General features: G+C 71.4%; 47 protein-coding genes and 2 pseudogenes (1 of these 49 cut by a window edge). 17 read left to right on the top strand and 32 right to left on the bottom strand.

Features of this window, described 5'->3' with window-relative positions; genetic code table 11:
- A protein-coding gene (locus KYY02_RS20765) for an aspartate aminotransferase family protein (RefSeq protein ID WP_371240015.1) crosses the window boundary here: on the bottom strand, positions 1 to 772 show its 5' portion. The gene continues 515 nt to the left of window position 1, outside the view; 772 of the gene's 1287 nt are visible here — the first part of the coding sequence; the start codon lies at positions 770 to 772; its stop codon lies beyond the left edge, outside the window.
- Complete coding sequence (locus tag KYY02_RS20760) at positions 769 to 1611, bottom strand: nitrilase-related carbon-nitrogen hydrolase (protein ID WP_371240013.1); 843 nt, start codon at positions 1609 to 1611, stop codon at positions 769 to 771. Before KYY02_RS20760 ends, KYY02_RS20765 begins: the two co-directional genes overlap by 4 nt.
- 222 nt (positions 1612 to 1833) lie before the next feature.
- Here KYY02_RS20760 and KYY02_RS20755 point away from each other — a divergent pair.
- The 7 genes and pseudogenes from KYY02_RS20755 to KYY02_RS20725 form a co-directional block, all read left to right on the top strand.
- Positions 1834 to 2060: pseudogene (locus tag KYY02_RS20755) on the top strand (type I methionyl aminopeptidase); the annotation flags it as partial.
- A 396-nt stretch (positions 2061 to 2456) separates the two neighbouring features.
- Positions 2457 to 2567 (top strand): keywimysin-related RiPP, encoded by a 111-nt coding sequence (locus KYY02_RS20750; RefSeq protein WP_371240011.1) that lies wholly within the window; start codon positions 2457 to 2459, stop codon positions 2565 to 2567.
- Positions 2568 to 2592: 25 nt separating this feature from the next.
- A complete protein-coding gene (locus KYY02_RS20745) occupies positions 2593 to 4464 on the top strand; it encodes a lasso peptide isopeptide bond-forming cyclase (RefSeq protein WP_371240009.1) in 1872 nt (623 codons plus the stop codon).
- 49 nt (positions 4465 to 4513) lie between these two features.
- Positions 4514 to 4768: a lasso peptide biosynthesis PqqD family chaperone gene (locus KYY02_RS20740; protein WP_371240007.1), complete on the top strand. Its 255-nt coding sequence runs from the start codon at positions 4514 to 4516 to the stop codon at positions 4766 to 4768.
- Positions 4765 to 5202 (top strand): lasso peptide biosynthesis B2 protein, encoded by a 438-nt coding sequence (locus KYY02_RS20735; RefSeq protein WP_371240005.1) that lies wholly within the window; start codon positions 4765 to 4767, stop codon positions 5200 to 5202. Before KYY02_RS20740 ends, KYY02_RS20735 begins: the two co-directional genes overlap by 4 nt.
- Positions 5199 to 7166, top strand: a complete 1968-nt coding sequence (locus tag KYY02_RS20730) for an ABC transporter ATP-binding protein (RefSeq protein WP_371240003.1) — start codon at positions 5199 to 5201, stop codon at positions 7164 to 7166. The genes KYY02_RS20735 and KYY02_RS20730 overlap by 4 nt, the downstream gene beginning before the upstream one ends.
- Positions 7167 to 7264: 98 nt before the next feature.
- The gene (locus KYY02_RS20725; RefSeq protein WP_371240001.1) at positions 7265 to 9799 is read left to right on the top strand and encodes an ATP-dependent Clp protease ATP-binding subunit; all 2535 of its coding nucleotides are present in this window, start codon (positions 7265 to 7267) and stop codon (positions 9797 to 9799) included.
- A 28-nt stretch (positions 9800 to 9827) separates the two neighbouring features.
- On the opposite strand, the gene ggt is transcribed toward KYY02_RS20725, so the two are convergent.
- The 12 genes from ggt to KYY02_RS20665 form a co-directional block, all read right to left on the bottom strand.
- The gene (gene ggt / locus KYY02_RS20720; protein WP_371239999.1) at positions 9828 to 11636 is read right to left on the bottom strand and encodes a gamma-glutamyltransferase; all 1809 of its coding nucleotides are present in this window, start codon (positions 11634 to 11636) and stop codon (positions 9828 to 9830) included.
- A gap of 40 nt (positions 11637 to 11676) precedes the next feature.
- The gene (locus KYY02_RS20715; protein ID WP_371239997.1) at positions 11677 to 12675 is read right to left on the bottom strand and encodes an acetylxylan esterase; all 999 of its coding nucleotides are present in this window, start codon (positions 12673 to 12675) and stop codon (positions 11677 to 11679) included.
- A gap of 41 nt (positions 12676 to 12716) precedes the next feature.
- Positions 12717 to 14015, bottom strand: a complete 1299-nt coding sequence (locus KYY02_RS20710; protein ID WP_371239995.1) for a Gfo/Idh/MocA family protein — start codon at positions 14013 to 14015, stop codon at positions 12717 to 12719.
- A gap of 76 nt (positions 14016 to 14091) precedes the next feature.
- Complete coding sequence (locus KYY02_RS20705) at positions 14092 to 15804, bottom strand: right-handed parallel beta-helix repeat-containing protein (RefSeq protein WP_371239993.1); 1713 nt, start codon at positions 15802 to 15804, stop codon at positions 14092 to 14094.
- Positions 15805 to 15892: 88 nt separating this feature from the next.
- Positions 15893 to 16621 carry a cupin domain-containing protein gene (locus tag KYY02_RS20700; protein WP_371239991.1) on the bottom strand — a complete coding sequence of 243 codons (729 nt, stop codon included), beginning with the start codon at positions 16619 to 16621 and terminating at the stop codon, positions 15893 to 15895.
- A 53-nt stretch (positions 16622 to 16674) separates the two neighbouring features.
- Positions 16675 to 17601, bottom strand: coding sequence for a DUF6807 domain-containing protein (locus KYY02_RS20695; protein WP_371239989.1), 927 nt, complete (start codon positions 17599 to 17601; stop codon positions 16675 to 16677).
- Entirely contained in the window at positions 17594 to 18721 is a 1128-nt protein-coding gene (locus KYY02_RS20690; protein ID WP_371239987.1) for a Gfo/Idh/MocA family protein, read from the bottom strand. The genes KYY02_RS20695 and KYY02_RS20690 overlap by 8 nt, the downstream gene beginning before the upstream one ends.
- A 23-nt stretch (positions 18722 to 18744) precedes the next feature.
- Complete coding sequence (locus KYY02_RS20685) at positions 18745 to 19641, bottom strand: ABC transporter permease (RefSeq protein ID WP_371239985.1); 897 nt, start codon at positions 19639 to 19641, stop codon at positions 18745 to 18747.
- The gene (locus tag KYY02_RS20680; protein ID WP_371239983.1) at positions 19641 to 20552 is read right to left on the bottom strand and encodes an ABC transporter permease; all 912 of its coding nucleotides are present in this window, start codon (positions 20550 to 20552) and stop codon (positions 19641 to 19643) included. Before KYY02_RS20680 ends, KYY02_RS20685 begins: the two co-directional genes overlap by 1 nt.
- Complete coding sequence (locus KYY02_RS20675) at positions 20545 to 21684, bottom strand: ABC transporter ATP-binding protein (RefSeq protein WP_371239981.1); 1140 nt, start codon at positions 21682 to 21684, stop codon at positions 20545 to 20547. Before KYY02_RS20675 ends, KYY02_RS20680 begins: the two co-directional genes overlap by 8 nt.
- A 3-nt stretch (positions 21685 to 21687) precedes the next feature.
- Complete coding sequence (locus KYY02_RS20670) at positions 21688 to 22929, bottom strand: extracellular solute-binding protein (protein WP_371239979.1); 1242 nt, start codon at positions 22927 to 22929, stop codon at positions 21688 to 21690.
- 254 nt (positions 22930 to 23183) lie between these two features.
- Complete coding sequence (locus KYY02_RS20665) at positions 23184 to 24212, bottom strand: LacI family DNA-binding transcriptional regulator (protein ID WP_371239977.1); 1029 nt, start codon at positions 24210 to 24212, stop codon at positions 23184 to 23186.
- Between the two features lie 422 nt (positions 24213 to 24634).
- On the opposite strand from KYY02_RS20665, the gene KYY02_RS20660 reads away from it, so the two are divergent.
- A complete protein-coding gene (locus KYY02_RS20660) occupies positions 24635 to 26032 on the top strand; it encodes an SGNH/GDSL hydrolase family protein (protein ID WP_371239975.1) in 1398 nt (465 codons plus the stop codon).
- A 171-nt stretch (positions 26033 to 26203) separates the two neighbouring features.
- Here the strand turns inward: KYY02_RS20660 and KYY02_RS20655 are convergent, their stop codons facing one another.
- The 7 genes from KYY02_RS20655 to KYY02_RS20625 form a co-directional block, all read right to left on the bottom strand.
- Positions 26204 to 28174: a DUF2264 domain-containing protein gene (locus KYY02_RS20655; RefSeq protein WP_371239973.1), complete on the bottom strand. Its 1971-nt coding sequence runs from the start codon at positions 28172 to 28174 to the stop codon at positions 26204 to 26206.
- The gene (locus KYY02_RS20650; protein WP_371239971.1) at positions 28171 to 29253 is read right to left on the bottom strand and encodes a LacI family DNA-binding transcriptional regulator; all 1083 of its coding nucleotides are present in this window, start codon (positions 29251 to 29253) and stop codon (positions 28171 to 28173) included. The genes KYY02_RS20655 and KYY02_RS20650 overlap by 4 nt, the downstream gene beginning before the upstream one ends.
- A gap of 39 nt (positions 29254 to 29292) precedes the next feature.
- Complete coding sequence (locus tag KYY02_RS20645; RefSeq protein WP_371239969.1) at positions 29293 to 30942, bottom strand: extracellular solute-binding protein; 1650 nt, start codon at positions 30940 to 30942, stop codon at positions 29293 to 29295.
- Between the two features lie 71 nt (positions 30943 to 31013).
- Positions 31014 to 31901: a carbohydrate ABC transporter permease gene (locus KYY02_RS20640; RefSeq protein WP_371239967.1), complete on the bottom strand. Its 888-nt coding sequence runs from the start codon at positions 31899 to 31901 to the stop codon at positions 31014 to 31016.
- The gene (locus KYY02_RS20635; protein WP_371239965.1) at positions 31898 to 32752 is read right to left on the bottom strand and encodes an ABC transporter permease; all 855 of its coding nucleotides are present in this window, start codon (positions 32750 to 32752) and stop codon (positions 31898 to 31900) included. The genes KYY02_RS20640 and KYY02_RS20635 overlap by 4 nt, the downstream gene beginning before the upstream one ends.
- 237 nt (positions 32753 to 32989) lie before the next feature.
- Positions 32990 to 34009 carry a hydroxyacid dehydrogenase gene (locus KYY02_RS20630; RefSeq protein WP_371239963.1) on the bottom strand — a complete coding sequence of 340 codons (1020 nt, stop codon included), beginning with the start codon at positions 34007 to 34009 and terminating at the stop codon, positions 32990 to 32992.
- Positions 34010 to 34110: 101 nt separating this feature from the next.
- Entirely contained in the window at positions 34111 to 34734 is a 624-nt protein-coding gene (locus KYY02_RS20625; RefSeq protein WP_371239961.1) for an SGNH/GDSL hydrolase family protein, read from the bottom strand.
- Positions 34735 to 35162: 428 nt separating this feature from the next.
- Here KYY02_RS20625 and KYY02_RS20620 point away from each other — a divergent pair, with 428 nt between their 5' ends.
- Positions 35163 to 37877, top strand: a complete 2715-nt coding sequence (locus tag KYY02_RS20620) for an exo-rhamnogalacturonan lyase family protein (RefSeq protein WP_371239959.1) — start codon at positions 35163 to 35165, stop codon at positions 37875 to 37877.
- Positions 37878 to 38025: 148 nt separating this feature from the next.
- Positions 38026 to 39093 (top strand): rhamnogalacturonan acetylesterase, encoded by a 1068-nt coding sequence (locus tag KYY02_RS20615; protein WP_371239957.1) that lies wholly within the window; start codon positions 38026 to 38028, stop codon positions 39091 to 39093.
- Between the two features lie 114 nt (positions 39094 to 39207).
- Here KYY02_RS20615 and KYY02_RS20610 read toward each other — a convergent pair whose 3' ends face one another.
- Complete coding sequence (locus KYY02_RS20610; RefSeq protein WP_371239954.1) at positions 39208 to 40344, bottom strand: LacI family DNA-binding transcriptional regulator; 1137 nt, start codon at positions 40342 to 40344, stop codon at positions 39208 to 39210.
- Between the two features lie 314 nt (positions 40345 to 40658).
- On the opposite strand from KYY02_RS20610, the pseudogene KYY02_RS20605 reads away from it, so the two are divergent.
- Positions 40659 to 41046 (top strand): annotated as a pseudogene (locus KYY02_RS20605) (hypothetical protein); the annotation flags it as partial.
- Between the two features lie 513 nt (positions 41047 to 41559).
- Here KYY02_RS20605 and KYY02_RS20600 read toward each other — a convergent pair.
- The 6 genes from KYY02_RS20600 to KYY02_RS20570 all read right to left on the bottom strand — a co-directional run bounded on the left by KYY02_RS20600 (position 41560) and on the right by KYY02_RS20570 (position 47402).
- Positions 41560 to 41967: a DUF6278 family protein gene (locus KYY02_RS20600; RefSeq protein ID WP_371239952.1), complete on the bottom strand. Its 408-nt coding sequence runs from the start codon at positions 41965 to 41967 to the stop codon at positions 41560 to 41562.
- Positions 41968 to 42042: 75 nt separating this feature from the next.
- Complete coding sequence (locus KYY02_RS20595; protein WP_371239950.1) at positions 42043 to 42822, bottom strand: exodeoxyribonuclease III; 780 nt, start codon at positions 42820 to 42822, stop codon at positions 42043 to 42045.
- Positions 42823 to 42874: 52 nt separating this feature from the next.
- A complete protein-coding gene (locus KYY02_RS20590; protein ID WP_371239948.1) occupies positions 42875 to 43510 on the bottom strand; it encodes an MBL fold metallo-hydrolase in 636 nt (211 codons plus the stop codon).
- Positions 43511 to 43564: 54 nt separating this feature from the next.
- Positions 43565 to 44863 (bottom strand): bifunctional 3-oxoadipate enol-lactonase/4-carboxymuconolactone decarboxylase PcaDC, encoded by a 1299-nt coding sequence (gene pcaDC, locus KYY02_RS20585; protein WP_371239946.1) that lies wholly within the window; start codon positions 44861 to 44863, stop codon positions 43565 to 43567.
- Between the two features lie 193 nt (positions 44864 to 45056).
- On the bottom strand, positions 45057 to 45971 hold the full coding sequence (locus KYY02_RS20580; RefSeq protein WP_371239944.1) for a DMT family transporter: 915 nt from the start codon (positions 45969 to 45971) through the stop codon (positions 45057 to 45059).
- 1056 nt (positions 45972 to 47027) lie between these two features.
- Positions 47028 to 47402: a sensory rhodopsin transducer gene (locus KYY02_RS20570; protein WP_371239942.1), complete on the bottom strand. Its 375-nt coding sequence runs from the start codon at positions 47400 to 47402 to the stop codon at positions 47028 to 47030.
- Between the two features lie 318 nt (positions 47403 to 47720).
- Between KYY02_RS20570 and KYY02_RS20565 the strand changes: the two genes are divergently transcribed.
- The 5 genes from KYY02_RS20565 to KYY02_RS33985 all read left to right on the top strand — a co-directional run bounded on the left by KYY02_RS20565 (position 47721) and on the right by KYY02_RS33985 (position 50591).
- Positions 47721 to 49016 (top strand): glycosyltransferase, encoded by a 1296-nt coding sequence (locus tag KYY02_RS20565; RefSeq protein WP_371239940.1) that lies wholly within the window; start codon positions 47721 to 47723, stop codon positions 49014 to 49016.
- Positions 49017 to 49295: 279 nt separating this feature from the next.
- Positions 49296 to 49622: a transposase gene (locus KYY02_RS34000; RefSeq protein ID WP_442538158.1), complete on the top strand. Its 327-nt coding sequence runs from the start codon at positions 49296 to 49298 to the stop codon at positions 49620 to 49622.
- 46 nt (positions 49623 to 49668) lie between these two features.
- Positions 49669 to 50049: an IS3 family transposase gene (locus KYY02_RS33995; RefSeq protein ID WP_442538156.1), complete on the top strand. Its 381-nt coding sequence runs from the start codon at positions 49669 to 49671 to the stop codon at positions 50047 to 50049.
- A gap of 88 nt (positions 50050 to 50137) precedes the next feature.
- Positions 50138 to 50314: a hypothetical protein gene (locus KYY02_RS33990; RefSeq protein WP_442538157.1), complete on the top strand. Its 177-nt coding sequence runs from the start codon at positions 50138 to 50140 to the stop codon at positions 50312 to 50314.
- Positions 50241 to 50591 carry an integrase core domain-containing protein gene (locus KYY02_RS33985; RefSeq protein ID WP_442538155.1) on the top strand — a complete coding sequence of 117 codons (351 nt, stop codon included), beginning with the start codon at positions 50241 to 50243 and terminating at the stop codon, positions 50589 to 50591. Before KYY02_RS33990 ends, KYY02_RS33985 begins: the two co-directional genes overlap by 74 nt.
- A 366-nt stretch (positions 50592 to 50957) precedes the next feature.
- Here KYY02_RS33985 and KYY02_RS20555 read toward each other — a convergent pair whose 3' ends face one another.
- Positions 50958 to 52460 (bottom strand): SulP family inorganic anion transporter, encoded by a 1503-nt coding sequence (locus KYY02_RS20555; RefSeq protein ID WP_371239938.1) that lies wholly within the window; start codon positions 52458 to 52460, stop codon positions 50958 to 50960.
- 399 nt (positions 52461 to 52859) lie between these two features.
- Between KYY02_RS20555 and KYY02_RS20550 the strand changes: the two genes are divergently transcribed.
- Positions 52860 to 53291 (top strand): MerR family transcriptional regulator, encoded by a 432-nt coding sequence (locus KYY02_RS20550; protein ID WP_371239936.1) that lies wholly within the window; start codon positions 52860 to 52862, stop codon positions 53289 to 53291.
- 559 nt (positions 53292 to 53850) lie between these two features.
- Here the strand turns inward: KYY02_RS20550 and KYY02_RS20545 are convergent.
- The 3 genes from KYY02_RS20545 to KYY02_RS20535 all read right to left on the bottom strand — a co-directional run bounded on the left by KYY02_RS20545 (position 53851) and on the right by KYY02_RS20535 (position 57073).
- A complete protein-coding gene (locus KYY02_RS20545; RefSeq protein WP_371239934.1) occupies positions 53851 to 54951 on the bottom strand; it encodes a carboxylate-amine ligase in 1101 nt (366 codons plus the stop codon).
- Between the two features lie 621 nt (positions 54952 to 55572).
- Positions 55573 to 56115 carry a DUF1360 domain-containing protein gene (locus tag KYY02_RS20540; RefSeq protein ID WP_371239932.1) on the bottom strand — a complete coding sequence of 181 codons (543 nt, stop codon included), beginning with the start codon at positions 56113 to 56115 and terminating at the stop codon, positions 55573 to 55575.
- Positions 56099 to 57073 (bottom strand): Rieske (2Fe-2S) protein, encoded by a 975-nt coding sequence (locus KYY02_RS20535; RefSeq protein ID WP_371239930.1) that lies wholly within the window; start codon positions 57071 to 57073, stop codon positions 56099 to 56101. Before KYY02_RS20535 ends, KYY02_RS20540 begins: the two co-directional genes overlap by 17 nt.
- Between the last annotated feature and the right edge of the window lie 138 nt (positions 57074 to 57211).

The following is a 57211-nucleotide window of genomic DNA, read 5'->3' as shown; positions in this document are numbered from 1 at the left end:
CCTGCCAGCCCCAGAAGTGCTCGCCGATGCGGCCCCAGCCGGTCTGTACCTCGTCGGAGATCCACAGCACGCCCCGCTCGTGCAGCACCTCGCGGAAGGCCGCGTACAGTCCGTCGGGCGGCGAGGTGAAGCCTCCGACGCCCTGGATCGGCTCGGCGATCAGCGCGGCGGGCGGGCGGATGTGGCCGAGGACGTCCTTGAGGTCGTCGACGCAGGCCGCGACGAAGTCGTAGTCGTCGAGCGCGGCGAACGGGCCCCGGGTGCGCACGCCGCCGTGGACGTAGTGCGTCTGGAGCGGGGAGAGCGAGGTCGGGGACCAGCCGCGGTTGCCGGTGACGCCGACCGAGCCGAAGGAGCGGCCGTGGTAGCTGTTGCGCATGGCCAGGACCGTGTTGCTGCGCCGGTAGGCGGTGGCGAGCAGCAGGGCGGTGTCGTTGGCCTCGGTGCCGGAGGTGGTGAAGAACACCCGGGCGTCCGGGATGCCGCTCAACTGGGCGATGCGTTCGGCGAGTTCCACCATCTGCCGGTTGAGGTAGAGGGTGGAGGAGTGGACGATCCGCCCGGCCTGGTCGCTCACCGCCTTGGTGACCTCGGGCAGGGCGTGGGCGGTCATGGTGGTGAGGATGCCGCCGAAGAAGTCGAGGTAGCGGTTGCCGTCGGAGTCCCAGACGTGGCGCCCTTCGCCGTGGGTGATCTCGATGGGCTCCTCGTAGTAGAGGGCGAGCCAGTCGGGGAGCACGCACCGGTGGCGGCCCAGCAGGTCGTCGGTCACGGCCGCACCAGCCCCTCGTAGGCGTCGGGGCGGCGGTCGCGGTAGAAGGCCCACTGCTGCCGCACTTCATCGATGAGGTCGAAGTCCAGGTCACGGACCACGAGTTCCTCCTTGCTGTCGCTGGCGACATCGCCGACGAACTGCCCGCGCGGGTCGACGAAGTACGAGGTGCCGTAGAAGTCGTTGTCGCCGTACTCCTCCACGCCCACCCGGTTGATGGCGGCGACGAAGTACTCGTTCGCGACGGCCGCCGCCGGCTGCTCCAGCCGCCACAGGTGGGACGAGAGGCCGCGGTGCGTGGCGGACGGGTTGTAGACCAGCTGGGCGCCGTTGATGCCGAGTTGCCGCCAGCCCTCCGGGAAGTGACGGTCGTAGCAGATGTAGACGCCGACCTTGCCGACGGCGGTGTCGAAGACCGGCCAGCCGAGGTTGCCGGGCCGGAAGTAGAACTTCTCCCAGAAGCCCTCGACCTGCGGGATGTGGTGCTTGCGGTACTTGCCGAGGACGGTGCCGTCGGCGTCGATCACGGCGGCGGTGTTGTAGTAGAAGCCCGACTGCTCGACCTCGAACACCGGCACGACGATCACCATGCCGGTCTCGCGGGCCAGTTCCCGCGTCCGGCGGACGGTCGGCCCGTCGGGCACGGGTTCGGCCCAGCGGTAGTGCTCGGGGTCCTGGACCTGGCAGAAGTAGGGGGCGTTGAACACCTCCTGGAAACCGATGACCTTCACGCCCCGCCGGGCCGCCTCGCGGGCGTGCTCCTCGTGTTTCGCCAGCATGGACTCGGTGTCCCCGGTCCAGGTGGCCTGGACCAGAGCGGCACGTACGACGTTGGCCATGAGCTGCTCCTTCGACGCGACGTCAGAGCCTCTACGCCGTAGAGAGGACCGTAGAGGGACGAACGTAAGCCTCTCGGGCGGCCTTGCCAAGACCATCGTCGTGAACCCGCTGGGTCGATCGTGTTTCAGCACTCCGGTGGGTGAGCCCACCGCAGCCGGGCGGCGACCGTCGCTTCCGGCGTCGTCGGGGCGCAAAGCCCCGCCGGGTCGTCCGTCGACAGGCCGGGCGTGCCGGACGAGGGCCGTCCGGGGCGGGGTATGCCGCTGCGGCACGGCATGGTGTTCGCGATCGAGTCCCTGCCGGTCGCGGGCGGCACCGGCACGTACCGCACCGCCCGGACGGCTGGACCCTGCGCACGGACGACGGCACCCGCGCGACCCCCGTGGAACACACGGCGGCCGTCACGGACGCGGGTCACCGGGTCCTGACGGCCCGCCGAACCATGTGAGAGCGCCCTTCGCTCCTTCGTCCGCATCAAAACGGAGGGGCGCGGTACGCGCCGGAGGACCGTGAACGCGCCCCGGCGGCTCCCCCCTTCCCCCTTCCCTCAGGACCGGCGTGCCGGGCGGGCGGTCCACCACCGAAGCCGAGGTGGGAAGGTTCTTTCGCGCAGAGGTCCGAGCGGGTCGCCCTCCCTCACGCCGCCGGACCGGACGCCACGGGCCGGCCCACAAGTGGAATCGTCAGGCACTTTCATACGGTCATACTTTTTCGGATCTCCTTGTCCTGCCCGGCAGTTCTGCCGCTAGCTGGTTCCCGCACCGCTCCCCGCCCCGGGCTCCCGATGGGCCACGGGCACGTCGACCGGAGGAGCGGGCCGAGCAACCAGCACACGAGGAGAGTCATGAAGAAGGCATACGAAGCGCCGACCCTCGTCCGCCTCGGTATGTTCCGCAAGGAGACCGGGCTCCTGGGCCGGTCCGGCAACGACCGGCTGATCCTGAGCAAGAACTGACGGACGACGGTACCGCCCCGACGTCATGACACCACTGCACGCGAGTGCGGGGACGGGCCCCGGCGAGGCGCACTTCGCGGTCCTCACCGACCGCGAGGAGGCGGCCGCCGCGGCCCGCTCCCTCGCCCGGCCCGGCTGCCGGACCGTGGACCACCCCTCGGGCCGGCCCTGGCTGGTCGGCCACTGGCGCGACGACGAGGCCGTCACCGCGCGCGCTGGTGACACCGCCCTGGCGGTCATCGGCTGCTGCCCCGTGGAAGCGGACGAACTGCGGCACCGGGCGGCCCGGCTGCGCGACCTCGCCGAGGTCGACGCGCTGGCCCGTTCCCTGCCGGGCAGTTTCCACCTGGTGGCCGCCCTCGACGGGAGGATCCGGGTCCAGGGCACCGCCTCCGGCCTCCGGCTGGTCTTCCACGCGGAGGTCGCCGGCACCCGGGTCGCCGCCAGCCGGGCCGACGTGCTCGCCGACGCCCTCGGCCTCGACCCCGACCCCGCGGAACTGGCCGTCCGGCTGCTGTGGCCCGCCCCCTATCCGCTGTACGAGACGTCCCCGTGGCCCGCGGTCACCGCCGTGCCCCCGCAGGAGGCGGTGGTCGTCGCGGCGGACGGGCGCGGCGCACGGCACACACGCTGGTGGACGCCGCCCGAACCGGTCGTACCGCTGGTGGAGGCGGCCGGCCCGGTCCGTGCGGCGCTCCAGGACGCCGTCGACGCGCGGACCCGGCGGGGCGGCACGGTCAGCTGCGACCTGTCCGGCGGGCTGGACTCCACCTCCGTCTGCTTCCTCGCCGACCGCTCCCCCGCCCGCGTGGTGGCCTCCACGTGGCCGGGACGCGACCCGGCGGACACCGACCTGCACTGGGCCGAGCAGGCCGCGAGGCACCTCCCGGACGTCGAGCACGTGGTCTGGGACGCCGACGCCTCGCCGCTGGTCTACGACGGCCTGCTGGACATCGACGACGTCCTCGACGAACCCACCATCGGCGTCATGGACCGCTCCCGGGCCCTGCGCCACCTTCCGGGACTCGCCGCGCGCGGCAGCCGCGTCCATCTGACCGGCATCGGCGGCGACCACGTGGCCTGGTGCTCCGAGGCGTACTACCACCGGCTGCTGCGCACCCGCCCGCTGCACGCGCTGCGGCAGCTGCGCGGCTTCCGGGCCCTGTGGCAGTGGCCGCTCGGCGGCACGGTCCGCGCGCTGGCCGACACACGGCCGTACGGGAAGTGGCTCGCCGGCGCCACCGGCCGGCTGCGTGAACCGGCGGCCGCGTCGTCCGTCGCCACGGGACTCGGCTGGGGCATGGCCCCGCGCCTGTTCGACTGGGTGACCGCCGACGCCGAGCGGCTGGCGCGGCGGGCGCTGCTCGACGCCGCCGCGACGGCGTCCCCGCTGCATCCCGACCGGGGCATGCACGCGGACCTGGAGCAGATCCGCTCCACCACGCGTGTCATCCGGCAGTGGGACCACATGGCGGCCCGCACCGGTCTGCCCATGGCCTCTCCCTTCTTCGACGACCGGGTCGTCGAGGCGTTCCTCGCCGTGCGCCCGGCCGAGCGCGTCACGCCCTTCCGGTACAAGCCGGTGCTGACCGCCGCGATGAGCGGGGTGGTTCCCGAGCCGTGCCTGCGCAGGACGAACAAGGCCACGGCCTCCATGGACGCCGCCGACGGACTGCGCGAGAACCGTGCCGACCTGCTGGCGCTGTGGGAGGACTCCCGGCTGGAACGGCTCGGTCTGGTGGACGGCGCCGAGCTGCGCCGCCTCGCCCGGCGGCCGGCCTCCCCCGGGCTGTCCGACGCCGTCCTCTACTCGACGATCGCCGCCGAGGTGTGGCTGCGCGGGCGCGCCCGCAGCCGCGGCGGCTCCCCCGCCCGTACCGGCCCCCGTGTCCCGTAGCCCCCACGCGTGCCGCAAGGCCCCGCCCGCGGCGCAGAAAGGCGATGTCATGCCCCTGCGTTTCGACGCCCGCGTCTCCACCGCCGAGACCGACTACGGAACGGTGCTCCTGGACGAACAAGCTGGAACGTACTGGGAGTTGAACCCCACCGCCACGCTGGTGGTGCGGACCCTGCTGGACGGCGGCGAGGTCGCCGACGCGGCCGCCGCGCTGGTCCGCGAGTTCGACGTCGAGCGGGCGCAGGCCCTGCGGGACGTCGAGGCGCTCGTCGGTGACCTGTGCGCGGCGGGACTGGCCTCATGACGACCCCCAGCGCGCTGGAACGCCCCGCCGGTGTGCCGCTCGGACTGCGTCTGGCCGCCCGGCTGGTCCTGGTGCCCGCCGCCGTGCTCGCCCTGCTGCCGCCGCGCCGCATCCGCGTCGTGCTGCACCTGCTGCGGCGCGGCGCGGCGCCCGCCACCACCGTCCAGGCGCAGGCCGCGCGCGACGCCCTGTGCGCGGTCAGTCTGCGCTGCACCGGTCCGAAGGGGTGTCTGCCCCGTTCCCTGGGCGCCACGCTGCTGTGCCGGCTGCGGGGGACGTGGCCGACCTGGTGCGCCGGGGTCCGGGTCGTGCCGCCCTTCGCCGCGCACGCCTGGATCGAGGCCGAGGGCCGCCCGGTCGGCGAGGGCGTGCCCGACGGCTACTTCGCCCGGTTGGTCTCCGTCGAACCGCCCTCCCGCCCACCGGTCCGATGACCGGCCGTCCCGTCCCCGACGGCCCGGCCACCGACCGCCCCGCCGGCCCGCCGGCCACCGGCCGCCCCGCCCCCGACGGACCGACGGCCGACGCCCCCGCGTCCCCCGGCCGGCCCACGCGTACCGGGCCGCGGAACGGATCCGCCGGCTCCCCGGAGTCGTCGGGCGAGGACCGGTCCACCCGGACGGCGCTCCGTACGCTCCACCGCCTCACCGCCGGACACCGTCGGGCCATCGGCCTGGCGGTCCTGCTGACCCTCGCGGGCTCCGCCCTCGGGCTGGCCCAGCCGCTCGTCGCCCGGCAGGCCGTGGACGCGAGCGGCCGCGGACAGGTCGTCTGGCCGCTGCTGGGGCTGCTCGGCGCGCTGTTCGCCGCCGAGGCCGTGACCGGCTCGGTGGGCCGGTTCCTCCTGGAGCGCATGGGCGAGGGCGTCGTACGACAGCTCCGGCTCGGCCTGGTCGACCGGCTGCTCCGGCTGGAGATGCGCGCGTACGACCGCCACCGCGGCGGCGACCTCGTCTCGCGCGTCACCACCGACACGACCCTCTTGCGCGAGGCCGTCTCCCAGGCCCTGGCCGACCTGGTGACCGGGAGCATCGTCGCCGCCGGGGCGCTCCTGCTGATGGCGTGGCTCGACCCCTTCCTGCTGCTTCTCGTGGCCCTGACCGTGGCCGTCGCGGCCGGTGTCGTCACCTCGCTGCTCAAGGCGATCCGGTGCGCCTCGGAGCGTATGCAGTACGCGATCGGCGCCGTCGCCGCCGACCTGGAGCGGGCGCTGGGCGCCCTGCCCATGGTCCGGGTGCACCGCGCCGAGGCCCGGGAGTCGGCCCGGGTGGGGGCCCGGGTGGAGGAGGCCCACGACGCGGGCGTGCGCACCGCGAAGCTCGCCTCCGTGATGAGCCCCGCCGTCGAACTCGCCGTCCAGGGCTCCTTCCTCCTCGTCCTCGTCGTCGGCGGCCTGCGCGCGGGCGGGCGGTCCGGCTCCCTGGGCGACCTCGTCGCCTTCCTGCTGTACGCCTCGTACCTCGTCCTGCCGCTGTCCTCCGTGTTCCACGCGGTGGGCCAGATCCAGCGCGGCATGGGCGCCCACCGGCGGGTCGAGCAGGTGATGCGCCTTCCCGTCGAGTCCACCGGTCCTGCCGTCGCACGGGTGCGCGCCCGGCCCCGTCCCAAAGCGCCGGGCGCCGGCGAGCAGCCCGCGCTCGCCCTGGACGGCGTCCACTTCGGCTACGAACCGCACCGGCCGGTGCTGCGCGGCGTGTCCTTCGCCGTGGCCCCGCGTCGGCAGGTCGCTTTGGTGGGCCCCTCGGGTGCCGGGAAGAGCACCGTCTTCGCGCTGGTCGCGGGCTTCTACGAGCCGGATGCGGGCGCCGTGCTCTTCGACGGCCGGCCGGCCGTCGAACTCGGCCGTGACGCGTGCCGGCGCCGTATCGCCGTCGTGGACCAGAACACCCACGTCGTGCACGGCACCCTGCGGGAGAACATCGCCTACGCCGTGCCCGACGCCCCGGAGACGGAGCTGAGGCGGGTGGTGGAGCTGGCCCGGCTCGAGGAGGTCGTCGACCGGCTGCCCGGCGGCCTGGACGCCGTGGTCGGCGAGCGCGGGGGCACCCTCTCGGGCGGCGAACGCCAGCGCGTGGCGCTGGCCCGGGCCCTGCTCGCCCGTCCCTCGCTGCTGCTGCTCGACGAGCCGACCTCCCACCTGGACTCGATCAACGAGGCGGCGCTGACCACGGTGATGAAGGACATGGCCCGGGAGCGCGCCCTGCTGGTCGTCGCCCACCGTCTGTCCACGGTGCGGCACGCCGACCACATCGTCGTCCTGGACCGGGGCCGCACGGTCGGCCAGGGGCGGCACGAGGAACTGCTCGCCGCGAACCCCCTCTACCGGAAGCTGGCCGCGAGCCAGATGCTGCGGCCGGGCGACCACCGGTCCGCGGGACGCGCCCCGTCGCCCTCCTGACATGCCCGCGGGTACGGATCGTGCCATCGTGGGCATGAGCGAGCCCCGACCGGGTTACCCGGCCCCGGCACGTCGACCCAGCGAAGGAACGGATGACGATGACGAGTGGTTTCATCGGCCCGGAGGGCGACCCCTTCGCGGAATTCCTCGCCCGCTTCTTCGGCGGACAACGACCCCGCCAGATCGACATCGGCCGGCTCCTCAGCCAGCCCGCCCGGGAACTGGTGCGCGGCGCCGCCCAGTACGCCGCCGAGCACGGCAGCCGTGACCTGGACACCCAGCACCTCCTGCGCGCCGCCCTCTCCGCCGAGCCGACCCGGAGCCTGCTCAGCCGGTCCGGCGCGGACCCCGACTCCCTGGCGTCCCAGATCGACGACCGGTCCGGTCCCGTCCAGCACGGCCCGGGCGAGGCCCCGCCGCCCACCTCGCTCTCCCTGACGCCCGCCGTCAAGCGGGCCCTGCTGGACGCCCACGAGATGGCCCGGACGAGCGGCGCCGGCTACATCGGCCCCGAGCACGTGCTCAGCGCCCTCGCCGCCAACCCCGACTCGGCCGCCGGTCACATCCTCAACGCGGCCAGGTACGCCCCCTCCGGCTCCCCGGAGGCGCCGGAGGCCCCGCCCGCCCGTGCCGAACGCCCCCGTCCCGCGACCGGCACGCCGACCCTCGACAAGTACGGCCGTGACCTCACCGAGTTCGCCCGCGAGGGCCGCGTCGACCCGGTGATCGGACGCGACGACGAGATCGAGCAGACCGTCGAGGTGCTCTCCCGGCGCGGCAAGAACAACCCGGTGCTGATCGGCGACGCGGGCGTCGGCAAGACCGCCGTCGTGGAGGGACTGGCCCAGCGGATCGCCGAGGGGGACGTGCCCGACGTGCTTCTCGGACGGCGCGTGGTCTCCCTGGACCTGACGGCGGTCGTCGCCGGGACCCGCTACCGGGGCGACTTCGAGGAGCGGATGAACAACATCGTCGAGGAGATCCGCTCCCACTCCGACCGGCTGATCATCTTCATCGACGAGCTGCACACCGTCGTCGGCGCCGGGGGCGGGGGCGAGGGCGGCTCGATGGACGCCGGCAACATCCTCAAGCCGGCCCTCGCCCGCGGCGAGCTGCACATCGTGGGCGCGACCACGCTGGAGGAGTACCGCCGGATCGAGAAGGACGCGGCGCTGGCCCGCCGCTTCCAGCCGATCATGGTGCCGGAGCCGACGCCCGCGGACGCGATCGAGATCCTGCGCGGCCTGCGGGACCGGTACGAGGCCCACCACCAGGTCCGCTACACCGACGAGGCGCTGGTGGCGGCCGTGGAGCTGTCCGACCGCTATCTGAGCGATCGCCGGCTGCCGGACAAGGCCATCGACCTGATCGACCAGGCCGGCGCCCGGGTACGGCTGCGGGCCCGGACCAAGGGCACGGACGTACGGGCCATGGAGCGCGAGGTCGAGCAGCTGACCTGCGACAAGGACCAGGCGGTCGCCGACGAGCAGTACGAGAGGGCCATGCAGCTGCGGGACCGCATCGTGGAGCTGAAGCAGCGGATCGCGGACACCGGCGGCGGCGGCGAGGTCGACGAGGGGCAGAGCCTGTGGGTGGACGCCGAGGCGATCGCCGAGGTGGTGGCCCGGCAGACGGGCATCCCGGTCAGCCGCCTCACAGAGGAGGAGAAGGACCGGCTGCTGGGTCTGGAACAGCACCTGCACCAGCGGGTCGTCGGCCAGGAGGAGGCGGTGCGCGTCGTGTCGGACGCGGTGCTGCGCTCCCGCGCGGGGCTCGCCAGTCCCGACCGGCCGATCGGCAGCTTCCTGTTCCTCGGGCCGACGGGCGTCGGCAAGACGGAGCTGGCGCGGGCGCTCGCCGAGGCGCTGTTCGGCAGCGAGGACCGGATGGTGCGGCTCGACATGAGCGAGTACCAGGAGCGGCACACGGTCAGCAGGCTGGTGGGCGCCCCGCCCGGCTACGTGGGGCACGAGGAGGCCGGGCAGCTCACCGAGGTGGTGCGCCGGCACCCGTACTCGCTGCTGCTGCTCGACGAGGTGGAGAAGGCGCATCCGGACGTCTTCAACGTCCTGCTCCAGGTCCTCGACGACGGCCGGCTGACCGACTCGCAGGGCCGGACGGTGGACTTCACCAACACCGTGATCGTGATGACCAGCAATCTCGGTTCCGAGGCGATCACCCGGCGCGGCGCGACCCTGGGGTTCGCGTCCGGCGGCGCGGACGCGGACGAGGAGGCGCGGCGCGAGCAGATCCTGCGGCCGCTGCGGGAGCACTTCCGGCCCGAGTTCCTCAACCGGATCGACGAGATCGTCGTGTTCCGCCAGCTGACCGCCGAGGAACTGCGGCGGATCACCGACCTGCTGCTGGAGAGCACCCGGCGCCGGCTGAAGGGCCAGGACATCACGGCCGACTTCACCGATGCCGCCGTGGACTGGCTGGCCGAGCACGGGTACCAGCCGGAGTACGGCGCCCGGCCGCTGCGCCGCACCATCCAGCGGGAGGTCGACAACCAGCTGTCGCGGCTGCTCCTGGACGGCCGGGTCCGGCAGGGCGGCCGGGTGACGGTGGACACACAGGACGGGCGCCTGACGTTCCGCACGCAGGAGCGGGGGACACCGGCGCCCGAACTGTGAGCGGGGGAGGGCGGCTTTCCCCGCGTGTCTAGCGCGTCGGACGTACCACCATCGCCGAGCCGCCGCCCCTTCTGACCTTCTCGGCCGCCGCGAGCCACCGGCCGTCCGGCAGCCGCTGGACGGCCGTGGCCGCGCCGATCTCCGGGTTCTCCCGGAAGGAGTGCCCGATGGCCTCCAGCCGCTGCCTGGTCCCGCTGTCGTACAGGCCGGGTTCGAGGTCCGTCTGCGCCGTGTTGCGCTGGCTGGCGCGCGGGGCGGCGATGGCGTCGGCCAGGGGCAGTCCGCGGTCGAGGAAGCCGGTGAGGGTCTGCAGCACGGTGGTGATGATGGTCGAGCCGCCGGGCGAGCCGAGCGCCACCACGGGCCGGTCGTACCGGTCGAGCACGATCGTCGGCGAGATGGACGACCGGGGCCGCTTGCCGGGGCCGGGCAGGTTCGGGTCGTGGACGGCCGGGTTCGCGGGGGCGAAGGAGAAGTCCGTCAGCTCGTTGTTGAGCAGGAACCCGCGGCCGGGCACGGTGATGCCGCTGCCGCCGGTCTGCTCGATGGTGAGGGTGTAGGCGACGACGTTGCCCCACCGGTCGGCGGTGGTGAGGTGCGTGGTGTTCTCGCCCTCGTACGTCGTCGGGGCGGCTTCGCCGCCCGTCGCGCAGGGCTCGGGGTTCCGGGGGTCGCCGGGGGCGAGGGGGCTGGTGAGGACGGTGTCGTCCTCGATGAGGCACGCGCGTGAGTCGGCGAACCGCTGGGAGAGCAGTTCCCTCGTCGGCACGTCCTCGAAGGCGGGGTCGCCGACCCAGCGCCCCCGGTCCGCGAACGCGATGCGGCTCGCCTCGATGAAGCGGTGCAGGTACCGGACGTCGTCCGCGTCGGAGAGGTCGGTGCGTTCCAGGATGTTGAGCGCCTCGCCGACCGTGGTCCCGCCGGAGGAGGAGGGCGCGACGGAGTAGACGTCCAGGCCGCGGTACGAGGTCCTCGTGGGCGGCCGGTACTCGACGCGGTAGGCGGCGAGGTCGCGTTCGGACAGCTCGCCGGGGCGGGCGTTCCAGCCGGAGCCGGGGTCCACGGGCGGCTTGTCGACCGTCCGCACGATGTCCCGGCCGATGTCGCCCCGGTACAGGGCGTCGACGCCCTCACGGCGCAACTCCTTGTAGGTGCGGGCCAGATCGGGGTTCTTGAAGGTGGAGCCGACGACCGGGAGTTCGCCGCCCGGGAGGAACAGCCCGGCGGTGTCGGGGAAGTGGCGGAAGCGGGACTCGTTGGCGGCGGTCTGCGCGCGGAAGGTCTCGTCGACCGTGAAGCCGTCGCGGGCGAGGCGTTCGGCGGGCTTCAGGACCGTGCTCAGGTCGCGCTCGCCCCACTTGTCGAGCGCGCGCTGCCAGGTGGCGGGCGTGCCGGGGGTGCCGACCCCGAGTCCGCTGCTGACGGCTTCGGCGAACGGGATCGGCTCGCCGCTCTCCAGGAACAGTCCGGAGTCGGCGGTCAGCGGAGCCGTCTCGCGGCCGTCGAGGGTGTGCACGGTGCGGGAGCGGGCGTCGTAGTAGACGAAGTAGCCGCCTCCGCCGACGCCGGCCGAGTAGGGCTCGGTGACGCCGAGCGCGGCGGCCGTGGCGACGGCCGCGTCGACGGCGTTGCCGCCCTTCCTCAGGACCTCGATCCCGGCCGCTGAGGCGTCGGCGTCGACGCTGGAGACCGCGCCGCCGTGGCCGACGGCCACCGGCGTCTTGGGCGTGTGCCGGGAGGGCGCCTCGTGCGGGGCGGACGGCGGGGCCGCCCCCACCGACAGTACGGCGGCACCGACCGCCAGGAGTGCGAAATTCCGTGCGACAGGACGACGCATCCGTACCTCCGGTGAACGGCTGTCCGCGCAGCCTAGTTCGTCACCGGGCTCCCGTCAGGAAGGCCGGGGGCGTGCCGCCCCGCCGTGACAGCCAGGCCATCTGTGCCCGCTCGTGGTGGGAGCCGCCCCCCTCGTGGTCGTTGAAGTCGTAGACCTCGATCTCCTTGTCGTCGTGCACCCAGGCGTTGAAGGCGGCGAAGACCGTGGACGGCGGACAGGTCCGGTCCTCCAGAGCCGTCGAGAAGAGGGCGGGGGCGGTCGCTCGGGCCGCGAAGTGGACGCCGTCGAAGTAGGCGAGCGTTCGCCGGACCCGCTCGACACGTCCACGGTGCGCCTTGAGGTAGTTGCCGATCTCCCGGTAGGGCGGGCGGTCGGTGAGGGTGAGCGCCCGAGGGAAGTCGCACAGGAACGGGACGCTGGGCATGGCCGCCACCAGATCAGGGACCAGCCCGGCCACCGCGATCGTGATGCCGCCACCCTGGCTGTTGCCGAGGACGGTGGTGTGCGCGGGATCCACCAGGGGGTGGGAGCGTGCGGCTTCCACCCCGCGCACGGCGTCCGTGAAGAGGCGCCGGTAGTAGTACGTCTCCGGGTCGTCGATGCCCCGTGTCATGAAGCCGGGGCTTGACGGGCCGCTGCCCACCGGGTCGGGCGTGTCGCCCACCGTCCCGCCGCTGCCCTGGCCTCGCGTGTCCATCACGAAGTGGGCCCGCCCCGTCGACGCCCACAGCAGGTGGCTGTGCGACAGGCCGCGTCCGCCGTTGTAGCCGATGAACTGCACCACGACGGGCAGCGGTTCGGTGGCGCCCTCGGGGAGCACCAGCCAGCCCTTGACGCGGTGGCCGCCGAATCCGGAGAAGGTGACGTCGTGGACGCGGACGGTTGACAGACCGGTGGTGACGGGTTCGAAGCGCACGTCGAGATCGTGCTCGCGTGCCTCCCCCAGTGTCCGGGCCCAGAACGCGTCGAGGTCGTCGGGCTCGGCCGACTGGCTGCGGTGTTCCCGGAGATCGTCGAGGGAGAGGTCGAACAGGGCCATGGGTGCTCCTGGGTGAGTGAAGGGCGATGTCCGGAACGGGATCAGCCGAGTCGCGTGCCGTCGGCTGTCAGGGTGACTGGTTGGCCGGTGCGGGCCGAACGGTCGGCCGCCACCCCGGTGAGGACGCTGCTCAGTCCGTCCTTGTACCCGGCACGGCGGCCCAGCGGGTCGGCCGCGTCTCCTCGGAAGACGTCGTCGAGCAGTAATCTGTCACCGCCGCCGTGGCCGCCGACCCCCTGGGCGATGGCCACGTCCTCCGGCCTGCTCCAGTGCTCCTGGACCGTGAGTCGCTCGTGGCCCCCGTCGTGCGCTTCGCCGGTCGCGGTCGGGGCGGTCCCGGCGCCCGTGGGCGTGTGTCCCCGCTCGCGGACCTCCAGGTCGAGCCGGCCGCGCGTACCCGTGAACGACACCCGGTAGCCCTCGTGGGGCGCGTAGGCGGTCAGGGAGTAGGTCAGCACGGTCCGGTCGGTGTAGCGGACGAGGACCGACATGGTGTCGTCGATGGTGACGCCCTCGGCGAAGACGTCCTGGTCCCGCAGATAACCGTCCTCGTGCTCGGCGTCGAGGTACAGCGCCTTCAGGCGCGCGTCCGAGGCGAGGTCCAGGAGGAAGGGGTCGCTGCCGAGGGCCGACGCGCCGTGGGAACGGGCCGGCCGGGGGGTGGTGTACTGGCGGGCCCCCGCCCCGGTGTCCCCGTAGAACCGCAGGCCGGTCTGGGCGAAGACGAGTTCCGGTGAGCTGCCCAGCCACCAGTTGACGAGGTCGAAGTGGTGGGTCGACTTGTGCACGAGCAGCCCGCCGGACCGGCCGTGGTCGCGGTGCCATCGGCGGAAGTAGTCCGCGCCGTGGACGGTGTCGAGCATCCATTCGAAGTGGACGACGGTCACCTCGCCGACACGGCCGGAGGCCAGGACCTCCCGGACCGCGGTATTGCGGGGCGAATAGCGGTAGTTGAAGGTCACGATCAGCCGCGCGCCACTGCGCTCCGCGGCGGCGGCGATCCGCGCGCAGTCGTCGGCCGTGGTCGCCATCGGTTTCTCGACGATGACGTCGACGCCCGCGTCCAGGGCGGCGCACACGTAGTCGGCGTGCGCCGCGTCCACCGTCGTGACGATCACCGCGTCGGCCACGGCGAGGACGGTGTCCAGGCCGTCCGGGGTGTGACAGGGGGCTTCGGGACGGCCGGTGGTCCGCAGGAGCTGGTTGTAGTACGCCATCCTGGTGCCGTTGGTGTCGCAGAAGGCGACGAGGGTCCCGGTGTCGCTCCATTCCCCGAGCAGGGCGTCGACGTACAACTGCGCGCGGTGGCCGAGGCCGATGATCGCGTAACGGCGGGCCATGGGGCCTCCTGGGAGTGGTCGGCACCGGGCGGGCCACCGCGGCGGCCCGCCCGGTGGGGCGGGTTGCGAAGGAGGCTCAGTACTCCACGGCGCCGATGTCGGGTTCCTCGTCGTAGAGCGCGGCGCCCCGGTAGTCGACGCCACCGTTGTCGGGGATGGCGAGGCCGTTGTCGATGAGGACGGAGCGGGCGAGCGGGCGGTAGCCGAGGGCCGTGCTCAGGCGGGGGCCGCTGATGGCGTCACCGTAGGGGCCGGAGACGTCCGGGTCGGCGAACTTCGCGTCACCGCTGACGGCGTTGGTCTCACCGGCGGGCACGGGGAGGTCGGCGCCGCCGTAGTAGTTGGTGTCGTAGGTGATGGTGTCGCTGTTGCTCAGCACCGCGCCGTCCGTCGTCGAGTGGAAGGCGTTGTTGCGGAGGGTGTAGGTGCCGTTGAGGTAGGAGCCGTAGCCGTAGACGAGGTACTTGCTGCCGTTGTCGTTGTAGACGGTGTTGTTGTGGATCTGCGCCGTCGCCCTGGTGTTGGAGTGCAGGTACATCGCGTAGCGGCTGCTGTTGACGATGATGTTGTAGCGGGCCGTGACGCTGCCGAAGCCGAACTGGCAGAAGAGGATGCCGTCCCCGTTGTCGTGCATGTAGTTGTACTGCACGAGCACGTTGGTGGTTCCGCGGTCGGGGTCGATGGCGTTGTGGTCGGCGCCGCCGGCCTTGCGCCTGGTCCCGTACACCTCGTTGTGCTCGATGGTGATCCGGTCGGAGTAGTACGTCTCGATGCCGGAGGTGCCGGCGTGTGCGACCACGTTGTGGTCGATCTGCCCGTCCCTGACGTCGGTGAGGTAGATGCCGTTGCAGCCGTAGTCGGTGCCGGCCTGGGAGATGTAGTTGCCGCTGAGGGTGACGTCGGTGTGCGGGGTGAACCTGGTGTCGGTGGCGGAGGTGCGGGTGCCCCAGCCGGTGGCGACGGCGCCGGGGCCGTCTCCGGTGTACTGCTTGACGATGATGCCGCCGAACGAGGTGTTGACGACGGTGGAGTCGGTGACCGTGATGTCGTTGAGGACGGTGGCGGTCCCGGGCGGGGCGGTGACGTCGGGCACGGTGGTGTCGAAGACGATGCCGCCGGTGCGCTTGGAGCCGTCCCAGCCGGTGCCGAAGTTGATGCCCGGTTCGGTGCTGGACCCGGGGTCACCGGAGATCCAGTTGTCCTCGCCGGTGACGTCGTGGACGTCGACGCCGTCCACGACGAAGTGGTCCAGGGTCTCGGAGTTGTCACCGGAGATGTGGATGCCGCGCAGGTCGGCCAGGTTCTCGCCGGGGGTGTCGGTGGCGGGTGCCTCGTTGCTGACGTCGAGGTCCCGGATCTCCCAGTACTCCTGGTTGTGCAGCCTGACGGCGTCCGCGACTTCGCCGCCGCCCTGGATGGCCGGTTTCAGGGGGGAGTCGTCGGCGCCGGCGTAGGACCCGATCGTGATGGGGGCGGACGCGGTGCCGGAGCCCTTCGGCCACAGCTGCCCCTCCCAGGTGCAGCCCTTGCGGAAGAGGATGCGGTCGCCGGGCTTGAAGGTGGTGGAGTTCACCTTGTCCAGGCTCTTCCACGGATGGTTGGAGGAGGTGCCGGAGGCGGTGTCCTTGCCGCTGCCCTGGCAGGAGTTGACGTAGTAGGTGCGGGCGGCGGCGGAGGCGGGTGCGGCGAGCACGACCGAGGCTCCGGCCGTGAGGGCGACGGCCGTGACCACGGCGCCCAGACGGTGGACGGCTCTGGCCACGGGTGGCGCCCAGCGCGGACTGGACATGGGTGAGGGTGTCCTTCCGTTCGGTGAAGGGGGGGAGACGGTGCGAGGTGCCACCGCTGCGGGGGAGGGAAGCGTCCCGTGCTTCCGCTCACTCGCCCGATCGGCCGGCGCGGCGGATCGGGTCGTAGGCCCGCAGGTGACCGCACATGCCGAGGGTCTCCTCGGCCGGGCGGGCGATGCGGGCGGACTCGGCGTCGAAAAGGTGGTCGATCTCACCGGCGCGCAGGGCGTCGATCTGTGCCAGGGTGCGCTGGGCGGCGGCGAGCGGACCCTGGCGCACGACCTCGGTCCACTCCCCCAGGCGGGGCGCGACCAGGCGGGCCGCGTCCCGGTAGAAGTCGTGCAGGGCCCGGGTGTTGCCGCTCTCCCATTGGTGTACGAGTTCGGTGAAGCCGGCCACGGCGAGGTCCCGGCGGGCCCGCGCGCGTTCCGGGCTCGGCCGGCCGGTGTCGTCGAGCAGGGAGACGGCCCGGGGATACGCGTCGGGGGTGAGGTGGCCGGCGGGGAAGGTGAGGACGGCGTCCCCGGCTTCGGGGAGCCCGCTGTTCTGCATGACGACCGTGACGCGCAGGTCCTCGTCGTTGACGGCGCGGTGGATGGTTCCGGGGGTGAACCAGACGACGTCCCCCGGCTCCAGGATGTGCGTCCTCGGACCCTCGGTGTTCAGTGTCTGGAGCCGGCCCCGGCCGGCGGTGACGACGTAGCCCTCCGTACAGGTGAGGTGCATGTGCGGTGAGCCGCCGTGCTCGTCGTCCGCGGTCGGCCAGGGGTAGGCGCGCAGCGCGCTCAGGCCGACCGCGCCGGGGAAATCGGGCACGGGGCGCGTATCGGTCCGTCCTCCCCGGTGCGGAACGTCGGTACCGGTGTCGCTCACAGGGCGAACTCCGCCGCCAGCGGCTCCAGTTCTTCCCGCCCGATCCTGCGGTCGACGAACACGAAGCGGTGGCGCAGGCGCAGCGTGTCGCCGGGCGGAAGCTTGATCTCCGTGTCGAACGCGGGCGAGGGGTTGAGCGCGGCGAACTGCTTGCTGCGGGCGAACCAGGTGAGGGGGACGTCCGCGGACGTGGTGCCGGCGAGGGCGAGGACGGTGGCTCCGCCGTCGATCTCGTCGTGGTCGCTGGCGATCGCCGCCCAGGGGACGCGTGCGCCCATGAGGTCCTCGCCCTCGTGGCCGTCGGCGCCGATGACGTCGCCGTCGGTCCAGGCGCGGGGGCCGCGCCAGAACAGGCCGGTGTAACCGGCGTTGGGCCGCCCATGGGTGGTGGGGCTGCCCATGCGCAGGGCGTCGTCATGGACGTTGGTGAGGTCGCTGCCGAAGTCCAGGGCCCAGATGCCGCGTGCGGGGTCGGCACTGTGGAAGCGCAGGGTGCGTACCTCGGTGAGCCACCGGTCGTCACTGGAGGCGACCCAGTCGAGGTGCTCGCGGAGGGTGAGATCCGCGTCCTCGGTGGTGGTGTCCTGGTCGAAGGCGCGGTGCAGTTGGGTGCCGTGGTTCTCCCGCCACACGTAGCCGTGCCCGGGGGCGCCCTCCTCGAAGGTGGGGCCGCCCCAGAAGTTGTCGCCGGACAGGTGGGACCAGGTCATCTGAAGGCCCTTGTGCCATCGGTGGTCCCATGGGCGGTACACACCGAGCGGCGCCCCCGACAGGGTCCGCAGCGGGTACAGGTACGGCTTGGGGGACTCCTCGACGGGGGTGTCGGGCCGGTAGACGTAGTGGGCGACGTCCGTGCCGCCGACGCTGACGACCGCTTCCGTGCCGTTGTCGTCGTGGCGGAGGATGAAGGGCGTGTCAGGCACTGGCGTGCTCCTTGTCGGCATCCGGGGAGGGCGCGGTCGCGGCGGGGCCGTTCATGGCGTGGTAGTACGGGTTGTCGGGGGTCAGGTCGGCGGGCGTGACGGGGCGGCCGGTGGCCGCGGACTCGTACAGCGCCGCGATGAACGCGAGGGTGCGGCGGCCGTCCGCACCGCTCGCCTCGGGGCGCCGACCCTCGCGCAGGGCGGCCAGCAGGTGGCCGAGCTGGGCGGCGTGCGAGCTGGCGAGGTCGTCTGCGGGCGCCCCGAGGGCGCTCGGGCCGTCGCCCGCCCGGTGCGGAGCGGGCGTCCAGGTCCAGTGGCTGTTGTCGTAGCCGTACAGGTGGCTGAGTTCGACCGTCGCCTCGGTGAAGTCGAAGCGCAGGTAGCTGGTCTCGCGGGGCGAGAGGACGCTGTTGACCATGGAGACCATCGCCCCGGAGGCGAACCGTACGATCGCCATGGAGACGTCCTCGGTGTCCACGTCGCGGGCCAGGGTGCCGGCGGCGGCGCGGACCTCGGTCCAGTCTCCGAGGAGGGACAGCATGAGGTCCATCTGGTGGATGCCGTGGCCCATGGCGGGCCCGCCGCCCTCGCTCTCCCAGGTGCCCCGCCACGGAACGTCGTAGTAGGCGTCGTCCCGGTACCAGAGGGTGTGGCAGACGCCGACCAGGGGGGTGCCGAGGGCGCCGGTGCGGATCTGCTCGCGCAGGGCGCGCGCCGCGGAGCCGAAGCGGTGCTGGAAGACGTACGACACGTAGGGGCCGCCGTCGCGTTCGTGTGCGGCGATCGCGTCGTACTGGGCGACCGACACGGCCGGGGGCTTCTCGCACCACACCCAGACGCCGGCGTCCAGACAGGCCACTACGGCGTCGTGGTGCGCCGCCGGCGGGGTGCACACGACGACGAGGTCGAGCCGTTCCGCCGCCAGCATCTCCGGCAGGTCGTCGTAGGCGGCGGGGACGTTCCAGCGGGAGGCGAAGGCGACCGCCCGGTCGGCGTCCAGGTCGACGACCGCGACGACGGTCGTCTGGTCCTCGTGGGCGCGCAGGGCCTGCAGGTGGGCGTCGGCGATGTTTCCGGCACCGACGACCGCCACCCGGGCGGGGTGGTGAGCGTGAGTCATGGGTCTCTTTCCGGGGGAGGTGTTCAGACGGCGCGGTGTGCGCTGCCGGACAGTGCCTGGGCGGGGTTGGAGAAGCGCAGGCTGATGGCGAGGCCGATGAGGGCGATGGCCATGTAGAAGACGGTCATGGCGGCGGTGAGGGCGGCCGGCGGGCCGCCGGGATCGGCCATGGCACCGAAGATGGTGACGACCAGGGTCTGTGTCTCGGCGCTGGAGACGAAGAACGTCAGCTCGAACGAGCCGAGTACGCGTACCAGGCAGAGCACGCCGGCGGCGACGATGCCGGGTGTCAGCAGCGGCACCAGGACCCGCGTGAACAGCTTGAGGTTGTTCGCGCCGAACACCCGGGCGGCGTCCTCGACCTGCGGTGAGATCTGTTCCACGAACGGCACCGTGATGAGGATGACCAGCGGGAGGATCGGTACGAGGTTGACCAGGATCACCGACAGCAGGGTGCCGCCGATACCGAGGCGGTACATCAGCGCCGCGAGCTGCACGGCGTAGGTCAGGGGCGGCAGGATCACCGGAAACAGGGCGAACAGCATGATCGCCGAGCGGCCCGGGAACGACTTGCGGGCCAGGACGTAGCCGGCGGGCACGCCGATCACCAGGGCCAGCAGGACGTCGGCCACGGCCACCTGGAAGGTGACGGCGAGCGACGAGGAGAGACCGGGGGCCTCCCACGCCTGGCGGAACCAGTCGGAGGTCACCGAGCCGGGCAGCCAGCCGGCGCCCCAGGAGCCGCCCAGGGACGCGACGATCACGGAGGCGAGGACCGCCAGCAGGAACGCCCCGAACAGTCCGGCCATGATCCAGGTGACGACGGCGGTCACCGTCGGGCGTGGCTTGGACGTCCGCCTGGGCGAGGCGGCCCCGGTGGAGCGGGGGCCGGCGGTCGGAGGGGTGGTGAGGGTGGTCATCAGCCCTTGCCTCCTACCGCGGGTCCCTTGTACAGGCGGTTGCGCAGCAGCACCATCAGGGCGAGGAACAGCAGCTCGATGAGGGTGAGCACGATGGCGATGGCGGACGCCTGCGCGTAGTCCGAACGCTGGGACGCGGCTTGGTAGATGGGGATCGTCAGGACGTGGGTCTCGTTGTCGGGCTGGCCGACCAGGATCGCCGAGGGGAAGATCGCGAACGCTTCGACCAGGGCGAGCATGAACGTGGTGAGGATGCCGGGCATCGCCAGGGGCAGGGAGATCTTCCAGAACCGGGTGGCCCGGCCGGCCCCCAGGGTGGCGGCGGCGTTCTCCAGGGCCGGGTCGATGCCGCCGAAGAAGCCCATGAGCAGCAGGAAGGCCAGCGGCAGGGTGGTCAGGACGGCGGCGATGAAGGTGCCCTCGTAGTTGTAGAGGAGGTCGGCCTTGGGCAGGCCGATCGCCTCCAGCGCCAGGTTGGCCCAGCCGTAGGGGGAGAACACCCGCAGCATGCCCTGGGCGATGAGGATGCTGCCGAAGGTAATGGGCAGCATCAGGACCAGGGTGACCAGCCTCCGGCCGCGGAAGTCGCGTCGGCACTGGTAGGCGAGGGGGGTGGCCAGGCCGACGCTGACCAGGGCCACGGGCACGGCCAGCCGCAGCGTCTTGAAGATGGCGTCCCGCTGGTAGGAGTCGCCGAAGAAGTCCTGGTAGTTGGCGAACGGGCCGCCTCCTTCCAAAGGCTGGAAGGAGATGGAGACGCCGTAGAGGAAGGGGTAGAGGAACAGCGCGCCGATCACGACGAGGGCCGGCAGCAGCAACAGCAGCGACCAGTCGATGCCGCGTTCGGCCAGCCGGTGCTTCAGGGGCCGCCGGCCAGTGGTCGCCCGCGACGGGTCGAGCACCTCAGCCATGCGGAGCCTCCCCCGCACCGGTTCCGGACGCGGAGGACTCGGCGTAGACCAGGACCCGCTCCGGCACGACGCCCAGGTCGAGGACGGCGCCCGCGGCAACCGGCTGGTCGGTCTTCAGGTGCAGTACGGTGTCGTCGCCCGTGCGGGCCCGCACCGACAGTTCCCGGCCGTGGTACTCGACCACTTCCGCGACCGCCTTGACGGAGTTGCCGGTCGCGCCGGAGCCGACCACGAAGTCCTCGGGCCGGATGGCCACGGTTACCCCGGCTCCGGGCTTCAGCGTGGTGCCGGAGCGGTGGCTGCCGTGGATGACGGTGCCGTGGGCCCGCACGCCGACCGCGTCCCCGTGCCCGGTGGCCTCGACCTGCGCCGGGAAGAGGTTGCGGTAGCCCATGAAGCCGGCGACGTACGCGCTGACCGGGTTGGTGTACACCTCCTGCGGCGTGCCCGTCTGCTCCAGCACGCCCTTGCGCAGCACGACCAGGCGGGTGGCGAGGGACAACGCCTCCTCCTGGTCGTGGGTGACGTAGAGGACGGTGAGGCCGCGCTCCTGGTAGAGGCGCTTGATCTCGGTGCGCATCTCGATGCGCAGGGCCGCGTCCAGGTTGGACAGCGGCTCGTCCATGAGGACGATCTCGGGTTCGATGGCCAGGGCCCGGGCGATGGCGACGCGCTGCTGCTGTCCGCCGGACAGCTGCGAGGGCAGTTTGGCCGCGTGCTCGTGCAACTGGACCAGCCGCAGGGCGCGCAGGGCCCCCTCCTGGCGCTGTGCCTTGGGGACACCCCGCATGCTCAGGCCGAACTCGACGTTCCTCTGCACGCTCATGTGCGGGAAGAGGGCGTAGTTCTGGAAGACCATCCCGAAGCCGCGTTTCTCCGTCGGGAGGGTGTCGATCCGGGTGTCGTCGAGCCAGATGGAGCCGCTGGTGAGCGGCTGCAGGCCCGCCAGGCAGGCCAGCGCGGTGGACTTGCCGCAACCGGAGGGGCCCAGCAGTGCGACGAACTCACCCCGTTCGAGGTCGAGGTCGAGCTCGGCCAGGGCGGGGGCGCCGGCCTTGGCGTACTGGCGGGTGACCCCTCGCATCGACAGCCTCTCGAAGGTGACCGCGGGCTTGGTGCCTGTCATCGCCATGGCTCAGCTACCGACCTTGGATCCGACGTTGCGCTGCCAGAGGTCGAACGCCTCCTGCATCCTGTCGGGCGCCAGCGCGACACGGACCTCACCGGTCTTCAGGGCCTTCGGGTAGAAGTCGGGCCGGCCCCACTCCTCCACGAAGGCGCCCACCTTCGAGCCCGAGTTCTCGGTGGTGACGTCCTTGTTGGCGGTGGTGAGCACACCGGTGGTCAGCCGCTCCTGCTGCGCCTCCCGGTCCACCAGGTACGACTCCAGCTTCAGGACGACGTACAGCGTCTCGGCGCTGACGCCCTTGGGCACCATCGCGAAGTGGCCGTCGCTGATCCAGTTCTGGTTGTCGAACAGGGCGATGCCGGTGTCCGCGGGCCAGGTCCTCGTCTTACGGTTCGACACGTCGTGGGCGATGATCGTCGGGATGACCTCCAGCTGACCGGCTCCGAACTGCTGCGCCAGGATGGTCGAGCTGGCCGGGTAACTGTTGACGTACTCGCCCAGTTCGGCGAGGTAGTCCCAGGTCTTGTCCCAGCCCTTGACGGGGTCCTGGGGGTCGGAGTCGCCCAGCATGTAGGGCAGGGCCTGGATGAAGGCGCGGCCGGAACCGGAGCCGGAGGGCTGCGCGTAGGCGAACTTGCCCTTGTGCGCCTTGGCCCACTCCAGGAGTTCCTCGGGGGTGGCCGGGACGTCGCCGGCCTCGACCTTGTCCGGGTTGTAGTCGATGAAGGGCCCGTTGGGGTCGTAGTTGATCAGTACCCCGAGACCGTGGGCGGTCTTCTGCAGTTCGGCGCGCGGCGCGTCCTGGATCGCGGAGAGGTCCGGCAGCGAGTCGGCGTTGGCCTCGACCTGCTCCAGCAGGAGGTCCTGCTTCTCAGCGGCGCCGAGCACGTCCGGCCCGCCCAGGACGAGGGAGACGTCCATCTTGCCGCCACTGCGCTGCGCCCGGACCTTGCCGGCGACGTCCGGACCGGCCGCCGTCTGGTAGGTGACACCCGAGACCAGGTCCGGGTTGGCCTTCACGAAGGCGTCGATGGCGGCCTTGCCGCCGCCGGCCAGGTTGCCGCCACCGTCCATGACGGTCAGCTTGATGGGCTTGGCCGGCTTCTTGGGCGTCAGGGAGTCCGCGGCCGACGAGGAATCGGTTCCGGGCGCGCCGCATCCGGCGATGGTCAACGCCGCCGCCAGAGCAATGGCGGCCCCTGTGAAGGCCCGGGCGCGTCCGCCCCGGGCAACACCTTGCTGTGTCACGGGTTTTCCTTTCGCCACTCCGGCCTCCGCGCGGGAAACGGCCTGGTCCGCCGCCTCTCCCGGTCCGCTCGAGTGGGATGAATCGATGAGAGATCCACCACGTGTCGCACCTGCCGTGGTGTCGGAGCGACCATAGTGATCGATCACTTTTTGCGTCAATACCCTTGCAGATGATCGATCACTTTTGCTCTGGTGAATCTCGGCGTTCGTAAACGCCGCCAACATAAAGCGCCTTCGGGCTAGCGCTTTTCTACTCACCAAGGAGGGGGACCACTGGACCCTCGGGGGACGAGTTCATACAATTTACTTTCGCTAATTTGCATAGCCCGCTCGCCCCGGATTGCGGCGAGCAGGGACGCCATCGCCTGCCGCCCCAGCGCCTCCCCGTCGCTCCTGACCGTGGACAGCGTCGGACGCAGGTAGAGACCGAACGGTTCGTCGTCCCACCCGAAGACGCTCACGTCTTCGGGGACCCGGATCCCTCGATCCTGAAAACCCCTGATGACCCCGATGGCCACGTAGTCGTTGGCCGCGAGCACCGCCGTGACGCCGGAGTCCGCCGGGAGTTCCCGGGCGGCCTGGTACCCCGAGCGCACCGACCAGTCCCCGTCGTAGATGCCGTACGACTCCAGACCGTACTTGGCGACGGCCTCCGCGTACACGGCGCGGCGGTTGTCGGCCGACGCCCAGCCACGCAGTCCGGCGACATGCAGGAAACGGCGGTGTCCGAGGTCGGCCAGGTGACGGACGATGTCCTCGGCCGGCCTTCCGTCGGCCAGCTTTCCCCGTGAATGCATGTCGTCGTCGTACTCGCCGAACACGATCACGGGCGCCGTCTCGCCCTTCATACGCGCACCGAGGTCACCGAGCGGGGTGAACGACAGGACGCCCTCCGCCTGCCCCGATGCCAGGAGGTTCAGGACACCCTCGGCGCGTCGGCCCTCCCCGCCCTCCAGTCCGATGACGTCGGTGGTGAACCCCTCCTCGTACGCCGCGGCGGAGGCGCCCCGGAGCATGGGGATGGGCACGAAGTTCGTCAGCTCCGGCAGCACGATCGCGACCCGGTTGGTCCGCCGTGTCCGCATGGACCGGGCGATGAGGTTCGGGTGGTAGTCCAGTTCGGCGATGGCTCGGTCGATCTTGGACTTCGTCGTCGGCTTCATGCCGCCGTCGTTCTTCAGATATCGCGAGACGGTTTGGTGCGACACGCCGGCCAGCCGGGCGACCTCCCAGATGGTCGCGCGCTTCCTCTTCGGTCCTGCCGTTCCTGAGCCGCCGACCATGCCGATATGCGTCCTTCCCTTGAACCGCGCGACGGCCGATCCGCCGGAACAGGCGAAACCGACGCCCTGACCACGCAGTCGATTGCTCCGAGCATAGAACGGCGGCCGGGCCGGTCCATCAATTCCGCACTCCTCCGGCGGAGCCGGGCACGAGGGGGTGGCCCAGGGCCCCGCCTCTTCCGGGCCGCCCCGGGAGCGGGGCGGAGGACGCCGCACCAGGCGGCCCGGAAGCGGCCGGACGAAGCAAAGTGATCGATCACATGCAAGGGTCTTGCTCTCCGGGGTGAACGATCACTACGTTGCCCCGGAACCTTCCGCCGCCACCGTGCGCCGATCCGGCGGCTCCGGCCTCCCGATCCCCTCCCCCTTTCCCCGCACCGCCCGGATCCGTTCCCGGCAACCCGAGACCCAAGGAGTTCGACGTGCGATCCTCCATGGACAGAACCGGTCCGCGAGCACGGAGACGGACCATCGGGCTCGCCACCGCGGCCCTCCTCCTCACGGGGCTCGCCCTGCCCGGTACCGCCTCGGCCACCGGCCTCGCCCCGGTCACGCTGATCAGCGAGGACTTCGACGACCCGACCGGGTCCACCGACTTCGGCTTCCCGACCGGTGCGGGGACCGGTGACGGTGTACTGCACCTCACGGACGGCATGCGCAGCTACACGACGTCCGTCAAACGGTTCCCGTCCTCGATCCGGGAGGAGACGACCCTGGACCTGCGGTTCGACTGGAGCACGGCGATCGCCGACCCGGCGATGAAGACCGGTCTGGAGCTGCGCGACGACGACGGGCGCCTCGTCTTCGCGATCGCGTCGACCGCCACCGAACTCCGTTACGCGGTGACGGGACCCGATTCCACCTCCGCCTCCGCGACGGACGACCTCAACCCCGTGTGGAACCGGACTCCTTTCGACAGCAGCAAGTGGTTCACGGTGGACCTGCACATGGACTTCTCCGTCGGCACGCTCCAGTACGCGATCACCACCAAAGAGGCGGCCCCGAGAGTGATGGCCTCCGGGACGGAGGACATCACCGGGACGAACCTCGCGAAGTTCGTCGCCTGCAACTACTACGGGACCGGTACGCAGTCGATCGACGACTTCAGCCTGTCGCGGCCCGCCCACTCCGCCCAGGGTTCCCTGGCCGGCACGTCCGTCTACGCCTTCGGCGACAGCATCGTCCAGGGCAACGGGTACGCACGTGGCTTCGTGGACTTCGTCGCCGAACGCGAGAGGATCTCGCTCACGAAGTACTCGAGGAACGGCGCGACGCTGGGCCCGGCGCCCGATGCCCACGGCGGGCAGATCATCTCCCAGGTGCGCCGGGCCGTCGCCCAGGCGCCCGACGTCATCGTCTTCGACGGTGGGACGAACGACGCCTCGGAGATCCACGACAACCGGACGTACGAGCTCGGGCAGGTCGGCGATTCCCTGGATCCTGCCGACCTCGACACCGGTACCTACGCCGGAGCTCTCGAAGCAACCGTCCACGCGATGAGGGAGAAGTGGCCGACGTCCCGGATCGTGTACGTGACCACCCACAAACTGGTCTCACGGGACTGGCAGACCCAGCTGGCTCTGCGGGAGGTCACGTTGCGGGCGGCCGAGAAGTGGGGTGTCACGGTCGCCGACGTCTTCGGTGACACGACCCTGGACACCCGGATCGACGCCCAGCGCGTGGCCTACACCTTCAACGGCCGCGACGCCAACGGCTTCCCGACCAGCAACGGCAGTGGCACGCATCCCAACATCACCGCCATCACCGAGTTCTACGTGCCCGTGCTGACCGCCCGCCTGGTGCGCCCCGACGACCGGTGACTGCCGGCTCGTGATCCGGCGGGCGTGCCGACGCCCACGCGGAGGCGGTGCGCCGGTCCGGCGTCGCAGCAGGGCGGGCGCGGTGGCCGGCGCCGTCGACGGCCCGCCAGGTCCGCCGTGCCGCACGAAACGGTGGTGGGCCTGCGGACCGGTCCGCGGGCCCACCACCATTCACCTGCCCGCGGGAACGTCCGCCCGTACGAGTTCGCGGTGTCCGTCGGGGAAGCGGATCTCCACGGTCCCGTCGGGCATCGCGCGGGCGCGGGCGTCACTCTCCGGCGCCCGGAGGACACCGTGGACGGCGGGGTCGGCGGAGAGGACCACCAGGGTGGCCAGGAGGAGGGTGCCACCGGGATGGGCGGCGGTCAGTAGTGGCGTGGCCGAGTGGGCGCCGTGGGCGTTGTGTCCGGACCGGTGGGCGACCGTGCCGTGACGGGCGTCCGGACCGGTCTCCCAGCCGAGCAGTCCGACCAGGGCGCTGGTGAGGCCGTCCCGGCGGACGGCCACCGCCCGGCCGGGACCGCTGCTGCCGGCGGGGGGTTCGTCGTCGTCCGCGACGGCCCAGCCGCCTTCACGCACGGTGAGGCCGGCGGGGGCGTCCACCACGTGGACGCGCGCCTCCCACGGGCCGTGCACCACGCTCGCGCTCACGATGCGGGCCGTGGGGGGATCGGCGTCGCGCAGGCAGGGGGTGTGCCAGGAAGCGGCCCGGGACCCGTCCGTGTAGAGCGGGTGGATGCGTGTCCGGAAGGTGGACCCGGCGTCCCCGACCAGTGCGATGTGGTTGTCGTGACCGGAGGGGCCGTCCTCTGGCGGGGTTTCCGGCGCGGTGGCGGTGGAGTACGCCAGGCGCGCGTAGTGGGGGTTCTCCTGGGCGGTCGCCGGCGGGGGCGGGAGCCGGTCACTGCCGTGGTTGACCAGGCGCACGATGCCGTCGGCGGCGGTGGAGTGCAGCAGCCATCCGGGGGCCGGCAGGGTGAGTCGGCGGTCGGCGGTCTCCACAGGACCCGGTTCCTCGGTCGCCGTCCACACGGGGTGATCGGCCGGGAGCAGCAGACCGAGGAACGCCTTGGCGGCCCAGTAGGGGGACGCCGGCCCCGAGTAGGGCTGGGTGGCCGGGAGGAACGGCCGGTACCAGCCGAGACTCAGCAGACCCCGCTCGTCGGGGACACCACGGTCGGTGAAGTGCTTCAGCGCGCCGGAGGCGAGGCGGCGGGTGCGGCCGGGCGGAAGAGGGGTGGCGTCGGCGAGGACGCCCGCCCACAGCGGAGCGGTGGTGGCGTAGCGGTAGGTCAGGGAGCGGCCCTGGTACAGGGGGGCGCCGTCCGAGCCGAAGAAGTACTGATGGGTGTCGAGGAAGGTGCGCAGTCGCTCACGGTGTTCGCGGACCGGACCGCGGTCGGCGCGGGGGCCCGCGATGCGTGACCACAGCACCGGGTAGAGGTGCAGCGCCCAGCCGTTGTAGTAGTCGAACTTCCGGCCGTCGCCGTCGGTGTACCAACCATCTCCGCGGTACCAGTCCTCCAGCCGGGCCAGACCCGCGTCGATCTCGGCGCGGCTGTGCGGCGCGTCCACGGAGGCGAGGAACTCCTCGGTGACGACCTGGAAGAGCCGCCAGTTGGAGTCGTTGGCCTTCGCTCCGACGAAGCCGCCGAGCCAGTCGACGGTCCGTTGCCGTACGGCGTCGGGCAGCCGGTCCCACAGCCACGGGCGGGTCTCGTGCAGCGCGACGGCCACCGAGGCGGCCTCGACCATGGGCTGGGAGTGATCCGTGATCGGCGGCCAGTGCTCGGGGTGGGCCGGATCGGTGCCGGCGGCGAGGCCGGTGGCGTAGCGGTCGACGAGGTCGCTGATGACGGCGCTGCCCGGCGGGTCGACGCCCTGGGCGCCGGCGATGCGGAAGGCGGCCAGGAGGAAGGAGCGGGCGTATCCCTCGAGGCCGTCGGACCACGCGCCCGAGTACCCGGTGCGGCCGGTGAGACGGTACTGGGCCAGCCCGGGTGAGGCGTAGGGGCGCAGACTCGTCAGGAGGCGGTCGGCGGCGGCCTCCCAGTGGGCGCGGGTGTAGCCGGTGAGCGGCGACAGAGTGAGGTCAGAGGGTGGCAGGTGGCCGGGGCCGGCCGACAGGTGGGGCGCGGTCATGCGGGGGTGGGTCCTCCTGTGTCGGGGGCGCCGCCCGGGCGGGGCGGCGGGCCCACGCTGTCGCGTACGACGATGTGGGTGCCGAGGATGTGCGGGACGCCGAGGGCGTCGCTGCGGTCGCCGAGGGCGAGGCGGACCGCGGCGCGGCCCAGTTCCTCGGCCGGGGTGCGGACGGTGGTCAGAGGCGGGTTGAGGTCCTGGGCGAGAGGAGCGTCGTTGTAGCCGACGACGGAGATGTCGTCGGGGACGCGCAGTCCGGCGTCGGTGACGGCGCGCAGGACGCCGGCCGCCACCATGTCGTCGCCGGCGAAGACGGCGGTGAACTTACGTCCCTGCTTCAGGAGTTCGGTCATGGCGCGGTGTCCGGCGGACCGGCCGAGCCCGCAGTCCACCACGTGGGCGGCCTCCGGGGGCAGTCCGTGCTCGGCCAGAGCCGTGCGGTAGCCGGCGGTGCGTGCGTCGAGGGCGGTGTTCCCGGGCAGGCCGCCGATGAACACGATGTCCCGGTGGCCCGCGGACAGCAGGTGGCTGGTGGCGGCGCGGGCACCCGCCTCGTTGTCGAATCCGACGACCAGGGCGGGCAGGTCGGGATCGGGGGAGGGTCGTCCGCACAGCACGAGACGGGAGCCGACGGCGTTGAGGGCGTGGGCGTAGTGGGCGACGCGCGCCCGGTAGGAGTCGTCCTCGACGACGCCGCCCACCAGGATGACGACACCGGCGCCCTCCTCCCGCATGAGCTGGACGAAGTCGAGCTCGCGCTGGGGGTCCCCACCGGTGGTGCCGACCAGGCACAGCCGGCCGCGCTCGGCGGCCTCGGCCTCCACGCCCTCGGCGACGTGGGCGTAGAACGGGCTGGTGACCTGGCGCAGGACGACGGCGACCGTCTTGCGTCCGCCGCCGACCAGGGCGCGGGCGTGGGCGTTGGCGACGTAGTCGAGGGCGCGGGCGGCGCGCGTCACGCGGGTGCGGGTGGCGGGCGGCACCGGGTAGTTGCCGGACAGGACGCGGGAGACGGTGGCCACCGATACTCCGGCCCGCTCCGCGACGTCCCGGATCGTGACCCGCTTCTTCTGCGTCATGCTGTTCCCGTCCTCCCTGTCCGTGCCGCCGGTACCGCGTCACGCGTTGGCGGCGTGCTCCTTGGCGAATTCCTCGGCCACTCTGTCGCCGCCCTGGGAGCGCCACCTCTTCATCACCGCGTCGTACTCGGACATCGGCGTCCGTCCGGCGATGATCGCAGTGATCGTGTCGTTCATCATCCGCTCCAGGGTCGACCCCTGCTTGGTCCAGGTGGCCGACTGCAGTCCGTAGGAGGCGTTGCGGATGGCGACCGGTATCACCTTCTGCTGCCAGTCGTGCAGGGAGCGGACCACCTCCGGCATGCCCGGGACGAAAAGCACCTGAGGTCCCTCGGCCAGGTAACGGAAGGGCAGGTTGCTGACGTTGTCCACCTCGCCGGCCTTGGTGTACTCCGGTGAGCCGTCCTTGGCCCGGGTGAAGTGCGTGCCCTCCAGCCCCCAGTGCACCAGCTCGTACTCCTTGCTGCCGAAAGGGGCGGCGAGGTAGTCGAGGATGCGCAGGAGCATCTGGATGCGCTCCTTCCTGGCCTTCTTGAGGATCGTGTAGCCGAAGGACCGGCGGGCGGCCTTGATGCCCCCTGGCCTGCCGTCCACGCTGTACGGCAGCGCGGGCGCGGGGGTCATCAGGCCCTCGGCGTCCCGGTAGAGGGTGGCGTACGAGCCGAAGCCGTTCTGCATGGAGCCGACGGTGCCGTTGAGGAAGGCCGTCTGCAGGTCCGGGGTGGACATGGACGTGGCGTCGGGGTGGTACGAGCCCTCCTTGCGCAACCGGGCCTGGAAGGCGATGGCCGCCTTGAAGCGCTCGTCGGTGTACATGGAGTGGAAGTCGCCCTTGTCGTCCACCGCCCAGTCGACCGGGGCGTTGAACGCCGTGGCGTGCACCGCGTTGCCGAAGGTCGACCCGTTGGACGCGCCCAGGGCGTACGCCTTGCCCCGGGTGGCCTTCTTGGCGACGGCGGCGAAGTCCTCGGCGGTCCAGCCCTCCTTCATGCCGGCGTCCGTGAACATCCGCCGGTTGAGCCACAGCGTGGAGCCGGGCATCGGGCGTTCCAGCGGAATGCCGTAGATCAGACCGCCGATGCGGCCCATGTCGTGCCATGCGTGCGTGGGGATGTTCGCGAGGTTGGGATAGTCGGTGACCGCGTCACCCGACAGGAACGGGGTGAGGTCCTCGGCACGCCGCTGCACGAACTCCGCCTCGCGGGGCAGCTCGTAGCCGGAGAAGAGGTTGATGATGTCGGGCAGGGCGTCCGGGTCGTTGGCCATCACCGTGGCCATCTTCTTCTCGTAGTCGCCTTGCGGGACGACGGTGTACTCGATCTTGACGCCCAGTGCCTTCTCGACGGCCTGCCAGTACTTGTTCTGGTCCCTGCTCTTCGGCGGTACGCCGAAGGAGACGGACATGACCTTGACGGTGGAGCCGTCGCCCGGTGTGCGGGACACCGAGGTGGTCAGGTCGGAGGGGTAGGTGGTGTAGCCGGCCTGGACCCCCGAGTCGGTGGGTGCGAGGTCGGGCCTGGCGCCCGCGACCGGCTTGTAGTCGGGCCACGGGGCGAGCTTCTTGCCGGAGTTGGAGACGTCGCCGCCTGTGGACTCGCTGGAACAGGCGGTGAGCAGGGTCGGGACGGAGACGGCGGTTCCGGCTGCGGCCATGGAGCGCAGCAGGGTGCGTCGGGACATGCTGGGCATGACGGTGGGCCCTTTCGGGTGCGGTTTGTGAGGCGTCGGTGCGGCTGAGTCGGTGTGCGGAGCTGACGCCGTCAGCTCTTGATGGCGCCGGTGAGCACGCCCTTGGTGAAGTACCTCTGGAGGAAGGGGTAGACGAGCAGGATCGGCACGGTGGCGAGGACCAGGACCGCCATCTGGATGGTCTGGGGCGCGGTCACCGTCGCCTCGCCGGTGGTGGTGTCGGTGAGTCCGAGGCCGGAGACGACGTAGGTGCGCAGCACCTGCTGGAGCGGCCAGTGGTCGCTCTCCAGATAGAGCGAGGCGAAGAACCAGGAGTTCCAGTACGCCACGGCGTAGAAGAGGCCGACGACCGCGAGGGCCGCCTTCGACAGGGGCAGCACGATGGTCCACAGGACGCGGAGGTCGCCCGCGCCGTCCAGGCGGGCCGCCTCGTACAGCTCCTCCGGTATGCCCTGGAAGAAGCCGCGCAGGACGACGAGGTTGAAGACGTTCACCAGCACCGGCAGGACCAGGGACGAGTAACTGTCGAGCATGCCCAGCTCCTTGACCAGGAGGTAGCTGGGGATCATGCCGGGCGGGAAGAGGAAGGTGAACAGGATGAGCAGCAGCACCGGCTTGCCGCCGAAGACGCCGGGGCGGGACAGCGCGTAGGCGAGGGTGACGGTGCAGGCGAGGCTGAGCACCGTGCCCGCCACCGTGACGCCGGCGCTGACGCCCAGGGCGTGGGTGACGATCCCTCCGCTGAGGATGTCCCGGTACGCCTGGAGCGTCGGCTCGGTCGGCCACAGGACCCAGCCGCCGTTGTCGACGACCTCCTGCTGGGAGGCGAGCGAGGTCGACAGGATGACGAGGAACGGCACGCACACCAGCAGTACGACCACGACGAGGGCGATCGCCCTGGCGACCTGGGTGACGGGCTTCGGCTTCTCCATCCAGCCGGGCCTGACCTGGGAACTCATTTGTAGACCCCCTGTTCGCCGAGGCGATGCGCGACCTTGTTGGCGGCGTAGACGAGGACGGCGCCGATGACGCCCTTGAACAGGCCCGCGGCGGCGGCGTATCCGTAGTCGCCGCCGATGACGCCCTGGTAGTAGACGAAGGTGTCGATGATCTCGGCGGCCTGCGGGCCGACGGCGTCGCGCTGGAGCAGCATCTGCTCGAACCCGACGGAGAGGATGTCACCGAGGCGCATGATGAGCAGCAGCACGATGACCGGGCGGATGGCGGGCAGTGTGACGTGCCAGAAGCGGCGCCAGGGACCGGCGCCGTCGATCGCGGCGGCCTCGTACTGCTGCTCGTCGACCTGGGAGAGGGCGGCCAGGAAGATGATCGTGCCCCAGCCGGCGTCCTTCCAGATCACCTGGGCCACGACCAGCGGCTTGAAGGCGTCCGGGTTGCCGATGATGTCGACCGTGCTGAGGCCCGCGTCACCGAGATAGCCGTTCACCATGCCCGTGTCGCCCAGGACCTGCTGGAACAGGGCGACCACGATCACCCACGAGATGAAGTGCGGAAGATAGGCCACCGACTGTACGAAACGGCGGACGGAGGACCAGGTCAGGCTGTGCAGGAGGAGCGCGAGCGCCAGCGGCACGGGGAAGTAGAAGACGATCTGGAGGACGGCGATCCAGAGGGTGTTGAGGACCGCGTCCCAGAAGGCACCGTCCGCGAACATTCGCTCGAAGTTGCCGAAGCCGACCCAGGGGCTGGCCCAGATGCCGTCGAACGGCACGTACTCCTTGAAGGCGATCAGGTTCCCGGCCAGCGCGCCGTAGTGGAAGACAAGGAAGTACGCGACCCCCGGGAGCATGAGCAGGAACAAGCCCCGGCCCCGGCGTTTGTGAAAACTCTTTCGCTTGGTCGAAGCGCCTGACGGACGACGGGAAGGGCGGTTCACCGCTGATTTCCCGGGGCGCTCACGCAGCAACGCGGCCACGAAGCCTCCTCGGCTACGGGTTGGAGTGGGCTGAAGTTAAAACGTTTTCAACATCGGGTCAATACGTTCGACACATCACACGTGGACGATGCGGAGGGCTGCTCGCACCGCTCAGGCCCGCAGCGGCGCGGCCTCGGCGGTGACGGCGTGCCGTGGAGACAGGCCCGCGCCGGTACGGCGCAGTTCCTCGACGACCAGCCGCCCCATGGCGCGGCGTTCGCCGCCGACCGTTCCCGCCACATGTCCGGTGAGCATCACGTTGGGCAGCGTGTACAGGGCCGAATCGGCCTGCGGTGGCTCTTCGGCCGTCACGTCGAGCACGGCGGACAGGTCGGGTCGTTCGGTCAGCACCTCGATCATGGCCTGCTCGTCGATCACCGCTCCTCGGGCGGTGTTGATGAGTGTGGCGCCCTCGGGCAGCAGTCTCAGCAACTCCCCCGTGACCAGCTTCTCGGTGCTTCCGGGGATGAGGGGAGTGTGGATGCTCAGCACCCGTGACCGGGCAACGGCCTCGCTCAGGTCGAAGGCCCTGGCCACCTGGAAGTCGTCGAAGACGTCCGATGGAAGGTAGGGGTCCCAGGCCAGCACCCGCGTGTCCAGTCGCCGGAGCCGCTGGGCCACCTTGCGCGCCACCGAGCCGAAGGAGACCAGCCCCACGGTCTGACGAAGGATGCCGGGCACGTCGTCGACCGGCGGCAGCGCTTTCACCGCGACCATGTGCCGCGAGCGACGGTACACGTCCTTGAGCGCCAGTACGACGTGGGCGTAGACGAACTCTGCCACGGGCTCGTTGTTCGCCTCGGCCGCCGAGATCACGGTGATCCCCCGGTCCCAGACGGCATCGGTGACAAGCTTGCGGACGGAGCCGGCAGCGTGCGCCACGGTATGCAGGGCCGGCAACTCGTCCAGCACGTCGGGCGTCAGCGGCGGCGCGCCCCACGAGGTGACGAGCACTTCGATCTCCGTGCGCCGGGGGTCGGTCAGCAGTGTCCGCACGTCCGCGGCTTGCGCCACGACGTCCACGACAGCGGCCAGTTCACGCATTCCCCGGGCGCCGAACACCTCCTCGCGCAGGACGGGAGCGAGAGCCGTCGCGGCGCGGGGACGGAGCGGTGGAGTCGGGGTGGGCACATGTCCTCCTGGGAGACGGTCGGGCATCTGCACCGCGGTGCGCGGTGTCTCGCGCGAGGTCGCGGGGTGCGGTGTGCGTACGGGGTGCGGGCTGCGGTGTCTCATCCGAGGACGAGGCGGATCCACGCGTCGGCGAGCACGGAGTGGCCCAAGGCCGTCAGGTGCACTCCGTCGTCGGCGATCTCGGCGGGGTCCCCGGCCTCCCGGGCCGCCTGGTTGAGCAGGCCGTCCGCCGACAGGAGAGCCGCGTCGAACTCGGCGGCCAACCGGCGCACGACGTGGATGCGCGCGTCGAGGTCCGCGCGCCAGTCCCACTGCTCGGACCGGACCGGGACGAGGAAGGGTTCCACCAGCACCAGCCGCACTCCGACGTCCCCGGCTTGCCGGAGGAGGGCACGGTAGTCGGCGTCGTATCCCTCCACCGGCGTCCGGATGCCGTAGGTGTAGCGGTGCCAGGTGTCGTTGACCCCGATCATGACGGACACCAGGTCGGGACGGAGGCCGATGGCGTCGGTCGCCCAGCGGGCCCTCAGGTCGGCGACGCGGTTGCCGCCGACACCTCGGTTGAGGACGCCGACCCGGGGGTGGAGCACGCGAAGCCGCTCGGCGATCATACGGACGAAGCCGTCGCCGAGGTCCGCGGGATCGCCGACGTCCCGCCCGGCGGCCGTGATGCTGTCTCCCTGGAACACCAGGCGGGCGGAGTCGCCGATGGGTGGGGGCATCTGACTTCCTCTCGGCCGCACACCGCGGCGAACAATTTTGAAGCAACATGACGTGACGAGCATTGTGCCTGCCGTCATGAGCGCCAACAAGGTCCGTCTCGCTGAGATTTGGCACCGAGTGGGCCGTGTTCGCCCCTGAAGGCCCCTTATCGAGAGGGTGCCGCATGAAGAGTAGTGACGCTCTTTCGGCACTTCTGTTCAAAGCCTGGCTTGCATGTGCAGGTTGGTGTAAGCATGTGCCGCACGCCGGGACGGAGCCGCAGCCTTCCGGCGGACAAGGGCTGTCGTCACCAGCCGCTCCCGTGGCGCTGTGCCGTGCGCACCTGCCGCGCCGGACTCATACACCTGACGGACAGTCAGCCGACGCAGAGGTTCTCTGCGCCTCTCGGAAGGAGCCGCACACCGTGGGCCAACTCAGCAGACGTTCCATGCTTGCCTCCACCGCCGCAGCGGCCGGCGGAGCCGCGCTGCTCTCCGCTTCTCCGGCCGCCGCACGGCCGCGGTCCGGTCCCGTCGCCGCGCCGCTCGGTCCGGGCGGCCACGACCCCGTCACCGTGCGCTGGCTCGACGGTGCCGCACCACAGGAGGTCGCGGGCGGTACCACATGGGGTGTTCCCTGGCCCCGCGGCGCTTTCTCCCCCGAGCAGGGTTTCGCCCTGACCACCGAGTCCGGCGAGGCGGTGCCGATGCAGAGCTGGCCCATCGGCTGGTGGCCGGACGGTTCGGTCAAGTGGTCGGCCCACGCGGTGAGTTCGCAGGCGCCGAAGAGCGACTCCTACCGGCTCGCGGCGGGCGGGGAGACGGCTCCCCGGTCACCGCTGAGCGTGCACAGGGGGCGCGACCGGATCACCGTGAGCACCGGGGTGATCGACGTCGAGTTCGGACGCGCCGGGGACCGGGTCGTCACGTCGATCCGCCGCGGTCGCACGGTCATCGCCAAGGACGGCCGGCTCGTCGCCTCGCGGCAGGACCGACCCGGCGCCGACGGCGCTCCCGTCATCAAGTCCGAGGCGTTCACCGGCTTCGTGAGCGGCGTCACCGTGGAGCAGGACGGTCCCGTACGAGCCGTGGTCAAGATCGACGGCAAGCACCGGAAGGGCCGTCGTGCCTGGCTGCCCTTCGTCGTCCGCTTCTACCTGTACGCGGGCTCGGACGCCATCCGCGTCGTGCACACCTTCGTCTTCGACGGCGACGAGAAGAAGGACTTCGTCAACGGCCTCGGCGTACGGTTCACGGTTCCCCTGCGCGGAGAACTCCACGACCGGCACATCCGCCTGGCCGGCGACGGCACGGGCGTACTCGCCGAAGCCGTGCGCGGGATCACGGGACTGCGCCGCGATCCTGGCGAGGCTGTCCGCAAGGCCCAGTACGAGGGGAAGAAGACCCCCGACACCAGCACTTGGGACACCCGGGTGACCTCCCGTCTGCAGTACATCCCCGCGTTCGGCGACTACAGCCTGAGCCAGCTCAACGCCCACGGCTTCGAGATCAACAAGCGGACCGGTGTGGGCCGCTCCTGGATCCGGGTCGACGGCGGCAGGCGCGCCCGGGGGCTGGGTTACGTCGGCTCCCCCTCCGGCGGGCTCGCGTTCGGTATGCGCAACTTCTGGCAGCTGCACCCGACCGAGCTGGAGATCTCGGGTGCGGCCGGCGACGAGGCCCGGGCCACCGTCTGGATGTGGTCGCCGCGTGCGAACCCGATGGACCTGCGCTTCTACCACGACGGCATGGGGCAGGACACCTTCCCCGAGCAGCTCGAGGGTCTGGAAGTCACCTACGAGGACTACGAGCCCGGCTTCGGCAGCCCCTACGGTGTGGCCCGGACCACGGAGCTGATGTTCTGGGCGCTGGAGGCCACGCCCACCGCCGAGCGCTTCAGCGCCCTCGCCGAGGCGAACGCGGCACCGCCCCTGCTGGTGTCCGGTCCTGAACACAACCACAGCACCGGTGTCTTCGGGTCCTGGGCCCCGGTCGACCGTTCGAACCCGGCCAAGAAGGAGCTGGAGGACAAGCTCGACTTCATGCACCGGTACCACCTGGAGCAGGTGGACCAGCGGTCCTGGTACGGGTTCTGGGACTACGGCGACATCATGCACAGCTACGACGAGGACCGGCATGTGTGGCGCTACGACGTCGGCGGCTACGCCTGGGACAACTCCGAGCTCTCCACCGACCTGTGGCTCTGGTACCACTACCTGCGCACCGGGGACGCGAAGGCGTTCCGGTTCGCCGAGGCCATGACCCGGCACACCGGTGAGGTGGACATGTACCACATCGGCAAGTACCAGGGACTGGGCACCCGGCACGGCGTGATGCACTGGGGGGACAGCGCCAAACAAGTACGCATCAGCAACGCCGGCTACAAGCGCTTCCACTACTTCCTCACCGCCGACGAACGCGTCGGCGACCTGCTGCACGACCTGGTCGACTCCGACCGGAGCTTCCTGGTCCTCGATCCCGGGCGCAAGGTAAACGGCGGCAACGGCGAGTTCGACCCCGACCCCAAGGCGCTCCTCGTCGGCAAGACCACCGACTGGGGCTCGCTGGCCATGGCCTGGCTCACCGAGTGGGAACGGGGCGGGAAGGCGATCGCCCGCACCAAACTGATCAACGGGGCCCGCTCGATCGCCGCGTTGCCCAACGGCTGGGCGCAGGGCGGGAAGGTCACCTACAACCTGGCCGACGGCACGTTCACCGGGCCCACCGAGAAGCTCGTGTCCATCGGTTCCCTCAGCTCCGTCTTCGGACTGATCGAGGTCATGACCGAACTGAACGACCTGATCGACGACGCCGAAGTGAAGGCCCAGTGGGTGCGGTTCTGCCGGCTGTACAACGCCACCAGGGACGAGCAGAGAGAGGCCAGCGGTTCCTCCTGGGGCAACCAGAACCTCCGGCAGGCGTACTCGCGCGCCACCGCCTACGCCGCGAAGCACCTCGGCGACGAGAGGCTGGCCAAGCGCGCCTGGAAGGAGCTGCGCACCGGGCACGCCGGGTACCCCGAGGACCATCCGTTCACCGCCGAGCGCATCGAGGGCCCTGCCGTGCTGAACCCGGTCGACGAGGCGGACCTCGGCACCAACGCGAGCGCCCAGTTCGGACTGGCGGTCATGCAGTGCCTGGCCCTGGTGGGCGACGAGATCTGACCCACGGGCGCGGGGCCCGGCCTCGCCGACACGGCAGGACGTGAGCGCGGCCCCGTCGGCCGGCGGCCGCGCTCACGTCGTGCGGTGGAGTGCCCCGGCCCCCCTGGCCACCACCCACGCACCCTCCCCTCCGAAGGGATACCACCTCATGCCGACATCCACCCGTCGCACGACGACGCGTCTCGGCGCCACCGCGCTGACCACCGCCGCTCTGACCGTCGTGGGTCTGCTCGCCGTCCCCGGGCAGGTGAGCGCAGGCCCCCGGAACCTCCTTCCGCGGCAGTGCACGGGGGACGCGCCCGTCGTCTGTCACTTCGACGTACCGCCCGGCAACTACACCGTCACCGCCCTGCTCGGCGGTGACACGGCGGGCAGCACCGACATCACGGCCGAGACCCGGCGCACCATGCTGGCCGAGACGCCGACCGAGGCCGGCCGGAAGGTCCTCCGCAGCTTCACGGTGAACGTGCGCGAACCGGAAGGACAGCCCACCGGCCCTGCCGGGAGCCCGGGCCTCGACCTGACGTTCGGCGGCAGCGCCCCTCGGCTCGCCGGCCTGCACGTGGCGCCCGCCCGCCGGGCACCGCAGATCCTCCTGGCCGGTGACTCCACCGTCTGCGACCAGTGGAGGGAGCCGTACACCGGGTGGGGCCAGGAGCTGCCCCAGTTCCTGCGCGGCCGGGCGGCGGTGGCCAACCACGCGGACGGGGGCGAGAGCACGCAGTCGTTCCTCGACGAGCCGGTGTTCTTCGACGCCCTGGAGGCCGAGATCCGCCGTGGTGACCTCGTCCTGATCCAGCTAGCCCACAACGACAAGGCGACCACCTCCGAGCAGTACCGCGCCAACCTCACGGAGATGGCGGAACGGGTCCGCGCCCGGGACGGCAAGCCGGTCTTCGTCACCCCGATCGTGCGGCGGCGGTTCCACAGGGACGGCACCCTCAACTCCGTGGCGCTGCACGTCATGAAGGCCGACCTGCCCATGGAGATGCGCGCCCTGGCCGCCGAACTGAACGTGCCGCTCGTCGACCTGACGGCCATGACGAAGGAGCTGGTGGAGGGGCTGGGCGTGGAGGCCTCCAAGGCGCTGTACCTGCACGGCGACACCATCAGCGACAACACGCACACCTCGGAGTACGGCGCCGCGCGCTTCGCCCGTCTCGTGGCGGACGACCTGCGGTCGCAGCGGCTGCTCCCCGGGCGCTACGTCCGGTGATCTCCCGCTGACCACCACGGTCCGGGCCGGCCTGCCCGGAGCGCCGGTCCGGGCAGGCCCGTGTCCGGGGGCCGCCCCGTTTCACGGATCGTCTCCCCGCCCTCGGTTCCCTGCTCAGTCCCCTCGATGCGCCGTCTGTGCGCCGCAGGACGACCTGACGACGAGGCGGGGCTGGAGAAACAGCTGCCGCACGGGGACGGCCGCGGGATCGGGCGCGTCGATGCGGTCGAGAAGGAGCCGTGCGGCCTGCTCGCCGAGCTGTTGCTTGGGCGGGGCAACCGCGGTGAGAGGTACGTCCGCGAGGGAGGCGATCTCGTCGTCGTATGCGATCAGGGCCATGTCGTCCGGGGTGCGCAGGCCGCGGACGCGCAGGCGGCGCATCAGCTCGATCGCGTCATGGTCGGAGTGCACCAGAGCCGCCCGGGTCCCGCTCGCCAGGCACGCCTCGATGAACCGCTCATAGTGTTCGGCCGCCTCCGTCGAGCCCATGGTGGGCCGACCGCTGTCGTGGAACGGCGCGTCCGGTGCCAGGGCCAGCCGTTCCACCGCCGCCCGGTGGCCGTCTCTCACCTGGTCCGCGGTGGGGCTGCCGTTGGTGAACAGCGCGACGGCCCGGTGCCCCAGCCCGGCGAGGTGGCCGGCCGCGGCGAAGGCCCCTTGCCGGTGGTCGGAGACCACGAACTCGCACGAGGCGAACGGGTCGGACGGCTGACGCTCCATGAGGAGGAAAGGCAGTCCCGTGGCTTCCAGGAGCCCTTGTGTCTCGGCCGGCAGTTCGTGGCCTGCCGCGGAGGCGACGAGCAGCCCTGAGGCGCCGGAGGCCCTGAGGCCCTCGATGCGCTCCGCCTCGTCCCCTTGCGCGTAGTCACTGAGACTGATCACCGCGCGAGCACCCCGCTCGGCCGCCACGGCCTGCACGCCCGCCACGACGCGAGGGTAGTAGTACGTGGCCGACGGAACCAACAGCCCCAGCGTGCGTTCGGGCGGGGGTGGTCCAATGCGGGCGCCTCCGGTGGCGCCGCCGGGCTCGTCGTCGGTCTCCGCCGCGGTGGCACCGCGCGACGCGGTCACCACGGCACCACCGCGGACACGGCTCAGTCGCCCTTCCGCCTCCAGGTCGAGCAGGTCGCGGCGCACCGTGGCACGCGAGACGCCCAGGCGCGCGGCGAGATCGACCACCTTGAGGCCGCCCGACGCCTTCAATTCGCTGAGCAGCTGATCACGCCGCTGGGCGACGAGCATCTCCGCCATTGCCCCTCCCTGAACAGATGTTGAGCATCTTAAAGGAAGTTGAGCCATGAGGCGGAGAGCGGCCGTACCCGGCGCCCCGTACTCAGACCCGTGGGGTTGTCCCGCCCGGTAAGACACCTTCTGCCCCCGCGAGCGGGGTGGAGCCGGCGGACGGGGCCCCTGCGGGTACGAGGTCCTTCACCCTCGTGTCCGCAGGGGTGCACAGGACCGCCGTCCAGGTGCGTCGTGCGCCGAGCTCCTACCGATCGGCCGGGGCTGTCACGTAGCGGGTGTTCGGGTGAGGCGGCTGCTTCATGCCGGCGCCGATGAAGGGCCCGGGCGTCACCGAGTACGTGCTGCCCGGCGCGGCTGACCGCCGGCGAACGGTGCGAGAGGCGGCCGCTGTTCCTGTTCCGCGGCCGACGCGCGATCACCGGCCGGGCCGCGACCCGCTGCCTCGCCCGCGACCACGAGCGGCTGGCCCGCAAGCACGGCTCGAGCTCGTTCGTCCTGCTGCTGAAAGTGATCAGTTCACGGGCGTACGGCCCCGGCGTGGTCCAACCGGTCGCGGACGTGCCGAGGGCCGCGCAGACCGCGCTGCCGCCTGCCGCGCCGTGCACCGGGCGGGCTGACCTCGCTCAGCACCACCCGTCCGGCGCGCAGCTGACCTTCTCCTCCTCGGCGGACGACCCGTCGGGGTCGCGCCCGCCGCACGAGCAGTGATCTCCGGCTGCCGCCGGACGGGACTGGCCGATGTGATCCGCCGCCCCGTGGACGCGGGGCGGTGGGCCCCTCCCGATGACGGTGCCCCCGCTCCTGACGCGAAGACCCCTCCCCCACCGGGATGAAGGAACCATCGTAGTCGAGGTCCGGGCGGACCGGTCCAGGGGCGTCACCGCGGTCGTCGTCCGAGGGCCTCGGGAGGAGGCCGCCGGCGCGGTCGGCGCTGGGACCGCCGCGGAGTCCACCGGGCGCGCGATCCTCCACGACCCGGCCGTCGGTCCTCGGAGCGGACCGGACCTGACGGTCCCCAGCCGGTCGATCGCCCCGCACCGGACTCCCCGGCCCCGGCGGGCCGATGACGGCGACCGCCTCCTCCCTGTCCGCGACGGTCCCGGTGTCCTGCGGGACAGGGAGGTCCCGGAGCATTCGTCGACGTCACACAGCTCGCCCAGCGGAGCGACGGCAGCACCCGTCCCTTCTCACCCTCATCCGTGTGCACACCGGGCAGGGACCTCACGCCTCAGCGACCTCCGCGTACAGCTGCGACAGTTCGGGCACGCCGTCGGCCGCCCACTCGTGTCCGGCGTCCACGACGTCGAACTCCCGGCCGGAGGGGAGCCGTACGACCGGCTGGCCGTCGGTCCGGATCTCCCAGGCGGCCCCCGGCACGGTGCGCACGATGACGGTGCCGAGGTACAGTCCGGCGTCGTTGCCCAGCCAGGTCGAGGCCTCCTCGTCGTCCCGCCAGCGCGGCACCAGCTGGTCCAGCGCCTCCAACGAGGCCGGGGAGTCGTCGAGTCGGACCCCCGCCCGGTCGGCCTGGGAGCGTAGGAGTTCGCACTCGGCGAGGAGTTCCGCGATGCCCTCGGAATCGGGAACCCCCGTCTTCCGGCGCCGGTTGCCCAGGAAAGGGATGTTCATACCGCCAGCCTGTCACTCGTACCGTGTCGCGCACCACAGGCGCGCGGGGTCGGACGACGGCCGGCCGGCGCCTCGCTACACGTCGAGGTCCACCACGACCGGTGCGTGGTCCGAGGCGCCCTTGCCCTTGCGCTCCTCGCGGTCGACGTAGGAGTCCGTGACCGCCTTCGTGAAGGGTTCGTTGCCGTACACCAGGTCGATCCGCATGCCGCGGTTCTTGGGGAAGGCGAGCTGGCGGTAGTCCCAGTACGTGAAGGGGTGGTCGTACTTGAGGGGGCGCGGGACGACGTCGGAGAGGCCGGTCTCGCGCAGGGAGGCGAGGGCGGCGCGCTCGGCGGCGGTGACGTGGGTGGAGCCCTCGAAGACGGCCCGGTCGAAGACGTCGTCGTCGGTCGGGGCCACGTTGTAGTCGCCCAGGACGGCGAACGGCCGGCCGCCCGCCGCGTCGCCGGCCACGGCGGCCTTGAGCGCCTCGAACCACTGGAGTTTGTACGCGTAGTGGGGGTGGTCCAGCTCGCGGCCGTTGGGCACGTACACCGACCAGACACGGACCGGGCCGCAGGTCGCGGAGACGGCGCGGGGTTCGACGGAGCCGTCGTAGCCGGGATCGCCCGGCAGGCCCTTGACGACGTCCTCGAGGCCGACGCGGGAGAGCACCGCGACACCGTTCCACCGGCCGGTGGCGTTCACCGCCGACTCGTAGCCCAGCTCGCGCAGCTCCTCCACCGGGAACTTCTCCTCGGCGACCTTGGCCTCCTGGAGGCACAGCACGTCCGTGCCGCTGCTCTCCAGCCAGGCCAGGAGCCTCGGCAGGCGGGCGGTGATCGAGTTCACGTTCCAGGTCGCGATGCGCATGTTCCCCAACCTACCCGGCGCCGGTGACAACGCCCGCCCGCCGCCCGCGGGGTCACAGCTCGGCGGAGCCTCCCGGTGCGAGCCGCAGGTGTTCCGTGCCGCCGAGGGCGCCGATCTGACGGTCGTAGATCGGGCGGGCGAGGTCGGTGAGGAGGGCGTCGTGGATGTCGTAGGCGCGCTGCGGCTTCACCTCGCGGACGTAGTCGATGACCTCGGAGATCTTGTTCCAGGGGGCCATGACCGGCAGCATCAGCGTCTCGACCGGCCGGTCGGGGACGGTGAGCGCGTCGCCGGGGTGGAAGAGCTTCCCGCCGTCGACGAGGTAGCCGACGTTGGTGACGCGCGGGATGTCCGGGTGGATCACCGCGTGGAGCTCACCGTGGACCTGGACGTCGAAGCCGGCGGCGGTGAAGGCGTCGCCGTGGCCGACGGTGTGCACGCGGCCCGGGAAGGCCGCCGAGAGCTGCTCCGCGACCGACTTCAGGGTCCAGACCGCAGCGGCCGGATTCGCCTCCAGGACTGCCCGCAGCCGGCCCTCGTCGAAGTGGTCGAGGTGCTCGTGCGTGACCAGGACGGCGTCCGCGCCCAGAGTCGCGTCCTCCTCACTGAACGTCCCGGGGTCGAGGACGAGGACGCGGCCGTCCTTCTCCAGGCGGACGCAGGCGTGCGACTTCTTCGTGAGCTTCATGGTTCCATCCTGCCCCCGTGCCGCCCACGACCGCGCGCAGCGCCCCGGAGGTGTTCACTCCTGGGGCGTGGTCTCCTCGCGGATGACCTGCTGGGCCACCCGGAAGGCGCTGCTCGCCGCCGGGACGCCGCAGTAGACGGCCGTCTGGAGCAGCACCTCCTTGATCTCGTCCGGGGTGAGCCCGTTGCGCAGGGCGGCCCGGGTGTGGAAGGCGAGCTCCTCGAGGTGGCCGCCGGCGACTAGCGCGGTGAGGACGACGCAGCTGCGGGTGCGCCGGTCGAGTCCGGGCCGGTCCCAGACCTCGCCCCAGGCGTATCGGGTGACGAGCTCCTGGAAGTCGCCCGAGAACGCGTCGGTCCCGGCCAGCACCCCGTCGACGTGCGCGTCGCCCAGCACTTCCCGGCGGACCTTGAGTCCGGCCTCGTAGGGGTCCGGTCTGCCCTGCGGCTGCTGCGGCGCGACGGGCGGCGGGGCGATCTCGGCGACGGGGGCCTGCTGCTGCGGGGCGACGGCCGGGGCCGGCTTCACCGCCACGGGCATGGCGACGTGGCCGGTGGCGGTGTCGAAGCCGGGCTGCCAGGCGGTGGAGAAGTGTCGCACCAGCAGATCGGTGACGGCGGCCGGCTGCTCCACCGGCACCAGGTGGGAGGCTCCGGGCACGACGGCGAGCCGGGCGTCCGGGATCCCGGCGACCAGCGTACGGGCCTCGGCGGGGCCGGTGACCTGGTCCTCGGAGCCGACCAGCACCAGGGTCGGCACGCCGACGCTGCCGAGTCCGGCCCGCACGTCGAACGAGGCGAGCGCCTCGCAGGCGGCGATGTAGCAGCCGGGGTCGGTGGTGCGCACCATCTGCACGGCCCACTCGGTGATAGCGGGCTGGGCGGCGGCGAACCCGCCGGTGAACCAGCGCTCCGGTGCCGAGCGGGCGATGGGGTCGAGCCCGTTGGTCCGCACGACCACCCCGCGTCGGCGGAACTCGTCCGCCGTGCCGAAGCGGGGCGAGGCGGCGATCAGCGCGAGGGAGGCGAGGCGCTCGGGGTGGCGCAGGGCCAGCTCGATCCCCACGGCGCCGCCGAGCGCACAGCCCGCGTAGCCGAAGCGCTGCACGCCGAGCCCTTCGAGGGTGGCGAGCAGCCGCGTGGTGAGATCGGCGACCGAGCCCGCGGGGTGGGCGGGGGCGCCTCCGTGTCCCGGCAGATCGAACCGGAACACACGCCACTGCTTCGTCAGCTCGGGGACCTGCCGGTCCCACATGTGCCATGTGGTACCCAGTGAGGGACCCAGGATCAGGACCGGGGCCTCTTCTGGCCCGTCAAAGCGGTATTGCAGGGTGTTCGGCGGTGTCTCACTCACGCCCCGCACCCTCTCACGTCTCACAAAATCTCACACAGCCGGGGAAGCCGGCGGCCCGATGCACCCGGGGCTCGGCCCGTCGGGCACTGCCGACGGCCTCGTCGATCGTCACCGCATCCTCCTCGGATAGCAGCACGTTCCGTCACCACCGAATGTGAGACAGGGCCGTTGATATCAGACACTCCTCCCCACGTCACCGGGCCCGTCGCCTCTGTCCGTCCGCAGACCGCAGCCCGGGCAGCTCCCTTGGTGGGCGTCCGTGCAGGACGGCGATCAAAGGTGAGGAGTTCAAGCTCACGACTCCGGCTGTCACCAGCGCCAGTCCGGTCATGGTGACAGCCGTCTCGGGCCAGCCCACACTCACGACCTCGCTGAAGACGGCCGTGCCGACGGCGACGGCGACCACCGGTTCCGTGGCGTCGATCACTGTCATGCTCGCGGCCAGCGGGCCCTGCTGGAAGGCGCTCTGGATGAGGAGGAGTCCGCCCATGCTGGCCACGACGAGTGCGTATGTCTGCCAGGCCGCCACCACGGCGAGCGGCCCGTCCCGGAGCCGCTCCACGGTGGCTGCCAGCAGCACGGACTGGGTGCCCATCACCGCCCCGGCCGCAAGTGCCGTCGCCGACGCCCGCCACGGCCCGGACAGCCGTCGCGCCGCCGACAGAGCAGCGAAAACCACAGCGGACACCGAACCCAGAATGAAAAACCAGGACGAGACGGGCGCCTCGGGGTGACCTCCGTGCGGGCGGGCGGAGACAAGCGCAAGAGTCAGCCCGATGGCCACCGTCAAGGTGCCGAACCACTCCCGCCGTCCAAGGCGCATCCTGTACAAGCGGGCCGACAGCGGCACGGCGAAGATCAGCTCCGCGACGATCAGCGGCTGCACCAGGCTGAGTGGCCCGAACGCCAGCGCGAGCGACTGGAATCCGTACGCGAGCACGGCCAACCCGATGCCGCACAGCCACACCCGGTTTCGTACGAGATGCGTCAGCAGGCGTAGGGACAGCGCTTCGGTGTCCGGTCGTGCGCCAGCCGCCCACTGTTGCAGGACTCCGGCCACGGCGAAGCACAGTCCGGCGGCGAGCGAGGCCAGGACGGCCGTCGTCATCGGTAGCTCCACCGGGTGTCAGTCGGCCCTCCGGCGAGATCCCGCACTTTGCGGCCGTCCGGTGTCGTTTCGCGAGAGCCGGAGGCGGAAGGGAACCGGCAGCATGGCGAAGGGTCAGTACGTTCCGCTGGCCATGCGCTACGGGCCTCGAGAGGGGCCGGGGGCCAGGCATCGATCGGTTGCGTTGATGTGACGCACGGCGTCGGCTTGCATGCGCCGGCCACGCATGGTACCGGTTTGCGTTCGCGGTGTGATGGGGCGGGTGGGCCTGGCCGAGCGGCCCCGCGGCGTCGTCCTGTTCCGACGCTGAAGGGAACGCTGGGGTCAGGCGGCCTTACGGTGGCGGGCGACATCGAGGGTCCGGTCCAGGGAGACGAGCACTGGTGCGGTCAGCTTGTTTGCCATCTCATTGTTGGCCCAGCGGAGTGGCCGGGGCGGTGCGTACGCCTGGGCGAGTCTGACCTCCGCGCCCAGCATGCGCAGCCGGGCCGGGCTGAGAACCTTGCGCAGTGCGGCCGGCTCCCCCGTTCCTCACGGGCCGCCTGGCCGGTAACGGCGCGGTGGAACTGGTTGAGCTGTCGGAGATAACCGCTGCCGTACGGACCGGTGCGCCGCAGCCGGACCAGCAGGCGTTTGGCTTCCTTCGCCTCGTTGCGACGGCGGGCGATGAGCTCACGCCCGTGCTTCAGCGCTCGGCGGGCGACGGGGTGGACGAGTGCTTCCCCGGCGGCCTCGTGGACGGCCGGCAGGCGCGTCAGCCGGTCGAGGTTCCGGCGGCGCTGCGGCCCGGGCAGAGCGGCTCGCAGAAATCCGAGTCTGATCTGCCGGTGCTGGTGGGCCAGCAGGTCGACGACGTTCTCGCCGCCCAGCGCGCGGACCGCCTGCAGAGGCAGGGCCCGAGCCGGCTTCGTGGCCTTCGCCGTCATCCTCATGACGAGGATCGGCTTCGCCGCGGCAATCCGCGATGCCCTCTTCGTCAACGCTCCCATGAGTTCTCCTCGCTCCCATGCTGGAGGTCGTGGACGACTCGGTGGGCACCCGCGCTGTCGTCCTGACTCAGCCTGCAAAGCAGGAGATGGTCGACAGCAGGGCGTTCGCCGGTCGGCGACTGTCCAGGCGTGTGTGCTGGACGACCACCGGCACGTCGCTGACCAGCACCGACGCGTAGTCTGCGCCGATCGGCACCTGCCCTTCCTCCGCGAGTCCGTTGAACCGCTGGTGCAGCGTACGCCGCGCGGGCACCGTCGCGGCGCAGTGCCCGGCGGGCTCCCGGTCCGGAAAGGACAGCGCGATCTGCACGTGAGCCTCCGCATCACTGGTACTGAGGATGCATGTGGTCTCGTGGCTTGTCATCTCCACCTCGGGCCCGGTGCTGGAAGCCGGGATGAAGCCCTCGGGGACGCCCCATGTGCGCCGACCGAGGTGTTCCACAGTCGTTTCCTCCTTGCTCCGCCCCGGAACCGTCTGGGCCGGCCCCGGGTGCCACGGAACCGGGTACCGGGACAGGCGAGTGTCTGCGCAGTGGCGCACTCAGGGTGACGCGAGTGGCCGACACCGCCGGTTTGGAGTGTCGCTCCCCGCCGGGCCGGGAATCCTCGGTGGGTCGGCAGTCCTCGGCAGGCGGCTCATTGCGGGCATACCGACCACGGTTTTGCGTGGAGGAGGGCCGGGTACCTCTGAGCCATGTCCCCTCCCCCGCGCCATCTGAACAGCGCGGCTGAGCGCCGACCCGACATTCTCTCCGTTGCGGTGCTGGTGGACCTGCTGAGGAACGGCTCGGCGGGAGGGCACGTGAAGTGCTGGGAGAGGTTTGCCGAGGCGGCGGCCCGTCGAGCACCGGACGACCGGGGAACCGCACTGGACCTGACCGTCTACGTGCTCGGAGACCATGCGTACGTCGAAGAGCTCTCGCCCCGGGTGCGGTTCGCGGCCCTGCCGCCAGTGCTGAGCACCGCCCCCATCGTGCGGTCGGCGGCCGGCGTGGACGTCACCGATCTCGCGCCCTTTCACCCTGCTCTCGCCAGGCTGCTGCCAGGGCACGACGTATGGCACATGACCCATACCTTTGCCCTCGGCTCGACTGCGGCCCGCCTCGTCCAACGGCTCTCCGGCCGCGGGCGACCCGGGCTGGTGGGCTCCCTCCACACGGACGTCCCGGCCCTGGCCTCCGTCTATACCCGGCAGATTCTCGGCAAGGTGCCCGGCGTTTCCTTGACGGATTTCCGCCCGACGGCTGGTCTGCCCCGGCTCGCTGAGGGCTTGCTGCGGCGTCGCCGCGACCGGCTCCTGCGCCTGTGCGACCGCGTGCTGGTCCCCACGCCGGCCGCCCGCGAGGAAGTCGGCTGGGTGGTCGGACCCGGCCGAGTCGGCCTGCTGCGGCGTGGCGTCGACCGCGAGCTTTTCCGCCCCGACCCTGCGGCCCGGGGAGAACTGGTCCGTGACTTCGGCCTCCCCGTCGACCGGCCGCTGGTGCTTTTCGCCGGACGGGTGGACGCGTCGAAGGGCGCCTTCATCGTCGCCGAGGCGGTCCACCGCCTCAGACAGGGTGGCCTCGACACTCATCTCGTCGTCGCCGGTTCGGGAGCCGACGCCGACCGCGTCAAGAAACTGCTGGGCCGCGCGGCGACTCTCCTCGGTTCCCAGCCGCAACGTCTCCTGGCTCGTGTGTACGCGGCCTGTGACATCTTCGCCTTCCCGTCCCACACCGAAACGATCGGCAACGTAGTGGCCGAGGCGATGGCCTCCGGGCTTCCGGTCGTGCTGCCGGCGAACGCGACCACCACCCAATGGCTCGCGGAGCCTGGAAGGGATGGCCTGCTGGTGGACGACGACACGTCCGACGCGTGGGCCAGGGCACTGGGGAGTCTGCTGGCCCAGCCCCAGGCTCGGCAGGCCATGGGGCAGCAGGCGGCCAGAACGGCGCGGTCGCAGCACCCCACGTGGACCGACGTGCTGGAGCAGGACCTGGTGCCCGTCTGGGCAGATAGCGCTCGGGCGCACTCGGGCGAAAGACGCGCACAGGAAGGGCGACACGCGCCGCCGTAGAGCATGAGGACGTCCACCCTCAGCGCCCGGGGCTTGACTGATGGCGGAAGCGGCACCCGCATCAGCTGGGACAAGACGGCGACCCTCGAGAGCCTGCGCACGTGCACACCGTGAGTACGCCGCCACAGAAACGGAAGGAGAGGCCAGGCGTTTCGACCCGGCGTTACGGGTCGCCGGCGCTGACTGCCTCGGCGACGGCAGGCTCAACGGTAGTAGAGGCGGAGCGGGATGAACCGCCCCGTGTCAGGTGGAGGCTCGATTCCATAAAAGGATCGAGTCATGGCACGACCCTCCCGTTACCCGCTTGAGCTGCGCCGTCGTGCGGTGCGCATGACCGCCGAGGTCCGCGGCGACCATCCGAATAAGACGGCCGCCCTGCAGGCGGTGGCGGACAAGCCCGGCATCGGTTCCCGTGAGGCGCCGCGGATCTGGGTCAAGCAGCACGAGACCGACGCCGGGCAGCGGCCGGGGACGACGACGGAGGAGTCCACCCGGCTCAAGGCGCTCAGGAAGGAGAACGCCGAGCCCAAGCGGGCCAACGAGATCCTCAAGGCCGCGGCGAGTTCCTTCGCGGCCGAGTTCGACCGGCCACACACGTGCTCGTAGCCTTCATCGACGAGTACCGGGACCGCTTCGGCGGGGTCGAGCCGATCTGCGGGACGCTCACCGAGCACGACTGCAGGATCGCCCCTTCCACCTACTACGCCCACCACAAACGCCTCCAGGCTCCCTCCGCCCGTCGCGTCCGCGACGGGCGGAGCTCAAGAAGAAGATCAAGCAGGTCTACACGTCCGACAACCGTGTCTACGGGGCGAGGAAGATCTGGCGCGAGCTGAACCGGCAGGGCCGTCCGGTGGCCCGCTGCACGGTCGAGCGCCTGATGCGCGAACTCGGCCTCCAGGGCGCGGTCCGCGGCAGACGCGTCATCACCACGATTCCCGGCGGACAGGTGGAGCGAGCGCCCGACCTGGTCGACCGTGACTTCGTCGCCGCCGTCCGAACCGCTGCCGAGCAGCGGACTTCACCCACGTGAAGACGTGGTCCGCGGTCGTCCACGTCGCCTTCGTCGTGGACGCCTCCTCCCGCCGGATCGTCGACTGGTCGGCTGGTCGGCGGCCACCGTGAAGGAGACCGTCTTCCTCCCGGACGCCCTGGAGATGGCGATCCGGCAACGCGACCTCGATCAACGGCCGGTGGAACCAGGCGAGTTGATCCATCACTCGGATGCCGGGCCGCAGCCCAGACTCAACCGGTCGCCGCAACACCTCGAGACCGTCGGCATCGCCGCGAGCACCTGATCCGTCGGCGACGCCTACGACTGTCAGTCTGTTCGTACCGGATCCCGCAAGGGTCAACGCCCTGATGGAATCGACGGTGGGCCTTTACGAGACTGAGTTGATCAAGCCTCGACGGTTCCGGAAGACGCTCCCCCAGGTCGAGCCGGCCACCGCCGAGTGGGACGACTGGTACAACCACAGGCGGCTCCACGGTGAGGTAGACCATGTCCAGCCGGTCGAATGCGCGGCCGACTACTCCACCGCGCTCACGAAACCCCAGGTCACAACCACCATCTGAGATCTCTGCCGAACCCGGGGCGATTCAATCAGCGGGTCGACGAGGGCCGAGACGCCGGTGGTCCGGCCGGACGCGGTCATCGCCATGGCGAGTACGCGGCAGTCCACCGTCGTCCGGCTGCGGAAGCCCCGCCCGGACGACGGTGCGGCAGGTGCGGAAGGCGGCACGGGATCCCGGTGGAAGGCGCTTGGCGGGGTGGCTCCGTGTTCCTCCTCCGACAGGCTCTCCGGGAGGCCCCGGGGACTTCCGGGAGGAGCGAGGACCGGGACTCCGAAGCTCGTCAGGCACTGTCCCGGCCCCGGTCGTGCGCGAGGAGGCCGCCGGTCCCGCGTTCCGTGGTGTGCCGCGGGGCAGGCGGCCGGTCCGTCAGTGGCCGCCGGTGAGCTGTCCGGCCAGGCGACGGCGCATGTCGGCGCTGGGCCCGTTCAGGCCGACGACGGTGGCCTTCTTGCCTCGCTGGGCGTACTTGGTCTCGATCGCGTCCAGGGCGGCGACGGAGGAGGCGTCCCAGATGTGGGTGCCGGACAGGTCGATGACCACGTCGTCCGGGTCGCCCGTGTAGTCGAACTGGTGGACGAGGTCGTTGGACGAGGCGAAGAACAGCTCCCCGGTGACCGAGTAGACGACCTGCTTGCCGTCGGGGTCGACGACGCCGGAGACGTTGACCAGGTGCGCGACGCGCTTGGCGAAGATGATCATCGCGGCGACGGTGCCGACCACCACGCCGATGGCCAGGTTGTGGGTGGCGACGACGAAGCCGACCGTGGTGACCATGACGATCGTCTCGCCCACCGGCATCCGCTTGAGCGTCTTGGGCTGGATGGAGTGCCAGTCGAACGTGCCCACCGACACCATGATCATGACGGCGACCAGGGCTGCCATGGGAATGTCGGAGACGACGGAACCGAAGACGACGACCAGGATGATCAGGAAGGTGCCAGCCAGGAAAGTGGAAAGGCGGGTGCGGGCGCCCGAGACCTTCACGTTGATCATGGTCTGGCCGATCATGGCACACCCGCCCATGCCGCCGAAGAAACCGGTGACGATGTTGGCGACGCCCTGGCCGATGGACTCGCGGGTCTTGTTGGAGTGGGTGTCGGTGATGTCGTCGACCAGCTTCGCGGTCATCAGCGACTCCATCAGGCCGACCAGCGCCATCGCAAGCGCGTACGGGGCGATGATCGTCAGCGTGTCCAGCGTGAACGGCACGTCCGGCAGGCCCGGCACCGGCAGGGAGGAGGGCAGCTCGCCCTTGTCGCCGACGTCGGGGACGGCGATGCCCGCGCCCACGGTGATCACGGTCAGGATCACGATGGACACCAGCGGGGCCGGGATCACCGTGGTGATCCTCGGGAAGAACACCATGAGGGCCAGACCGGCGGCGATGAGCGGGTAGACGGCCCAGGGCACGTCACGCATCTCCGGCACCTGGGCCATGAAGATCAAGATGGCCAGGGCGTTGACGAAGCCCACCATGACGCTGCGCGGCACGAACCGCATCAGCTTGGCGACTCCGAGGACGCCGAGGACCACCTGGAAGAGGCCGGCGAGGATGACTGCCGCGACCAGGTAGCCGAGGCCGTACTCGTGGTTGAGGGGTGCGATGACCAGGGCGATGGCACCGGTCGCGGCGGAGATCATCGCCTTGCGGCCACCCACGACGGAGATGACGACGGCCATCGTGAAGGAGGCGAACAGGCCGATCGCCGGGTCCACCCCGGCGATGATCGAGAACGAGATCGCCTCCGGGACGAGCGCCAGGGCGACGACCAGCCCGGCCAGCACCTCAGTGCGCACGACCTTCGGGGACGCGAGCCAGTCCGGCTTGGACAGGCGCAGCTTGGGAGCTTGGGACAGCGGTGAGGACATGCAACCGTTTCTGTTCAGGCGCACGTGTCCATTCCCGCTGGACACACGCGCTCGGCGTACGTGATCCCGATGAGGAATCGTCCGGGCCCGGCCGCCTCGGCGGGCCTTGCCGGACAGGGCGGCAACCCTGGGTCGCCGGTCGGGCGTCATTGCCCACGGGTCTTCAGTGCCGCCGGAGACCCGGCCGGGGCCGACGCCGCGGCGGCTCCACTCCTGCCGCGCAGCGGACAGCGAAGGTGAACACCGTGGACAGTCTACCCTGACGTGAGGGCAGAGTGTGAGTTGCGGCTTGTGAAGCGCAGGTAAACGGCACCCGTGTTCCTGTGATTGTTCTTACGTAGAGTAGTTCCCTTGGCTCATTTCGAAACCAGGCGGACAGCAGAGGGAGATGGCAGGACGATGACGGAACAGCGGCAGATGCAGATCGGCGAGGTCGCCGAACGGACCGGTTTGTCGCTGCGCACCATCCGTCACTACGAAGAGGTCGGCCTCGTTATTCCCTCGGCCCGCAGCAAGGGCGGCTTCCGGCTGTACACGGAGGCCGACGTCGAGCGCCTGATGGTGATCCGCCGCATGAAGCCACTCGACTTCTCCCTGGAGGAGATGCGGGATCTGCTGGACGTCACCGACCGGCTCGCCGCTCCCGACGGTTCACCGGCCGGCGAGGAGAGGGAGCGGTTGCGGGAGCGCCTGGACTCCTACCGGAAGGTGGCCGAAGCGCGCTGTGAGACGTTGCGCGCGCGGCTGGCGATGGCCGAGGACTTCGCCGCCGCACTGCAGCGCCGGCTCGAGGCGGAGTCCGGCAGGAAGACGCCCGACGGCAGAGCGTGAAGAGCCTCCTGCGTGTGACCGGCGTGAGACCCGTTCTCGCATGCTCCCGGCCAGGCGCCGGCGTGTGAGCGCGTCCGGTGCGGCTCGTGCCTGTGTCCCCGCTCGGCGCGCGGGAAGGATGCCGCGGTGCGCCCGGCCGGGGTCCGCAGGCGCACCAGCGTCCGGTGGACGGCCGGGGCTCCCAGCGGCCCGCGCCGTTCTCGTCGGTCCTGCGGGCACGGGCGGCCTTGATCCGACCGTCGGCGGTCGTGCGGGAGCGGGACCAGACGCCGCACGCCTCCACCCTCTCGAATCCCATGTCCCCAAAGCCGGTCCGACCGGTGCGCAGATCGGCCATGACGCGCTGGATCAGCACCTCGGTGCGGGTGTCGGAGGACGGGGCGGCCTCGTCGAGGACGGGAATCGGCGGTGCGGTGAGGAAGGCGCGGCGGCGGTGAGGACGGGGCGCCCGCCGGCGCTGAGGTCGGCGCCGTTCTCGTCGGGCAGGGTGTCGTAGCCGTCGGGCAGGGCGCGGATGAAGTGGTCGGCGCGGGCTGCCGTCGCCGCCGGCTCCGGGCGGTCAGGGCGCGTCGCCGGCTCCGATGATCATGGTTATGAGTGCGTCGAGGCCGTGCGCGGCCAGCGTGTGACGCTGGCGCTCCGCGCCCGTACCCGTCTGCAGCAGACGGTGGACCAGCGAGGTCACCTTGTGGCTGTCGCCGGACTCCTCCAGGGCAGGACCGACATGCGCCAGCAGCTTGTACACGGCGTCCTGCGCCCGTCCGCGCTCGCCTCCCGGATCGATCAGGTCACCGCTCAGCCCGTACCGCGCGGCCTGCCACATCGCCGCGTCCATCAGCTCCGGGTCCGGGTCGGGCTCCTCGATCCCGTCGGCCGTCTCACGCCGGGCGGTGTCGACGAGGGCCCGCAGCAGCCCGGCGAACATCACCGCTTCGTCCGTGCGCAACTGGACGTCGAGGCAGCGGATCTCGACCGTGGGGTACTTCTCGGACAGACGCGCCTGCCAGTACAGCTGGCCGGTGTCTCCGATCACCCCGGCCGCCAGCAGGCGGCGTACCCGTGCGTCGTAGTCCGAGTCGTCGGCGAAACGCGGCGGGACACCGCTGACGGGCCAGCGCCCGAAGACCACGGTGCGCCAGCTGGCGAAGCCGGTGTCGTGGCCTTCCCAGAGGGGGGAGTTGGCCGACATGGCGGCCAGCAGCGGCAGCCAGACGCGGATCCGGTTCAGTACCCGGACACCGACGGACCGGTTGGGTACGGCGACGTGGACGTGCATGCCGTTGACCAGCTGCTCGGCCACCAGCTGCGGTGCCTGCTGCTGAAGGGCCCGGTAGCGGGCCCGGTCGGTGACGGGTACCGGCAGTGCCGCACGCAGCGGTGGCGTGCCGCTCGCCATGATTCGGCACCCGTGCGCCTCCGCGGCCCCGGCCACGGCGTGCCGCAGACGCAGCAGGTGTCCGCCGACCTCGTCCACCGTGCCGCACACCGGGGTGGCCACCTCGATCTGCGCCTGCAGCAGTTCCGGCTGGACCTCGCCGGCGGTGACGAACGGCTCCAGGCCGACCGCCGCCCGCACCTTCTCCGCGCGTGGCACCAGCCTGCCGGTGCCCGGCTCCACCAGCATGTACTCCTCTTCCACACCGACGGTCGTGGTCATCATCGGCCTTTCGTCGCTGTTACGCGGCGTATGGACGGTGCTCGTGGAGTGCCATGGTCCTATCAGACCAGATTCGATGAAGCCGACCGCCTCCACCACCGGGGAATCAGCCCTACCGCCCGTCGTGCTCATCGCCGGCCGGTCCGTGGCGGGATCCGGCGTATGCCGCGTCGCGGAACCGGCGCAGTCGTCCGGTGGGACGCAGACCGGCGAGGCCGTGGGCGGCAGGGGTCGCAGGGCACCGTGCGGGTGCCCGGAGCGGTGTGTACGGCCTCCGGGCTCAGCGAGGCGAAGGGGTGCCAGGGACCGTCGGCGGCGGCCGCACGCAGGTCGAAGCTGACGGGCCGGCGGGCCGGCGGGCCGGATCCTGGAAAGCGCCACCGGCGCCGGCGCCCCGCCGTCCACCTGGCCACGCCCTGAACTTGTCGTCGACCTGCTCCACAGGACGGTGTACGCCTTCGTCACCGAGGCCGCCGCCGACGCCCCGGCCGCCCGCTCGGGCCCTGGCCCGGGGCGACGGCACGCCGCGACGCGTCCCGGCCACCGACTCCGACACGGGTCCGCCGCCCCGGGGGCGGTGACCGCCGTGCCCCGGCTCCGCCGCGAGGCGCACGTGGGGCGGGGTCACTCACCGGTGGTCTTGTCCACCAGCGCGCCGTACGTCAACTGCAACGCGTCCGCACCGGCCAGGGCGGTGAGCGCCCCCATGGTGACGCGGGTCGCGCGCGGGCAGAGCAACTGCCCGGCGGTGAGGGTCGAGGCCACCCAGACGCTCACGCAGAACGGACAGGTGACCAGTTCACCGGCCGTGCTCCTGCCCTCCTCGGACCGTGCTTCCTCGTGCAGCTCGGCCGGCCCCTGCGGGCCCTGGAACGTGGTGAAGGGGGCCCTGAGCGGGCTGGTCACCGACGCCTTGCTCAGCAGTCGGCTCAGCCGGAACGTCGCCACCGCGGTCAGCGCCACGTCCCAGGGGTCGGGCCGGTCCGGCAGCGGACGCCCGCGTACCTTCACCACCGTCGCCCAGGCCGCGGTGTACACGCCGAAGGCCGCCATGGCAGCCGCGTAACCACGCAGCGGGCGCTCCTCCCCCGCCGAGTACGTGCGTTCGGCGCGTCGAAGTCGTTGCCTCAGGCGGTCCGCGAAACGGCCGTCAGTCGCTGTGCCCATGCTCCCTGCCCTCTTCCGTCCCCGTCGGTGTCTCGTCCGCGTCGCGGCCGGCCGTCTCCTCCGTCGTCCCGTCCTCCTCGCGGAGCCTGACCTCCACACGCCCGTCGATGACGCGGGTGTCGAAGGCGGGCTGGGGGGCGGTGGCGGGGCCGCGGACGTTCCAGCCGTCCGAGAGCCGGAAGACGCTGCCGTGCCAGGGACACCGGACACACCCGTCGGCGACCGTGCCCTCGGACAGCGGCCCGGCCAGGTGGCTGCACCGCTCGGCCAGCGCGTGGAAGGCGCCGCCGGGTTCGCGCACCACCAGCACCGGCACGTCGTCCACGATGCGCCGCACGGGCTGCCCGGCGGGGAACTCGTCCACGGTTCCGATCCGGTGCCAGCCCTTTCCGACGACGTGCGGCACCGCCTCGGCGTGGTTGGCGCCGGAAGCCTGCCGGTAGGAGAGATGACCGCCCAGCATGCCTCCCAGACCGACCGCGGTCAGCCCGAGGAAGCCGTACGTCCGGCCCGCTCCGGCCCGCCCGGTGAGGCGGCAGAGGAGCGAGGCGCCGTACAGGCCCACGGCCGCCGTGTTGGCCATCGCGTGCACCAGCCCCACCCGCTTCTGCTGACGGTGGAGTTCCGCCCAGTCGACCACGCCCGCCAGCGCGGCGGGCCCGGCCGCCGCCAGTCCGACACCCACCAGGAGACCGGCCTCCCGGGAGCGGCCGGGGTACAGGTCGAGTACCGCGGCGGACATCCAGCTGCCGATCGGTACCTGCACCATCAAGGGGTGCACGGGATGGCCCAGCCACCTGCCGTGCAGTCCGTCCCGTGCACGGCCCAACGGGAGGGCGCGCACGCTCCTGCCGAGCTTGTCGATCGCCGCGTCCGCCCTGGGATCACGCTCCAGGGCGTCGAGCAGCCACAGCATCCGGTTTTGGCCCGTACGGCGACGACCCGGCTTCTTGTTCATGGACGCAGGGTCCCCCCACGGACGAGGGACAAACAGCTACTCAGTGCCTCCTGTGCCCGCCCGGAGTGTGCGGGCGGTCGTCGCCGCCCGCACACTCCGGTCGGCCGAGCAGGTGTCCGGCCTGCCGGAGGGGGGCCG

The sequence above is a fragment of the Streptomyces pimonensis genome, assembly GCF_041380215.1.
In the GTDB taxonomy this organism is placed as follows: Bacteria; Actinomycetota; Actinomycetes; order Streptomycetales; family Streptomycetaceae; genus Streptomyces; species Streptomyces pimonensis.
The sequence above is the reverse complement of the archived record's forward strand: the minus strand, read 5'-3'. Positions and strand labels throughout refer to the sequence as shown.

Excerpts from the sequence above, each read along its gene's own strand:
- KYY02_RS20760 (WP_371240013.1), bottom strand. The coding sequence starts at position 1,611 with ATGGCCAACGTCGTACGTGCCGCTCTGGTCCAGGCCACCTGGACCGGG.
- KYY02_RS20750 (WP_371240011.1), top strand. The coding sequence starts at position 2,457 with ATGAAGAAGGCATACGAAGCGCCGACCCTCGTCCGCCTCGGTATGTTC.
- KYY02_RS20745 (WP_371240009.1), top strand. The coding sequence starts at position 2,593 with ATGACACCACTGCACGCGAGTGCGGGGACGGGCCCCGGCGAGGCGCAC.
- KYY02_RS20740 (WP_371240007.1), top strand. The coding sequence starts at position 4,514 with ATGCCCCTGCGTTTCGACGCCCGCGTCTCCACCGCCGAGACCGACTAC.
- KYY02_RS20735 (WP_371240005.1), top strand. The coding sequence starts at position 4,765 with ATGACGACCCCCAGCGCGCTGGAACGCCCCGCCGGTGTGCCGCTCGGA.
- KYY02_RS20730 (WP_371240003.1), top strand. The coding sequence starts at position 5,199 with ATGACCGGCCGTCCCGTCCCCGACGGCCCGGCCACCGACCGCCCCGCC.
- KYY02_RS20725 (WP_371240001.1), top strand. The coding sequence starts at position 7,265 with ATGACGAGTGGTTTCATCGGCCCGGAGGGCGACCCCTTCGCGGAATTC.
- ggt (WP_371239999.1), bottom strand. The coding sequence starts at position 11,636 with ATGCGTCGTCCTGTCGCACGGAATTTCGCACTCCTGGCGGTCGGTGCC.
- KYY02_RS20715 (WP_371239997.1), bottom strand. The coding sequence starts at position 12,675 with ATGGCCCTGTTCGACCTCTCCCTCGACGATCTCCGGGAACACCGCAGC.
- KYY02_RS20710 (WP_371239995.1), bottom strand. The coding sequence starts at position 14,015 with ATGGCCCGCCGTTACGCGATCATCGGCCTCGGCCACCGCGCGCAGTTG.
- KYY02_RS20705 (WP_371239993.1), bottom strand. The coding sequence starts at position 15,804 with ATGTCCAGTCCGCGCTGGGCGCCACCCGTGGCCAGAGCCGTCCACCGT.
- KYY02_RS20690 (WP_371239987.1), bottom strand. The coding sequence starts at position 18,721 with ATGACTCACGCTCACCACCCCGCCCGGGTGGCGGTCGTCGGTGCCGGA.
- KYY02_RS20685 (WP_371239985.1), bottom strand. The coding sequence starts at position 19,641 with ATGACCACCCTCACCACCCCTCCGACCGCCGGCCCCCGCTCCACCGGG.
- KYY02_RS20680 (WP_371239983.1), bottom strand. The coding sequence starts at position 20,552 with ATGGCTGAGGTGCTCGACCCGTCGCGGGCGACCACTGGCCGGCGGCCC.
- KYY02_RS20675 (WP_371239981.1), bottom strand. The coding sequence starts at position 21,684 with ATGGCGATGACAGGCACCAAGCCCGCGGTCACCTTCGAGAGGCTGTCG.
- KYY02_RS20665 (WP_371239977.1), bottom strand. The coding sequence starts at position 24,212 with ATGGTCGGCGGCTCAGGAACGGCAGGACCGAAGAGGAAGCGCGCGACC.
- KYY02_RS20655 (WP_371239973.1), bottom strand. The coding sequence starts at position 28,174 with ATGACCGCGCCCCACCTGTCGGCCGGCCCCGGCCACCTGCCACCCTCT.
- KYY02_RS20650 (WP_371239971.1), bottom strand. The coding sequence starts at position 29,253 with ATGACGCAGAAGAAGCGGGTCACGATCCGGGACGTCGCGGAGCGGGCC.
- KYY02_RS20645 (WP_371239969.1), bottom strand. The coding sequence starts at position 30,942 with ATGCCCAGCATGTCCCGACGCACCCTGCTGCGCTCCATGGCCGCAGCC.
- KYY02_RS20640 (WP_371239967.1), bottom strand. The coding sequence starts at position 31,901 with ATGAGTTCCCAGGTCAGGCCCGGCTGGATGGAGAAGCCGAAGCCCGTC.
- KYY02_RS20635 (WP_371239965.1), bottom strand. The coding sequence starts at position 32,752 with ATGCTCCCGGGGGTCGCGTACTTCCTTGTCTTCCACTACGGCGCGCTG.
- KYY02_RS20625 (WP_371239961.1), bottom strand. The coding sequence starts at position 34,734 with ATGCCCCCACCCATCGGCGACTCCGCCCGCCTGGTGTTCCAGGGAGAC.
- KYY02_RS20620 (WP_371239959.1), top strand. The coding sequence starts at position 35,163 with ATGCTTGCCTCCACCGCCGCAGCGGCCGGCGGAGCCGCGCTGCTCTCC.
- KYY02_RS20615 (WP_371239957.1), top strand. The coding sequence starts at position 38,026 with ATGCCGACATCCACCCGTCGCACGACGACGCGTCTCGGCGCCACCGCG.
- KYY02_RS20610 (WP_371239954.1), bottom strand. The coding sequence starts at position 40,344 with ATGGCGGAGATGCTCGTCGCCCAGCGGCGTGATCAGCTGCTCAGCGAA.
- KYY02_RS20600 (WP_371239952.1), bottom strand. The coding sequence starts at position 41,967 with ATGAACATCCCTTTCCTGGGCAACCGGCGCCGGAAGACGGGGGTTCCC.
- KYY02_RS20595 (WP_371239950.1), bottom strand. The coding sequence starts at position 42,822 with ATGCGCATCGCGACCTGGAACGTGAACTCGATCACCGCCCGCCTGCCG.
- KYY02_RS20590 (WP_371239948.1), bottom strand. The coding sequence starts at position 43,510 with ATGAAGCTCACGAAGAAGTCGCACGCCTGCGTCCGCCTGGAGAAGGAC.
- KYY02_RS20580 (WP_371239944.1), bottom strand. The coding sequence starts at position 45,971 with ATGACGACGGCCGTCCTGGCCTCGCTCGCCGCCGGACTGTGCTTCGCC.
- KYY02_RS34000 (WP_442538158.1), top strand. The coding sequence starts at position 49,296 with ATGGCACGACCCTCCCGTTACCCGCTTGAGCTGCGCCGTCGTGCGGTG.
- KYY02_RS33985 (WP_442538155.1), top strand. The coding sequence starts at position 50,241 with ATGCCGGGCCGCAGCCCAGACTCAACCGGTCGCCGCAACACCTCGAGA.
- KYY02_RS20555 (WP_371239938.1), bottom strand. The coding sequence starts at position 52,460 with ATGTCCTCACCGCTGTCCCAAGCTCCCAAGCTGCGCCTGTCCAAGCCG.
- KYY02_RS20550 (WP_371239936.1), top strand. The coding sequence starts at position 52,860 with ATGACGGAACAGCGGCAGATGCAGATCGGCGAGGTCGCCGAACGGACC.
- KYY02_RS20545 (WP_371239934.1), bottom strand. The coding sequence starts at position 54,951 with ATGATGACCACGACCGTCGGTGTGGAAGAGGAGTACATGCTGGTGGAG.
- KYY02_RS20540 (WP_371239932.1), bottom strand. The coding sequence starts at position 56,115 with ATGGGCACAGCGACTGACGGCCGTTTCGCGGACCGCCTGAGGCAACGA.
- KYY02_RS20535 (WP_371239930.1), bottom strand. The coding sequence starts at position 57,073 with ATGAACAAGAAGCCGGGTCGTCGCCGTACGGGCCAAAACCGGATGCTG.